This window comes from Rhizobium sp. AC27/96 (assembly GCF_001692325.1).
GTDB lineage: Bacteria > Pseudomonadota > Alphaproteobacteria > Rhizobiales > Rhizobiaceae > Rhizobium.
Genome location: NZ_LXKN01000010.1, coordinates 1 through 55464, shown reverse-complemented (window position 1 = coordinate 55464; position 55464 = coordinate 1). Strand labels below are relative to the sequence as shown.

Below are 55464 nucleotides of genomic sequence, written 5' to 3'. Positions count from 1 at the left end.
GGCATGTTGTGGTCGGTGATCGACAGGATCGATACCGCAACGCCATCGGGCTCTATACCGGCCACCTGCTCGATGCTAACGCGCGGAGAGCTGCCGCCCCAGGCTGCCACTTCCTTGGCTGCGTGCGCCGCAGCAAGTGCCAGCATTTCCGGGCTGTAATGCTCGATGTCGTCATTGCTTGCCCGGCCGAACAGGATTTCGGGGTCGATATGGGCTCCCCCCGCCGCGGCCGCGATCTTGCGGGCTGCGTCGATCTGTTTTTCCCGTTTCGGATTGGTCTTGGGCGCCATGAAATTCCTCCGGATTTTCGAATTTTGAGCACAGTAGCAGAAGGTTTAGCGAAAAAACTGGCAAAAAGAATGCGAATTTGGTTGCTTTCGGACCAATTTGAGCCCGTTTTTTCAAAAATCTTGCCGAAAGCTGCGATCTCGATGCGAAGTGCTTGGGGCCGGCGTGAAATTGGCGGACCGGGCGTTTCAACAGAGGGTTTCATGACTCTGTGAAGTGCAGTTGACAGAGTGCCGCGAAAGGGATCATCAACGGCGCCATTGCAGTTTGAGGCCCCTGAACTGAAAGCAAGTATCATGTCGCAAATGTCGGCTGGCGCCGTTATCGTCATCTCCAGTCATGTTGTCAGAGGTTCCGTCGGAAATCGCGCCGCGGTGTTTGCGTTGGAAACGCTCGGGCATCCGGTCTGGGCGCTGCCGACCGTCGTTCTGCCCTGGCATCCCGGCCATGGCCGTTCGACGCGATTGACCTTCAACGAAGCGGATTTCGAGCATGCCATCGATGATCTGATCGCCGCACCCTGGCTTTCGGAGGTGAAGGCGGTTCTCTCCGGATATTTCGGCAATGCAGCGCAGGCGCTTGCCGTTGCAAAACTGGTGGCGGCGCTGCGGGAGAAAAACCCCGATCTTCTTTATGCCTGCGATCCCGTCATCGGCGATGCGGGCGGGCTCTATGTGCCGGAAGCGACGGCGGAAGCCATTCGCGATCATCTGATCCCACTCGCATCGCTGGCGACCCCGAACCGCTACGAACTTGCCTGGCTTGCCGGTGCGCCGCTTAACGACAACAACGCCATCATGGAAGCGGCGCTTTCGCTCGGGCCATCACGTATGCTGGTGACCTCGGCGGTGCCGATGATGTCAGGCGGTATCGGCAATCTCTATCTCAGTGGGCGAAATGCCTTACTTGCCGAGCATCGCAGCATCGAGAATGCCCCGAACGGGCTTGGCGATCTGCTCTCCGCGCTGTTCCTGTCGCACCTGCTGTCCGGCATCGACGAAGAGAGGGCGCTGCAGCTGACGACGGCGAGCGTCTATGAGGTGCTGGCGCGCGCCGTCAAGCGCGGGAGTGACGAGCTGACGCTGGCGGCGGATGCGGCGAGCCTGTCGACACCGATGGCGATGGTGCAGCTCAGGCACCTCGTGCACCCGGCCCAGCAGCGCAAGAAATAGCAGCGTGATGCAGCAGAAGCTTTTTGCAGCGCAATAGTTGCCATCCGCCGAACTGCGCTGTAATTCAATATCCATGCAAAGCTTTCCCGACACCCTTTTGAACGGCTATCGCAATTTCATGAGTGGGCGTTACGTCGACGAGCGCGAACGCTATCGCACGCTCGCCGAGCGCGGCCAGAATCCGTCGACCCTCGTGATTGCCTGTTGTGACTCCCGCTCGGCACCGGAGATCATCTTCGATGCCGGTCCGGGAGAGCTCTTCGTCATCCGCAACGTCGCCAATATGGTGCCGCCCTATGAGCCGGATGGTAATTTCCACTCGACCTCGGCGGCACTCGAATTCGCTGTCCTGTCGCTCAAGGTGGCCAATATCGTCGTCATGGGCCATGGCCGCTGCGGCGGCATTCGCGCCGCCCTCGATCCGAACGCCGAGCCGCTGTCGCCGGGCGACTTCATCGGCCGCTGGATGGGCCTGCTGAAGCCGGCCGCCGAGCAGATCCAGAGCAACGACATCATGACCCCGACCGAGCGCCAGACGGCGCTGGAGCGCATCTCGATCCGCAATTCGCTCGACAATCTGCGCAGCTTTCCGGAGATCAAGGCGCGGGAAGAGGAAGGCAAGCTGAACCTGCATGGCGCATGGTTCGATATTTCGACAGGCGAATTGTGGGTGATGGACCCCGAGACCCGCGATTTCAAGCGGCCTGAAGTCTAGAGCAGTTCCGCTTTTCTTCGAATAGCGAAAATGCTCTATCTTCTTGTTTCTTTGCGCATTCCGGACAGAAAACCGCTGCGCACTTTTCCTGGAAGTGCTCTAAGCGCCTGAAGTCAGACCAAATGAAAAAGGCGCCGCAGACCATATGGTCGCGGCGCCTTTTTTGTTTTGATCCAGCTTATCTGCCGTCGATCTGCTGACCGATATAGGCGATTGCCTGCTGATAGACCTTGGCGTCGTTCCAGCCGGCAATGGCGGAGAAATTCGGCTCGCCGGGCTGATAGCCGGCGCCGGGCTGCCAGCCATGGCCGCGCAGGAAGTTCGCGGTCGAGGCCAGGGCGTCCGCGCGCGATCCCACAAGGTCGACCCTGCCGTCGCCATCTTCATCGATACCGAAGGCAACGACGTTTTTCGGCATGAACTGCGTCTGGCCAATTTCGCCATGAGCGGCGCCACGGGCCGACGGGCTGAGATAGCCTTCGCCGACGAGCTTCAGAGCGGAATAGAGCTGCTCGGTGAAGAAGGCCGAGCGGCGGCAGTCATAGGAAAGGGTTGCTACGGCCGAAAGCGTGTGCTGATCGCCCATATAGCTGCCGAAGCCGGTTTCCATGCCCCAGATCGCGATGATCGGGCCTGGTGGAACGCCAAAACGCTTCTCGATCTTGGAAAAGAGCGCGGCATTAGCCTGCTTCATGCTCTTGCCGCGATTGATGATCGTCTGGCCACCGCGCTTCTTCATGAATTCCTCGAAGGAAAGCTTGAAGCTCTTCTGGCCGCGATCGGCGCGTATGGTGGGCTGGTTGTAATGGACGTTGGCGAAAGCCCGGTCGAGGACGGACGGGCTGACACCCTGTCCCTGCGCTTCGCGCTTGAATTCCTGCACCCAATTCTCGAAACCAGCGGAAGTGTTGCCGCAGGACGCGGCGTTGGCCGTCATCGGCATCGCCAGCAGCAACCCGCCCGCCACGAGAGCTGCCATTCCAGACTTTGTGATGCGCATTCAATTTCCCCGAATTCTTACCGCGCTGCGAACGCGGTAACCGTTTTTTTAAAGCACACACAAACCCACCAATCTCTGGGTTTATGCGGTGTCTCGCCACCACTGGACCATGCCAGCATCCGGCCGTCCTGTCATTATCACATTTTAGCGATCAATGTTTTCGCGTCTCGTAAAGCATTGCCGCCAGATGCATTTCCAAAAGCCCCGCCTTTCATCCGAAATGGCGAGGCTTCCATTCAATCCTGCTTAGCTAGCGAAGATTTATAAACCGTAAATTGGTTTACGAATTCTTATGCAGCCTGCTTGCGCGGCTTGATCAGGCCGCGATTGACAAGCAGTTCGGCGATCTGAATGGCGTTCAGCGCCGCACCCTTGCGCAGATTGTCGGAGACGACCCAGATGTTGAGGCCGTTTTCGACGGTCGCATCCTCGCGGATGCGAGAAATGTAGGTCGCATCCTCACCGGCGGATTCGTAAGGCGTGATGTAGCCGCCGTTTTCATGCTTGTCGATGACAAGGCAGCCCGGTGCTTCGCGCAGGATGTCGCGGGCCTGATCGGCAGTGATCTCGTTTTCGAACTCGATATTGACCGATTCCGAATGACCGATGAAAACCGGCACGCGAACAGCGGTGCAGGTGACCTTGATCTTCGGGTCGAGCATCTTCTTGGTTTCAGCCAGCACCTTCCACTCTTCCTTGGTGTAGCCGTCTTCCATGAAGACGTCGATGTGCGGAATGACGTTGAAGGCGATGCGCTTGGTGAACTTCTTGTTCTCGATCGGGTCGGCGACGAAGACGGCGCGGGTCTGGTTGAACAGCTCGTCCATGCCATCCTTGCCGGCACCGGAAACGGACTGGTAGGTCGAGACGACGACGCGCTTGATCTTGGCGAAATCATGCAGCGGCTTCAGCGCGACGACGAGCTGAGCGGTCGAGCAATTCGGGTTGGCGATGATGTTGCGCTTGGTGAACTGCGTAATGGCATCCGGATTGACCTCCGGCACGATCAGCGGCACGTCGGCGTCGTAGCGCCAGGCAGAGGAGTTGTCGATGACGACGCAGCCCTGGGCGCCGATCTTCGGCGAGAACTTCTTCGAAACGTCTCCGCCGGCCGACATCAGGCAAATGTCGGTGTTGGAGAAATCGTAGTTCTCCAGGTTGGAAACCTTCAGCGTCCGGTCGCCATAGGAAACCTCGGTTCCCTGCGAGCGGGCGGATGCGAGCGCCACGACTTCATCGGCCGGAAAGCCGCGTTCGGACAGGATGTTGAGCATTTCACGGCCGACATTCCCGGTCGCGCCCGCTACTGCTACTTTGAAACCCATTTCTCAAGCTCTCTTTCTCTTCTCTCCTCTTTGGCGAGGGGGGAACCGCGGCCATGACGACCGGTTCCTGTCCCCGACCGAGCCGGGGAGAGAGCGGCAGGCCAGAGACGTCAGACGGTTTTCGTCGTCGTTTTGGCCTTGGTTTTGGAAGAAACCGGAAAATAGACGTCCGGCCCGGCGCATTCCGCCAGGTGACTGAAGCATTCGATCTGTTCGAAGCGAGCCATGGAAGTCTTCCTTTTCCGTCGCCGGTTCTAAGAGGTTTTCCACAGGAGTCAAGGATTTCCTCGTTTCCACCGAGGCGGGAGCGAGGAAATCGAGCTTATGGCATCCGCCACTGGCCAATTGCGCCCAGCAGCGGATGTCGCTGTGACTAGCGGTTTGACTTGCGGGTGGATTCGAACAGGAACCAGGTGCGGCGTTCCGTCTCGTCCAGCCAGTTTTCGAGAAGGCTGGCGGTGGCGATATCACCATATTCGTCGCAGACGTCGTGCACAGCGCGGATTTCGGCTGAAAGCTTGAGGTTGTTGTCCGCGAGCTCGGCCAGCATGTCCTGTGGGTCGACATATTCGGCGTCGTTGTCCGGAATGCGCTGAAGCTTGGCGATCTGGCCGATCGACCGCAGCGTGGTGCCGCCGATCTTGCGGGCGCGTTCGGCCATGGGGTCGGTCATCGCAAAAATCTGATCGCCCTGCTCGTCCAGCAGCAGGTGATAGTCGCGGAAATGCGGCCCGCTCATGTGCCAATGGAAATTCTTGGTTTTCAGATAGAGCGCAAAGACATCCGCCAGCAGCGCGGTCAGCGCCGCGGAAATATCGCGTGTCGCATCTTCGCTGAGATTGGTGCGGGTGCCCAGTTTCGATTTGGTATTGGCGGTATTCATAAAAACGTCCTCCGTTTGTTTTTCACGACAGCGATCGCCGGCGGATATTAGGGGAGTTCGATGACATCAGCTGTTGTGTTGGATCGCATTGAAGACGCGATCTGTTTTGAAATTTCGCGGACGAGATGTCGCGGCGCGGCACGGTCGACAGCGGTGCTATGCGGAAAACCCGAGCACACCTACTAAATAGGAAAATGGAGTGGTTTGGCAATCGCTTGCTAACATAATGGCCGGGCGTGCGGTTGTGTCACGCCCGGCAAACCGCCCTCTTTTCGGAGAGCGACATCGCAAAGGATAATTACTTCAGGCCGCCGCCGGCATAGATGGTTTCACCCGTCAGCCAGTGAGAATCCTGCGACGCCAGGAAGACGGCGATCGGTGCGATGTCCGTCGGTTGACCGAGGCGGCCAAGCGGCGTCTGCGAGACGAGATGCTTCTCAAAGTCACTGCCGATGACGCCTGCCGCAACGACGCCCTCGGTCTCGACGCCGCCCGGCGCCAGGTTGTTGACCCGGATATTCCGCGGTCCGAGTTCCTTGGCAAGGACCTGGGTGATGGAGTTCACGGCAGCCTTGGTTGCCGTATAGACCGAGGCGGTCGGCAGGTTCATGCTGACGGCGTTGGAGCCGATGTTGATGATATTGCCGCCCTCCGGGCCGAAATGCTTGACGGCTTCGCGCGTGGTCAGCAGCGTGCCCAGCACGTTGATGTTGAATTCACGATGGAATTCTTCCTCGGTGAACTCTTCTATCGATGCGAATTGGTAGACGCCGGCATTGTTGACGAGAATGTCGATGCTGCCGAAGGCCTGTTTCGTTTCTTCAAAGAGCCGCTTGACGTCTTCGGATTTTGAAACGTCGCCGTGGACTGCGATCGCCTTGCCGCCCTTGGCGGTAATTTCCGCAACCACCTTGTCAGCACCTTCGCGGCTCGAGGCATAGTTGACCACGACGGCCGCGCCCGCCTCGCCGATCGCCTTGGCGATGCCCGCGCCGATACCCTTGGATGCTCCGGTCACGATTGCGACCTTGCCTGTCAGTTTGCTCATGTCATCTTCCTCAGATAATTGTTAGACAATTTTATAATCATCAAACTGTTTGACGTGCGCGACCCGAAAACCGTTCGCCGCTGTCACTTTGATATTTAGATAATCATCTAATTGATACAAGAGCGAGGGATACGAATTGCAAAGACGAATTTTTTAAATTCTGGAAAGCTCCGCCATATAGGCGTTCAGGACGTCGCGGCACAGCACGAGATTTGCGAACTTGCCCTCGCGCTGGATCTCGATGAGACCGGCGTTTTCCAGTTCCTTGACATGGTGGGAGATGGTTGCGGCGCTGACGGTGTGGCACTCGTTGAGAATGCTGCAGGGCATAGGCTCGGTCCGCTTGCCGATTTCTTTCAGGATCTGCACACGGCGCGGCTCGGCGAGCGCCCGGGAAATCAATCCCAGTTGTCTTTCGCTCAAACGTATCGGGCCGGCATCCATGGTTTTCATCGCAGTGGAAACGAAATCGGGTTGACCGTTTTTGGCGGTCGGTACCCTGTCAGATATATGAATGCCCGATGAGCTTGGCAACCTTTGCGGTGCGGCTGCGGGTCGACGCTGAAGGAATTCCCCTGCCCGTTCATGCGCACAGCTTCATTTTACAGCGTGGCTGGGAGTTTTCGAGCGATATGGCCGCCGAGGGTCGAAGGCTTACTTGCCCCTCAACAGCGGCCATTTGGGCGTCGGCCAACCGGCGGCGTTTATGCGGAAGAGCAGGCCGTAGCGGGTATAGACGATCGCGGTCATGAAGGAGAACCATCCGCCGAGCGCAAGACCGGCCATGACGTCGCTCGGATAATGCGCGCCGATCATGACACGGGTAATCGCCAGCCAGAGGGCGCATGCGGCAAAGATGTAGCGATAGCGCGGGAAAAGGAATGCAAGCGCGACGAAAAGGGCGCCAATGGTGGTGGCATGGCCCGATGGGAAGCTTTCGAAACTGGCGCGACCGTTGAAGGGCGAGAAGCCGAAGGGACCCCAGTCAGCGAAATGCGTGGGCCGGGCGCGGCCGATGGCGCGCTTCAGCAGATTGGCTAAAAGGCCGGAAAGCACGATGGTCGTCAGCAGATAGCCGCCGATCTGGCAAATGCGCAGTGCCTGGCAACGGCAGCGTTGCGAGTGAAGGAGCCTGCTGCCGGCCCAGCCTTCAAAAAACAGGAAGGCGCTGATTATGATGATCCAGCCGGAATCGCCGAAATCGGTCAGCGCCCCGCCAAAGAAGCGAAGGGATGGCGACAGGTTCTTGATGGTAGCGCCGACAGGCCAGTCGAACAGCAAAGCGGAAAGAAGAACGATATTGGCCGTCAGGAAAAGACAGATCTTCCAATGGCACGGCGCAAGCCGCGCGTCGCTTCGTCGCCAACGCCTGTCGAGAGACGTCAAGATCGCCTGCATGTCCACCGTCCGTCTTCGAACTTCCAATCAAGTCCGCAACCACGCCTAGCAGGCTCCTGTAACAGTAATTTTAAGGCCGCCGGCGATCGTTTCACCAGGCTGTGGCTTATGGGTGTTTCGTGGCGACCAAAGAAAAAACCCGCACTGCGCGCGCAGTGCGGGGTTGATGTTTCACGTGAAATATAGCTGGCGATTTATGCCGAGAGAGCCTTGAATTCGGCAAGGATGGCATCGCCCATCTCGGCCGTGCCGACCTGGCGGCTGCCTGCCGACATGATGTCGCCGGTGCGAATGCCGCTGTCGAGCACGTTGGCGATGGCCTTTTCCAGCGCGTCTGCTTCAGCAATCAGGTTGAAGGAGTAACGCAGGCACATGGCGAAGGAGGCGATCATGGCGATCGGGTTGGCAATGCCCTTGCCGGCGATGTCGGGAGCCGAGCCGTGCACCGGCTCGTAGAGCGCCTTGCGCTTGCCGGTCTTGGCGTCGGGTGCGCCAAGCGAGGCCGATGGCAGCATGCCGAGCGAGCCGGTGAGCATGGCGGCGACGTCGGAGAGCATGTCGCCGAAGAGGTTGTCGGTGACGATGACGTCGAACTGCTTCGGCTGGCGCACGAGCTGCATGCCGCCGGCGTCGGCCAGCATGTGCTCGAGCTGAACGTCGGCATATTTTTCCTTGTGCGTCGTGGTGACGACCTGGTTCCAGAGCACGCCAGACTTCATGACGTTGCGCTTTTCCATCGAGCAGACGCGGTTGTTGCGGGTGCGCGCCAGTTCGAAGGCGACGCCGGCAATGCGCTCGATCTCGTAGGTGTCATAGATCTGGGTGTCGATGCCGCGCTTCTGGCCGTTGCCGAGATCGATGATTTCCTTCGGCTCGCCGAAATAGACGCCGCCGGTGAGCTCGCGGATGATGAGGATATCGAGGCCGTCGACCAGCTCCGGCTTCAGCGAGGAAGCGGATGCCAACGCCGGATAGCAGATGGCCGGGCGCAGGTTTGCAAACAGCTGGAGATCCTTGCGCAGACGCAGCAGGCCGGCTTCCGGACGCACTTCGTAAGGCACGTCATCCCACTTCGGACCGCCGACGGCGCCGAAGAGAACGGCGTCGGCGGCCATTGCCTTTTCCATGTCGGCATCGGAGATCGCCGCGCCATGCGCGTCATAGGCACTGCCCCCGACAAGGCCTTCGTCGGTGACGAAGCCGGCGTTCTTGGCCTCGTTCATGTAAGCGATGATCTTGCGAACTTCACCCATGGCCTCGGGGCCGATGCCGTCGCCGGGCAGAAGGAAGAGATTGCGCACTGTCATGGGGAAGCCTCCGCAAAAGAAAAAGTTGCGGGGTTTTTAGACCTGCAAATGCGGCTTTTCAAGCGAGGAAGCGGCCGCAACGGTACGGTTTTCGGGCTTTTGAGTATAACCCACCACCCCTCGCCCTTCGAGACGGCCCTTTAGGCCTCCTCTGGGCGAGGGGGGGTCTTTTGCTCGATCATGGGCCTCCCTGATCCTTCGATAAGCTCAGGATGAGGGCGGAGCGAGCTGCTAGCCGGGCGAGAGAACCAGCCCTCATGGTGAGGAGGCCTGCAAGGCCGTCTCGAACCACGAGGGCGGGTGATTGCCTCGACCGGCTCTCACCGATGATCGGTTACTCGGCCAAACCAAGCGAGGCCAGATAAGCAGCCGATGCGGGGATCTTCGACTTGTCCTTGATCTCGATGATCAAACGCGGATTGCTGTCGAGCTTGGCAAGCGCGGCGAAGACGGCGCGCCAGTGGATATTGCCTTCGCCGAGGCTCCAGTGACGGTCGGCATAGCCATCGGCATCCTGCAGATGGACATGCTGCAGGCGGTTGCCGGCGGCGTGGACGTAATAATCGACCGGCGGTGCGCCCGTGTAGCCATGGGCATAATGGGCATGGCCGGTGTCGATCGACACGGCGACGGCGGGCGAGTTGAAGCTGTCGGCAAGTCCGACGCGGATATGGGGATCCTTGTCCTCGATATTCTCGATGACCATGGTGAGCCCGATATCCTCGGCACGCTTCACCGCATCCTTGAGCGTCAGATGCGTATATTCGATGATCTTTTCCCGCTCGCCCTTGTTGTTGTCGAGGTTGTTGTAGGACCAGGACGTATAGGGGCTATGGACTACCATCTGCGTGGCGCCGATATTGGCGCAGACGTCGAGCGCCTGCAGCAGGCGCTTGGAAACGACAGCGCGGACATCCGGGTCCTGCGAGGCAATGACGAAGCCCCAGAACGGGCCGTGAATGCCGAGGCGGCCCTGATGGCCATCGAGCAGCTTGCGGGCGCGCTCGGCCAGCGGCTGCCAGTCGCCGTTCAAAACTTCGGCTTCGACGAAGCTCTGCAGTTCCAGATCGCGCGGCTTTTCGAGCAGCCAGTTGCGATGGGTTTCGACGTCGTCAAGCGTCATGGCGGCGCCGACAATAGGAAGGGATGTCATGGATGGGCTCCATTGCGTGGAGAGGAATTAAGACGGGAGGAGAGGCCGCAATGGCCTCGGCAGGCTTATATGGACCCCCTTCTTGTCGATCATATTACAATGGATAGGAAAGATGGTATTGAGCTGCTTTCGCGGAATAGTCCCCTCTCTCCGCAAGTGGGGAGAGGGTTAGGGTGAGGGGCTTTTCTCGAAGAGGGTGATTGCCCGGTCTTGTCGCTATTTGTCATGGGCGATCTGCAAAGATGGTGGAAGGTGTCGCCCCGCTCTTCCTGGGCGAAACAATCATAGACCTCCATCAAGTCGATGGCCCGCTGCCCCTCACCCCAGCCCTCTCCCCGTTTTGACGGGGAGAGGGAGGTTCTACGCATGAAAAAAGCCGGGCTGTAAGGCCCGGCTTCGAAGCGCAAAACAATGATGAAACCGATCAGGCGGCCCAGGGGCGCGACGCGGCGTTCGACTTTTCGTAAGTGTCGATCGCGGAGGATTTCTCCAGCGTCAGGCCGATATCGTCGAGGCCGTTCAGCAGGCAATGGCGCTTGAATTCGTCGAGTTCGAACTTGAGCGAACCGCCGTCCGGGCCGGTGATTTCGAGGTTTTCCAGATCGATCGTCAGGATGGCGTTGGAGCCGCGCGAGGCGTCGTCCATCAGCTTGTCGAGATCTTCCTGGCTGACCTTGATCGGCAGGATGCCGTTCTTGAAGCAGTTGTTGTAGAAGATGTCGGCGAAGCTTGTGGATATGACGCAGCGGATGCCGAAGTCGAGGAGCGCCCAAGGCGCGTGTTCACGCGAGGAACCGCAGCCGAAATTGTCGCCGGCGACGAGGATCTTGGCATTCTGATAGGCCGGCTTGTTCAGCACGAAATCCTGGTTCAGCGAACCATCTTCATGGTAGCGGGCTTCAGCAAAGAGGCCCTTGCCAAGACCGGTGCGCTTGATGGTCTTCAAATAATCCTTCGGGATGATCATGTCGGTATCGACATTGACGACCGGGAGGGGTGCTGCGACACCGGTCAACTTCACGAACTTGTCCATGGGGTCCTGCCTTCATTCTCGTCTAAAGCACGAATTATCCCGCCAATAGAGCAAATCCGGCCCGAAATGAAGGAGAATCTTGGAAATGCTCTAAAACGCGGCTCTTTAGTCGCAGCCTGCCCACCAGACATAGGTCCAGATCGAGGCAAATGCGTTCGGCAGCCTGCAAACAGGCTGCCGCTGCCCTGTGTTCGACGTCAGAGATCGATGATCGTGCCGCGACCGTCGTTCCAGATGCGCATTTCGCGCTGGCTGTTCGTCTTGGCGCGCACCGGTGCCGGCTTCATGCGAAGCGAAATCGCACGGGCTGCCATAAGCACGGTCAGGATACCGCCGACGGCAAGCGTCAGCGAAACGGTAAACAGCGCCATGGCTGCAAACACGGTGATACCGGCAAGCGCGATGAACAGGGAACGGATATTCTGCATGGTCGAGACCTCTCTACTTACAGCAATGTGGGCCTGTTCCTTTTCATCTGCAAGAGGAGCGTGGCTTTTTGTTGACTTGCCTGGAGATTAAAAGCGCGGCAAAACGGCGCTATGAGCCAATCCTCTTCTTCCCGCCCCGCCCGCCTGCGCCGTTCGGTCCTGAGTGTCCCCGCCATCAACCGCCGCGCTCTGGAAAAGCTTGCCAGCCTTGATTGCGATGCTGTCATCTTCGATCTCGAAGATTCGGTTTCGCCGGAAAAGAAGGCCGAGGCGCGGGAGAATTTGCGGGCGTTCTTCGCCTCGTCTCCGCTATCGGCCAAGGAGCGGATCATCCGCATCAATGCGCTTTCCTCCAATTTCGGCGCCGAGGATCTGGCGCTGGTCGTGGAGCTGGAGCCGGATGCGGTGCTGCTGCCCAAGGTGGACGAGCCGCAGGACGTGATGCTTGTCAGTGACAGGCTTGCGGAGGCCGACGCGCCGGAAAACTTGCGCATCTGGGCGATGATCGAGACCCCGCGCGGCATCCTGAATGCCGCTTCGATCGCCGAGGCCGGGCGTACGTCGGGCAGCAGGCTCGATTGCTTCGTCGTCGGCCTCAACGATCTCAGAAAGGAGACGGGAGTGCTGCCGCAGCCGGGCCGCGCCTATCTCGTGCCCTGGCTGATGCAGGTGGTGTTGGCCGTCAGTGCCTATGGGCTTGAGGCCATCGACAGCGTTTTCAACGATTTCAAGGATATGGACGCGCTCGACGCCGAATGCGCCCAGGGCATCACCATGGGCTTTTCCGGCAAGATGCTGATTCATCCGAGCCAGATCGAGGCCGCCAACCGGCATTTTGGTCCGGATGAAGCGGCTGTTGCCGAGGCTGAGGCGATCATATCAGCCTTTGCCGAACCGGGTGCCGCCGATCTCAATGTCGTGAACCTCGGCGGACGGATGATGGAACGGCTGCATCTTGTCCAGGCGAAAAGACTCGTCCATAAAGCTCGCCTGATCACGCAGCGCCATCGCCCTTCGACAAGCTCAGGGTGAGGGCTTATATTTACGAAAGACGCTTTGATGAAACTCTACCGCTTCCTCACCGGCCCCGATGACGCTTCTTTCTGCCACAAGGTATCGGCAGCGCTGAACAAGGGCTGGGAGCTCTCGGGCTCGCCGACCTATGCCTTCAATGCCGGGAGCGGCCGGATGGAATGCGGCCAGGCCGTCGTCAAGGAAGTCGCCGGCAAGGATTACGATCCGGAGATGAAGCTTTCCGAGCAATAATAGGAAGGTCGAGGAGAGTGATAATATCGGGTGATATTAGCCTGTTTCATTCTCTGAAACCAATGGAATACAGGACTATCGTCGACTTCAGGATCGCTAGGAATCTTCAGGACCCTACGTACGGTTCAAATATTTATTTTGAGATGCGCGCGAATGACCTTCGTTCCGATAGGGCGCTAAAATATTACTTTGATGGCTGCACAGAATTGAAAATGGGAGATTTAAATTCCCTATGGGGAATCTCTATCGAGATAGAGCCTTGCAGATCACCATTTTTCGAGCACACTCGATTTAAGGTGTTCGATTTAGATACTTATGGAGAGATGAAGTTCTTATGTGCGAGTTTTGCCATAGAGGCATCGTAGAATTGCTCTCGATGACAGTGACAAACCCTTCATTTCTTTTGGGGTCTATAGCAGCGATCATATCCAGATCTGAAGCGAGTAATTCGTTACAGGCGTGAATGCCTCACCGATCCGTTGCTTCCTCGGCGCTCGCCTCGATGCGTTCCATATCCTCGTCGCTCAGGCCGAAATGATGGCCGATCTCATGGATCAGGACATGGGTGATGATATCGCCGAGAGTTTCCTCGTTTTCCGCCCAGTAATCTATGATCGGCCGGCGGTAGAGGCGGATCTTGTTCGGCATTTCGCCTGTCTGGGCGGTGAAGCGCTCCGATATGCCGCGACCCTCGAAAAGGCCGAGCAGGTCGAAGGGCGTTTCCAGCGCCATATCCTCGAAGACATCGTCATCGGGAAAATCTTCGATGAGGATGATGAGGTTGCCGGTGAGCGAGCGGAATTCATCCGGCAAGTGGCTGTAAGCCTCCATAGCCAGAGATTCAAATGTGCTGATTGAGGGCGCGTGGCGGTCCCGCCAATCCTCGCTCTGGTCAATGCGAGCCATGAATGCTTCCTTCCTTAGCTGGTCATATAGAGACTTTGCGCAGCTTTTACGAGAGCGGATTGGGGCATGATGCCGAAAAGTCTTTGAACGGCTTTCGGACGGCACCATGGCCTACCTGTTTGATTTTAGGGCGGATTCAGATTTCAGCTTGAATAGACTCCAATCATTCGGCTCTGCGCACAGGAATATTTTCTTATAAATTGGTGTTGACTCTTTTTCCGACCTCTGGAATCCATAAGAACATAACAGGAACATTATCAATCTGGAGTGAACGTCATGGCCGAGGCCGCCGTGGCGGGGAAAATGCTTTTTGCCCTGCGTGAAACCATTGCCCGACTGGAAGGCAGGCCGATACCGGCGCTGGCCGCGGCGGCGCATGAGACGCTGGCGGAGAAGCCAAGGCCCGGTTCGGCGGGGGCTGCCCAATCCTTGCTTGCGGTCGGGGTCGAGGACCTCGATGACGCGATGCAGGGTGGCGTGCCGCTGGATGCATTGACGGAAATCCGCTCGCTGGGCCTGCGTGATGCGGGCGCGGCCAGCGGCTTTACCCTTGCTCTTGCCGCGCGGCTTCATGCGCAAGCCGCCGGCACGGATGCGGCCATATCCCCGGTTCTCTGGATCGGCGATACGGTCGCCGCGATGGAGGCGGGCCTGCCCTATGCCATCGGGATCATGGATTTCGGACTGGAGCCGGCCGGCTTCCTGCAGGCATCTCCGCGCAAGCTGGAGGAAGCGCTCTGGCTGGCGGAAGCAGCGCTTGCCAGCGCGGCCTTTGCGGTCGTCATCCTGGAAGTGCGCGGCAATCCCGCGCGTTTCGGGCTGACGGAAAGCCGGCGACTGGCGCTCAGGGCCAAGGCGGCAGGCCGGCCCCTGTTTTTATTGCGGCAGGGAGGCGAAGAGGAAGCGAGCAGCGCCCTCTTCCGCTTTTCCGTCGAACCCGCGCCGGCGCAGGCGCGGCCCCTGCCGGACGGATCGGTGCTTGGCGGCAGCATCGGTCATCCGGCCTTTCGTCTGACCTTGGAAAAGAGCCGCAACCCCGCGCCTCTTTCCATAACCCTGGAGTGGAATGCCCATGACCGCCGCTTTGCCCCTGTCTCCGATGCTCAGCACCCTGCCCTTCCCGGCGAACACGCAGCGCATTCTGGCGCTGACCTTTCCGCATCTGCCGACCGACCGCATCGCGCGCAAGCGCTGGGGCCTGTCCTGGCGTTCGACAGGCAGGCTTGAAACGCCGCCGCTCGTCTGTGCCGGCAGGCTGAACAATGCCATGCGGCTGACCGCGCTCAACGAGCGGGCGGAGATGATCGGCCTGAAGCGCGGCCAGGGCGTGGCGGAGGCCCGGGCGATCTGCCCTACCCTCGATGTCATCGAGGAAGATCTTGTGGCGGATCGCAAGCTGCTGGAGGCGATCGCCGACTGGTGCGATCGCTATACGCCACTGGTGGCAATCGACGGCAAGGATGGCCTCTTTCTCGATATTACCGGCTGCGCCCATCTCTTCGGCGGCGAAGAGGCGCTGCTCGAGGATATATTGATCCGGATTTCCCGGCTCGGGCTCGACGTGCGCGGCGCGATTTCCTCCGCGCCGGGCCTCTCCTGGGCGGTTGCCCGCTTCGAAGAGAGCCGCATCGTTCCCCCTGAAGCCATGGAGGAGGCGCTGGCGCCGCTGCCGGTGGCGTCGCTGCGGCTTGGCGAGGAGACCGTTGCCGCCTTGCAGAAGATGGGCCTGAAGCAGGTGGGCGATCTCCTGGCGGCGCCACGGGCGCCGCTTGCCCGTCGCTTCGGCGCACAGGTGCTGTTGCGGCTCGATCAGGCTGTCGGTCTCATCGAGGAGCCGATTTCGCCACGCCGGCCGGTGGCGCAACTATCCGCCGAGCGCCGGCTTGCCGAGCCGGTGCAGGCGGAAGCCGATATTCTGCAGCTCGCCCATATGCTTGCCGAAACGCTGAAGCCGGGGCTGGAGGCGCGTGGCGTCGGCGGCCGCTCCTTCGAGCTTTTGCTGTTCAGGGTGGATGGAGCGGTCTTCCGTATCGCCGCCGGAGCATCGCAGCCGCTGCGGGAGCCGGGCCGGATCGCCAGCCTGTTTAACGAGCGCTTCACCGCCATTCATGACGATATCGATGCGGGATATGGTTTCGAGATTGTCCGTCTCAATGTGCTGCAGCACGCTCCCTTCGATGCGCTGCAGGGCGATTTCGTCGGAGAGGACCGGCAAGGTACGTCACTTGCCGCCTTCGTCGACCGGGTTGCGGCGCGGCTGGGCCCGGATTGCCTGCAGGGTTTCGAGCTCAGGGAAAGCCATATTCCCGAACGGGCCGCCCGGCCGGTGCCGGCCATGCAAATCCTCGCGGCTCGCCGGCGGACAGGCAGAGAATATGCCGGCCGCGGCTTTTTCAGGGGCGAACGGCCGTTGCGGCTGTTCCGTATGCCGGAACTGGTCGAAACCGTTGCCGCCGAAGTGCCTGACGGTCCTCCCCGGCAGTTCCGCTGGCGGCGCGTCATGCATCGGGTCAGCCGGGCCGAAGGGCCGGAGCGGCTTTCGGCGGAATGGTGGGTCGAGGAAAAGGAAGAACCTGCCCGCGATTATTTCCAGATCGAGGACGAAGAGGGACATCGTTTCTGGCTGTTCCGCAAGGGCCTCTACGGCCAGACCGCAACGCCGCCGGACTGGTACATGCATGGGGTCTTCGCATGAGCGCGCATCCGAGCTTTCACGAACCGGCGCCCTTCTTCGAGATTGGGGTAAGAACGAATTTTTCCTTTCTCGAAGGTGCCTCGCATCCGGAGGAGATGGTGATACAGGCTGCTCTTCTTAAGCTTTCCGGATTTGGAATTGCCGATCGTAATTCGGTTGCCGGCGTGGTCAAGGCGCATGCGCATACCAAGGTTCTCTGGGAGGAATATAAGAGGACCCCCGAGGAAAACATTGAACGTCGAGCCAAAGGAAAGCCCGAAAAGCCGCTCCTGAAGCCGGTCCCTTTCCAGCCCGGCGCCCGCCTGGTCTTTTCGGACGGCACGCCCGACATTCTTGCCTATCCGCAGAACCGCAAGGGCTGGGCCCATCTTTGTCGTCTGTTGAGCGCGGGCAATCTGCGCGGTGAAAAGGGCGTTTGCATCCTCAACGAAAGCGACCTCATGGAATGGGGCGACGAGATGATGCTGGCGCTCGTTCCCGATGCTGACAGCGTGGAGACGACGGAAGGCCAGGCAAGGCTGGAACAATGCCTCAAGCGGCTATGGATGCGCTTTGGCAGGAAGTTTCATATGGTCCTGTCGCCGGCCTATGACGGTCGGGACCGGCTGGTTTTTGCCACGCTCTCCATCATCGCGATTCGAAACGGCGTGCGGCTGATCGCCAGCAACCAGCCGCTCTACCACGCAACCGAACGCAAGCCGCTTGCCGATATTGTCGTTTCGATCCGCGAGCATGTCCCGATCGCCGAGGCCGGCTTCAAGCTGGCGGCGAATGCCGAACGTTATTTGAAGGATGCTGCCGAGATGGGTCGCCTCTTCAAGGATTATCCGAAGGCCCTCGCCAATACGCAGAAGTTCTTTAGCCGGCTTTCTTTTTCGCTGGACGAGCTGAAGCATAATTATCCCGATGAAAGCACTGAGGGAGAGACCGTTTCGGAAACGCTGGAGCGGTTGACGCGGGAGGGTGCGAACTGGCGCTATCCCAATGGAATCCCCGAAAAGGTCGCCAAACAGATCGATCATGAGCTCGTTCTTATTCGAGAGCGGCAATATGAGCCCTATTTCCTGACGGTGCATCGCATCATGGAATATGCCCGCAGTCAGAATATCCTGTGCCAGGGGCGCGGTTCTGCCGCCAATTCGACGGTCTGTTATTGTCTCCGGATTACCGAAGTCAATCCGGAAATCACGACCCTCTTGTTCGAGCGCTTCATCTCCACGGAACGCGAGGAGCCACCGGATATCGATGTCGATTTCGAGCATGAGAAGCGCGAAGAGGTTATCCAGTTCATCTACAGGCATTACTATAAGGAGCATGCGGGGCTGACGGCGGCGGTCACCAGTTACCGAGCACGCTCGGCCGGCCGCGAAGTGGCGAAAGCCTTCGGCATGTCGGAGGATGTGCAGTCTGCCCTTGCGAGCGGCGTCTGGGGCTGGTCGACCGAGGAGCTGTCCGATCGGGAAGCAAAGCTCGCCGGCCTCGATCTCACCGACAAGACGACCAAGAACGTGCTGTCCTATGCCTCTACACTGATGGGGTTTCCTCGGCATCTGACGCAGCATGTCGGCGGCTTCGTCATTACGCGGGATCGGCTGGATGAAGTGGTGCCGATCATGCATACGGCGATGGACGATCGCTACATGATCGAATGGAACAAGGACGATCTCGACAATCTCAATATATTGAAGATCGACGTGCTGGCGCTCGGCATGCTGACCTGTCTCGCCAAGGCCTTCGACCTGCTGCTGCTGCATTACGACGTGAAGAAGGAACTTGCCGATCTCGGGAGTGGCGAATATCCCGACCGCGTACCGGTCTATGACATGATTTGCCGCGCCGATACGATCGGCGTCTTCCAGATCGAAAGCCGGGCGCAGATGAGCATGTTGCCGCGTCTTAAACCCCGCAGATTCTATGATCTGGTTATCGAGGTGGCGATCGTCCGGCCCGGTCCCATCCAGGGTAATATGGTGCATCCCTATCTCAAACGACGGGATGACGTTCTTCAGAATCGACCGATCGAATACCACCGTCCGGAATTGAAAGCGGTCCTAGAAAGAACGTTGGGAGTGCCTCTATTTCAGGAACAGGCGATGCAGATCGCCATTACTGCGGCTGGATTTTCGCCCGCCAAGGCCGATCGGCTACGCCGATCCATGGCGACGTTCAAACGTACGGGAAAGGTGGACGAATTCAAGCAGGACATGGTTTCAGGCATGGTTGCGAACGGTTACCCTCAAGACTTTGCCGAGCGCTGTTTCAGCCAGATTGAAGGTTTCGGCGAATACGGCTTCCCTGAAAGCCACGCGGCGTCCTTTGCTCTTCTCGTCTATGCCTCCTCCTGGCTGAAGACCTACTATCCCGATGTCTTCTGTGCGGCGATCCTCAACGCCCAGCCGATGGGCTTTTATGCGCCGGCGCAGCTGGTGCGCGATGCGCGCGAGCATGGCGTCGAGGTGCGGCCGGTGGATGTCAATCATTCCCAGTGGGATTGCCTGCTGGAGGAAGCGCGCTTCGACAAGAACGCGATCGAGCCGCGCCATGCGACGATGCGAGACGATATCAGGACGAGCCGTGCCGTCCGTCTCGGTTTCCGGCAGGTCAAAGGCCTGTCTGGAGATGAAATGGAGCAGTTGGTCGCGCGCCGGGGCGACGGTTATCAATCCGTGCGCGATCTCTGGCTGCGTTCCGGGCTTGGCAAGTCGCAGATCGAGCGACTGGCGGATGCCGATGCCTTCGGCTCCATGGGTTTGAGCCGGCGTGAGGCGCTCTGGGCGGTGCGGGCGCTCGATGCCGGCAGTGCTGCCGAAAAGCTTCCCCTGTTCGATCTCGGCAATCACGCAGACTTGCAGGTCGAGCCGGCCGTTACCCTGCCCGAGATGCTGCCTGGTGAGCAGGTCATCGAGGATTATCGTTATCTGTCGCTATCCCTGAAGGCCCATCCGGTTTCGTTCCTGCGCGCCGATTTCGCCAATATCGGTATCGTGCCGAACCGGGATTTGCCCAATGTGGCGAATGGACGGATGGTAACGATCGCGGGTCTGGTGCTGGTGCGCCAACGGCCGGGTTCGGCCAACGGAGTGATCTTCATGACGCTGGAGGACGAGACCGGCGTCTCCAATGCGATCGTCTGGCCGAAAATATTCGACAAATATCGCGCCATCGTCATGGGCGCGCGGCTGGTCAAGATTCGCGGCCGTCTGCAGAGCGAAAGCGGCGTCATTCATGTGGTGGTCGACTACATCGAAGACATGACCTCGGCGCTGGGTATCCTGCAACGTGAGGCGCGGCGTTTCGGCGTCAGCGACCGGGCGGACGAGGTGCTGCGGCCGACCATGGATCACAGGCAAAGGAAGAGGCACGTCTCAGCGGATCTGCTGACGCGCAATACCGGTCCAGCGACGGAAGGACGCAGCGATATCGCCGAAACGGCAAATGTCATGCCCAGAGGCCGCAATTTCCATTGAGATCCAGGGCTTTGCGGCGGCATGGCTGTGCCGCCCGCTTCGCCCGCCGATAAAAATGAGTCGTTTCTTTCTTGACAAAGAGCGTCTTCTTTAGCAGATAACAAGACAGCAGATGTCATGTTTGACGGACTGAGCGAAGAATGCTGGTTTGTAGCTGTAATTATATCACCGACAAGGAAATCCGGGACGTCATCAACGAGTTCCTGGATCAGGACTGTTGGCAGCTCATCGTCCCCGCCAAGGTCTATCACGCCATGGAAAAGCGCGGCCGTTGCTGCGGCTGTTTCCCGAATGTCGTTGATATCATTATACAGACAACCGAAGATTATCATGCCCGTCGCCACTCGACGGAAGCCGAAATATTTGATTTCATGTCCCGCCTGAAAAAATTTCATGAAGACAACAGGAGAGCGGACATTGAAAGGCGACAAAAAAGTCATCGAGCGGCTTAACGAGGCGCTGTTTCTCGAGCTTGGCGCAGTCAATCAATATTGGGTTCACTACCGGCTTCTCGAGGATTGGGGCTATACTAAGCTCGCCAAGAAGGAACGCGCTGAGTCCATCGAAGAGATGCAGCACGCCGACCGTCTCGTAGCCCGCATCATTTTCCTAGAAGGACATCCGAACCTGCAGACGCTTGCGCCTCTGCGTATCGGCCAGAATGTCAAGGAAGTGCTGGAGGCAGATCTTGCCGGCGAATATGACGCCCGCACGGCCTACAAGAAGTCCCGCGACATCTGTCATGATGCCGGCGACTATGTGTCGATGAAGCTGTTCGAACAGCTGCTGATCGACGAGGAAGGTCATATCGACTTCCTGGAAACTCAGCTGGAGCTGCTCGGAAAGATCGGCGAAGCCAAATACGGCCAGCTCAACGCCGATTCTGCCGATTCCGCAGAATAATCGTTATATGGATCCGGCCACCTGTCGGTGGCCGGATTTCCTCGTTTAATCCTCGGCCTTCAGGCCGGCGAGATGCTCGAACTCGGCAACGACCTTTTCGTAGACCGGCCGCTTGAAGGCGACGATCAGCTCGGGCAGCACTGCCATAGGCTTCCATTCCCAGGCATCGAATTCCGGCTCATGGCCGCCCGGCGGCGGGTTGATGGCGATTTCGCTCTCGTCGCCGTCAAAGCGGAAGGCAAACCAGCGCTGCGTCTGGCCGCGGTATTTCCCCTTGAGGCCGATGCCGATCAGCTGCGGCGGCAGGTCGTAGTTGATCCAGTCCTTTGCTTCCGCCAGTAGGGTCACGGTTTTCATGCCCGTCTCCTCATAGAGCTCGCGATAGGCGGCTTTCAGCGGGTCCTCGCCCTCATCAATGCCACCCTGCGGCATTTGCCAGAGCTGCGGCGAGCCGTCATATTCGGAATTGCCGATCGGAATGCGTTTGCCGGCCCAAACGAGGCCATCGCGGTTCAGCACCATGATGCCGACGCAGGGACGGTAGGGCAGGTCTTCGGCTCGCACGGGCGCGTGGGGCTTGCTCATCTTCTTCTCCAGGGGATCATGGATGCTTGGGGTCTTCGGCCAGCGCCGAGACCGCGACGATTTCGATGCCGCGCATGGCGGCTTCCTCGCTCCATTTGCTGATGGCGTCGACGCTTTCGTCGAAGGCGGAGGCAACTCCGATTGCCGAGCCATTGCGGCGGGCAATGCGCTCTAGCTCGTCGAGCTTCTTCAGGATGGCATCCTGCTGCAATTCTCCATCAAGCTGCACATCAGCAAAGGCATGCGGCACTTCCAGCGTCTTGGCGAGGGTTCCGGACTTGGATTGGGCTGACGAACCGTCATCGAGGAAAAGCAGGCCGCGCTTGCCGACATCACGCAACACCGGCTCCATGGCGCCGGCATTCGACAGGAACCGGCCGCCGAGATAGTTCATGACGCCGGTATAATTGGTGATCTTGCCCATCGCCTTGTGCAGGTTGTCGATATTCCTGGCGGCGGATAGCGAGGTCAGAAGCGTGTCGGGACCGGGATTGTTGCCCGGATAGTCGAAGGGTTCAAACGGAACCTGAATCAAGATTTCGTGGCCGCCGCGACGCGCATCCTGCATCCAGCGCTGCAGGCTGTTGCCGCTGGCTGCGAAGGCAAGCGTTATCTCTTCCGGAAGCTTCTCGATGGCGCGCTGCGTGCCGGTCTGACTGAGGCCGAGACCGCTGACGACGATGGCGATGCGGGTGCCGCGGGCGCCGGACCAGGGTCTGGCATATTGATCCATCGGCCTCAGGCCGTTCGGCCCGGTGATCGGCAATTTGCCGAAGGGCGAATCCTCGAGCAGGCTGTCGTTCGGCGTTGCCGCCATGCGGGGATCCTGGCCGACCTGATTGGCATTGATCAGGACAGGCCCATTGCCGTCGCGATTGCTCGGGCTGAACATGGTGACGACGGAACCGTCATCGGTGACCACACGTGAGGTGTTGGCGCCTGATTGCGGATCGACCTGTGTCAGGCCCCCCTGGCTGCTTGCCGTCGGCTTCGTCTCGTCCGGCGGGGCAGGGTCTTCCTTCTTCGCCGTTTCGGTCGGTTGGGTTTTCCTGAGGTCGTCGCGCAACAGCGCCGAATAGAGGGAAAAGCCGGCGATCGCGATCAGGCAGAGGCCACCAAGAATGCGCCCGAAAGGCGGAAGTCTCCGCTGGCGGCCGGGCCTGCGGTTCTGTCCCAGCGGTGCATGCAAATCCGTTCCCAAAGTTCTCATCCACCCAAGCGGGAAACTGTGCTGGCTCCAGGCATCCCGCTCTCATCGAAGCGAAAAAGATAGCGCAGACTTAAACTGTCAAAACTGACGAAACAGGTTTCGAACAAGGCCGCATTCATTCGGCCGAGGAAAGCGGGACGATAATTCCTGTCCCGCTCCCCCTATTGAAAGCGCCGGGTCTGTTTCCAGCCCGGCGCCATTTCCTTACTTGGAGGAAACCGCTTTTTCCGGGTTTGGCGGGAAGGACGGATCCGTCTTGGCGCCGCGCAGCAAGTCGAGCGCGTAGTTGAGCTGGATGTCGTCCTTCGGATCCGGCGGCACGTAGGCCGAGGAGCCGGAGCCCTTGTCGGTTTCGCTCTGGCCCTTGATGTGGCCCGGAAGGCTGGATTCGCCCTCAGTCGTCAGCTTGCCCTTCAGGTCATCCGGCAGCGGCTGGTCGACCTTGACGTCAGGCGTAATGCCGATGCCCTGGATCGAGCGGCCCGACGGCGTGTAATAGAGCGCCGTCGTCAGGCGGAGCGCGCCATTGCCGTCACCCAGCGGTATGATCGTCTGGACCGAGCCCTTGCCGAAGGACTGGGTGCCGAGCACGGTGGCGCGACGCAGATCCTGCAGGGCGCCCGCGACGATTTCCGAAGCCGAAGCCGAACCGCCATTGATGAGCACGATGATCGGCTTGCCATCCGTCAGGTCGCCCGGAGTGGCGTTGAAGCGGCGGGTCTCATCCGGGTTGCGGCCACGGGTCGACACGATTTCGCCGCGCTCAAGCACATCGTCGGCAACGTTGATCGCCTGGTCGAGCAGGCCGCCCGGGTTGAGGCGCAGGTCGAAGACATAGCCCTTCAGCTTGTCGGCCGGGATATCCTTCTTGATCTTGGCGATCGCGGCTTCAAGATCAGGCGTGGTCTTTTCGGTGAAGGAGATGATGCGGATATAGCCGACATCGCCGCCTTCCTCGCGGGACTTGATGGCGGCAACCGCGATCACGTCACGAACGATGGTGAGCTCGATCGGCTTGTCGGCGCCCTTGCGCAGCAGCGTCAGCTTGATCGGCGTCTTGACCGGGCCGCGCATCTTCTCGACGGCGTCTTCCAGCTTCAGGCCACGTACGGACTGGCCGTCGATGGCAGTGATATAGTCGCCGGCAAGAACGCCGGCCTTGGCAGCAGGCGTGTCGTCGATCGGCGTGATGACCTTGACGAGATCGTTGTCCATCGTGACTTCGATGCCGAGACCGCCGAATTCACCCTTGGTCTGGGTGCGCATGTCTTCCGCATCCTTGGCATTCATATAGCTCGAATGCGGGTCAAGCGAGGTCAGCATGCCGTTGATGGCGGCTTCGATCAGCTTGTCTTCCTGTGGCGGCGTCACATACTGGGCGCGCACGCGTTCAAAGACATCGCCGAAAATCGACAACTCCTTGTAAGTGGAAGTACCCGCGGCTTCCGCCGGCGCCACCGCCGAGTAGATAACGCCCATCGCGGTCGCACCCATCAATGCGCCAACGAGAACAAGAGAAGCCCTACGTATCATTGCGTGCCTTTCCAGTGTCTTTAGAGGTCCACCAGGGTCGAGAATCGACCGGCTTTCCATCTTTTCGGAATTCAATGTAAAGCGTTGGCCGATCCGTTTCCAGCGCCAATGCGGTCGCGCTCGCGACTCTTTTTTGGCCCATCGTGGCCAGCGGCTCGCCGGCGAAGACAAATCTGCCCGGACGCGTCTTTATCGCGTCCATTCCCGACAGCACCATGTGGTAGCCGTCGCCCGTGTCCAGGATGATCATCTGGCCGTAGCTGCGAAACGCGCCGGCGTAGACAACCGTGCCATCGGCGGGAGCCGTGACGAGCGCATCCGGACCCGTTGCAACGGTCAATCCCATTGCCGTGTGGCCGGTGCCGTCGTCGTCGCCGAACTGGCGGAGAATATCGCCCGCCACAGGCAGCTCCAACTTCTGTTTAAGGTCGGAGAAGGCATATGCGGGCGTAATGCGGTTTTTATCGGGCACGCCGTTCTCGGCAAGGGCCTTTGCCTGCTCGCGCTGCTGGTCGGTCAGCTGCCCCCTGCGGGCCTCTGCCGCACGCGCGGCAGCGGCGGCATCGCGGACCGAACCGATCTGGCTTTCCAGCGAAGCGACGAGGCCTTCCAGGCTGGTTGCCTGGCCCGCCAGTTCCTCGGCGCGCTTGCGCTCAGCCTCGAGCTGGGTGGCATTTTCCTTGCTGTGCTTGTCGTTCTCGGCGACCAGCAGGTCCATGCGCCGCTCTTCCTCCATGCTGTTGGTCATGGTGGTGGTGAGGCTCGCCTTTTCGGCGGCGGCATCGGCATGCAGCTTGCTCAGATCCGTCAGGTCGGCAATGAGCTTGTCCGTCTCCTTGCGCATCCCGGGCACGACGGCCCCGAGCAGGATGGCGCTGCGCACCGAGGCGAGCGCGTCATCCGGCGTCACCAGCAGCGCCGGCGGCGGATTGCGGCCCATGCGTTCCAATGCCCCGAGAACCTCGGCGAGCAAAGCGCGGCGATCATGCAGGGAGGCGCGGATCTTGTCTTCCTTGACGGCGAGATCCGTCAGCGTCTTTTCGCTCTGCTGGATCTTGCGGTCCAGATCCTTGCGGCGGGCGGCGCTGTCGATCAGCGCCTGGCGCAGGCTGGCGCTGCTCTTGTCGAGCGCGGCGATGCTGTCTTCCAGCTCTTTGGTCTTGTCGGAGGAAAGGTTGATCGTCTTCGACAGCGTTTCGAGTTCGGCGCGGGTTTCGTCGCGCTTGCGGGCGAGCTCGGCGGCCGGGTCGGGTGGCTGTTGAGCCGATGTCGCTGGCGCCCTATCGTCAGGGGCTGTCGGGGCGACGCTGTCGGCCTCCTGCGCCTGCGCCACGTCCGTCGCCGAAAAAGGGACTGCCACATAGACGCCCACGCCAAGGCACGCCGCCAAGGCTGGCAGCAGAAGGCGGGAAAGCATGGGCGAGGGTTTTCTCATCCAGTCGGTTCGGGCCTGGTCCCTTCAGATCGCGTGAAAACAAGCCGATTTGCCGCGATCACCTGGGAAGCATCATCATTTTTAAGGCGGGAATCAAAACACGCCTGTGTGAGCGTTTCGTTAACGCAAAAAGCCAGGAAGCCAAACTGTTTTTGGGCTTGGCTTCGAGTTCACGCTGGCTATCGATTGAGTGAATAAGAATATTATAATATTAAAGTTCATGTGCGCATCAAAATAATGTAGGGAAATCATGACCGTACTGGAAAAGGTAAGTGATCTCATAAAGATGAAATCGTCGCAGCCGATTTGTGATGACTGCATTACGCGAGAGCTGAACTTGTCAATTCGACAACACGCCAATCATAAGACTCGCGAGCTCAGTCATTATCAGGCTTTCAATCGTCGAGTTGGCGTTTGTTCTGTCTGCAAAAATACAAAGAAAGTAATCAGCCACAATCATCCGAGGTAGTCGCCAAAAGTGCACGAATATTCGTTTGGTTGGAGGGAGAATATTCGTCTCCGCGAGCCTCTCGGCTGGTCGTATAAATTCACACCCGGTGGTAGGGGTGCCCGGACAGGATGGTGACGGCGCGATAGAGCTGTTCGGCGATGAGAATGCGCACGAGCTGGTGCGGCCAGGTCAATTTGCCGAGGCATATGGTCATGTCGGCTTTGTCGTAAAGGGACGGGTCGAGGCCGTCAGCACCGCCGATGGCGATCGTCAGGTCGCGCTTGCCCTGATCGCGGAATGTGCCAAGCATGGCGGCAAAGGCTTCGCTGTCCAGAGCCTTGCCACGTTCGTCGAGAAGGATGAGGACGCCGCCTTCCGGATGCGTCTTTTGCAGCAGTCCGGCTTCTTCACGCTTGCGGGTCTCGCCGTTGGATGCGCGGCTTTCGGCAACTTCGGTCATGCGGGCCAGTTCCAGGCCGATAGCCGGCCCGGCTTTGGCAAAGCGGTCGAGATAGCGGGCCGCAAGGTCCTTTTCAGGGCCGGTTTTCAACCGCCCCACCGCAAAAAGACCTATTCGCATTCCCGCTCCAAGCATATCCGCCATGATGGCGGCACAAAACAAAACCCTTGCCGGACGGTCATGTCCGGCCATTGAGAGCTGCCAGCCGGGGCCGGGAACGGCGCCTTTTGAGCATTTTCGCATTCCGGACGGAAAACCGCTGTGCACTTTTCCCGGAAATGCGTGTTGCTCGGCTAGTGCAGCGTGCCTTCGTCGAGATCGGGTGCTGCCCACATCTTTTCGATGTTGTAGAACTCGCGGATCTCGGGACGGAAGACATGAATGATGATGTCGCCGGTGTCGATCAACACCCAGTCACCGCCATCCAGACCCTCGACGCGGGCATTGCCGAAGCCCTCGTCCTTGAGATCGGTCATGAGATGGTCGGCAATCGCCAAGACATGGCGGCTCGATCGACCGGAGACGACGACCATATGGTCTCCGAGCGCAGACTTGCCAGCAATGTCGATGGTGACGATATTTTCGGCCTTGGAGTCCTCGAGGCTGACGAGGACGGCTTGCAGGGCGCGGGCAGCGGCATCGACGCCACGTTCCGAGCTCTTCGGGATAACGACAGGCGCTCTCCCCTTGGCGTGTACTGTTGTCAGTGCTCTTCCTTCCTTGAGTAACAGAACAGGCACATATGCGATCTGAGTCGATCACACCATAAAGATAGGCATCAAAGCATAAAGGTTTCAAGACGCAGGCGACGTTCTACAGGCCGCAAAGACAAGGATTTGTGTCTGAATGGGGCGCTTTCGCACCAGATATGGAGAATATTCGCACCGAAAGCCAAAAATCAGCCTTCCGGGCTCACTCCGTCGACAAGAATGAGGTTGCGGCTGAGGGCCTGATCGCGAACCTTAAGGGCAAGGGCATATTCCGGCGAGCGATACCAGATCCGCGCCTGCTCGATGTCGGGAAACTCGACGATGATGATTGCCCGCCGCAACCATTCGCCTTCCAATTGCTCCACCTTGCCGCCGCGAACGAGATAGCGGCCGCCATAATGGGCTATGGAGGCGGCGGCGCGGCTTCTATAGATCTGGAATGCTTCGTCGTCCCTGACCGTGACGTCGGAGATGATATAGGCCGGCATGGCTTTTCCCATCTATACTATCAGCACGATCTCGCATCGCCATTGTTTCGGGCGCCGATGTGCGTGATTCTTCATGTCAGATAGGTCATCTGCGTCCCATGTACAGGCGCGCGAAGGCCGCGTATAGAAAAGTAGATCCAACATCCCAGATGCCATGACCGACACTCCGCAGCCATCGCTAAAGCCCATCCTTCGCATCCATTTTTCGGGGCAGGACCGGCTTGGGCGCGGCAAGATGGAGCTTCTCGAGCATATTCGGGAGACGGGCTCGATCTCCGCTGCCGGCCGCGCCATGGACATGTCCTATCGCCGGGCGTGGCTGCTCATCAGCGAATTGAACCATATGTTCCGGGAGCCGGCTGTCGAATCGCAGCGTGGCGGCCAGAAGGGCGGCGGCGCGGCGCTGACGCCTTTCGGCGAGGAATTGCTGCGGCGCTTTCGCGGCATGGAGACGACCTTGCGCGCCGCCATAGCCGACGATCTGGACTGGCTCGAAGCCAATCGCAGCACGGACGATGCTTCGGCCGAGAAGCCCTGATCCAGCCTTTATTGTTCGAGCGCCACGGTTTTTATGATCGCGTGGACCGGCAGGCCAACTCGCAGGTCCAGCCGCTCGGCGGAGAATTGCGTGATGCGCGCAAATACCACGTCGCCGCCGCAATCGACTTTCACTTCGGCCGTTCCATCCGCCATCATGGCGATATCGCGCACTGCGCCTTCAAGGATATTCAGCGCGCTCAGGCCCTCGGGCCTTGCGGTTGCCAGCATGACGTCGCGGGCGGGGATATGGACACGCACCGTCTTGCCAACGGCGGCCGCCTGGCCGGGCACGAAGAGCCTTGCTGCCTTCAAGGCCACGACGGTCAAATTATGCCTGGTGTCGATGTCCTCGACACGGCCTTCCAGCAGTACGCCCGCCTCGCGCCGGTCGGCCGCCAGCGGGCCGGAAAGCTGGCTGAAGATGTCGGTGGCGGCGCCGATCGTCTCCACCTTGCCATCGCGCATGACGACGACGCGGTTCGCCAGCCGCGCCACTTCGGCGATCGAGTGGCTGACATAGATGATCGGTATCTTCGTCTCGTCGCGCAGCCGTTCGAGATAGGGCAGGATCTCGGCCTTCCGGGCCTCATCGAGTGCCGCCAGCGGTTCGTCCATCAATAGCAGTCGCGGCGACGACAGGAGTGCCCGGCCGATCGCGACGCGCTGCTTCTCGCCGCCGGAGAGTTTGGTCGGCCTGCGGTCGAGCAGTGGGCCGATGCCGAGAAGATCGACCACGCCGTCAAAGCTCTCGCTGCGCTCGCCTCTGGGCGCGAACCAGCGGCCATAATTGAGGTTCTGCCGCACCGAGAGATGCGGGAAAAGGCGGGCCTCCTGGAAGACATAGCCGAAGCGCCGGCGGTGGCGTGGAACGAAAACCTTTCCGTTGGTGTCGGCCAGCACGGTGCCATCAAGGCTGATGTGGCCATGGTCAGGCCGGATCAGCCCGGCGATGATGCGAATGATTGAGGTCTTGCCCGAGCCCGAGCGGCCGAAAAGGGCCGTCACCCCGCCCTCGGAGGTAAACGCGGCCTCAAGCGAGAAGGCGCCGAGGCGATGGCGGATATCGACGGAGAGGGTCATTCGAAATCCACCCTCCGGCCGGCGAGATAGGCGAGAAATTCCGAGGCGAGCAGGGCGGCCATGGAAATGATGACGGCGACGATTGTCAGCCGCATCGCACCGGCATCGCCACCCGGAACCTGGGTGAAGGTATAGATGGCCGAAGACAGGGTCTGGGTCTCGCCGGGAATGTTGGAGACGAAGGTGACGGTGGCGCCGAATTCGCCCATGGCCTTGGCAAAGGACAGGATCATCCCGGCGATGACGCCGGGCAGGATCAGCGGCAGGGTCACCGTCAGGAAGGTCCATGCCGGGTTGGCGCCGAGTGTACCGGCGGCTTCCTCCAGCTTGCGGTCGACGGCTTCGATCGACAGACGGATGCTGCGGACCATCAGAGGAAAGCCCATGACGCCGCAGGCAAGGGCCGCACCCGTCCAACGGAAGGAAAAGACGAGGCCGAGATATTGGTCGAGCAACGAACCGATCGGCCCCTTGCGGCCGAAGAGAATGAGAAGGATGAAGCCGGTGACGACAGGCGGCAGGATCAGCGGCAGATGGATGACGCCATTGAGGATGGATTTGCCCCAGAAGCGGCCGCGCGCCAGCAGATAGGCGGCTGTGATGCCGAAGGGAAGGCTGACCAGCATGGCGACAATGGAAACGCGCAGGCTCAGCTCGATCGCCGTCCATTCGTCGCTGCTCAAACCCAATGCGTCCAAATCCCGCCCCTTGAAACATCTCAGGCCCGCCATGGGTCGGCGAGCCTGATGGTTGAACTGTCATGCCTGAATTGCGGTGGTGACACTCACTGCTTCAGGATCGTGAAGCCCTCATGCTCGAAGAAGGGAACAGCCTTAGCCGATTTCAGATAGTCGAAATAGGCCTGGACGTCGGGGTTCTTGCTGCTGGCGGTGATGGCGATCGGGTAGACGATCGGCGGGTGGCTGTCTGCCGGGAAGGTGCCGACCACAGCAACGCCCGGATCGGCCGAGACGTCGGTCTGGTAGACGATGCCGTAGGGGGCTTCGCCACGCGATACGAGCGCGAGTGCTGCGCGCACGCTTTCAGCGCCGGCGACCTTCTTTTCAACGGAAGCCCAGACGCCCAGCTTTTCCAGCGCCGTCTTGCCGTATTTGCCTGCCGGCACCGATTCCGGCTGGCCGATCGCCAGGCGGCCATCGCCGAGAAGGGCTGCCAGATCGAAGCCATGCTTGATGTCGACGGGCTTCGCCTTGTCCTTGGCGGCGACCAGAACGAGCTTGTTGCCGAGGAGGTTCACCCGGCTGTCGTCCTTGATCAGCTTCTTGCCGGCGACATAGTCCATCCAGTTGGTGTCGGCGGAAATGAAGAGGTCGGCGGGTGCACCGTTTTCAAGCTGTTTTGCAAGCGGTCCGCTCGCGGCATAGGAGACGGTGACCTCCTTGCCGGTTTCCTTGGTGAAGGCGGCATCGGCATTGTCGAGCGCGTTCTTCATGCTGGCGGCGGCAAAAACCACGATCTTGTCGGCGGCGAGCGCCGGCGTCGGGATGACCGACAGGCCGAGCCAAGCGACTGATACGGCAGCGGTTGCAAGTTTGATCCATCGGCGTCTATTCGTAGCCATCTTATTTCTCCCCAAAGATGTCGTCATGTTTCGAGAGATATAACGACAGGCGAAACTTGGCTAGGGATGTGTTCGGAAAAATATATCGTGTCATGAATGTGTAACCCCACGAATTTTATGGGTTTTCTATTCTGCGGCGCATATGCAGGCGCTTAGATGCCGCAAAAACGCATGACTAGATTCGCCCAGCGGGTTGGCGAACGCTCACGAAACAACACGTAACGTTACGAACCGTGGGTTATCGCGATATCTGGCGGATGGCTCGATCATGAGAATGCGCTTCGCTCGGCCCGCGATTTGTAAAAGAAGCGTTTTTTGGGCAGAAAATTTTTAAAGCCATGTACCAAATGCATTGCTGCATTGCGCAATCGACGATTTATTATGCGGCGGAATCTGCTAAAACATAAGCATCGAAGCGGCGATCTCCTCCTCCCAATGCCGCTAGATATGGATCAGCAACTATCCTCCTCCCAGTTGCTGATCAGGATTAAAGCCCGACGGATCCTCCTCCCCCGTCGGGCTTTTCATTTTTAAACCTTCCCAAAAATTCCGTTGCTTATTGTGCTGCGCGCAAGGCTGTCGAGCTAAGTGTCGACCTTGGTCCGTGGATGAATGTCCAGGCTGGCGCCTGTCTCTTCCAGAGCACGCGGGCGTCATCCTCGTCGACGCGGGCATAATGAAACGTCTTTGCCATCTTGGCGGAGAGGTAGGACAACGTCGATCCCGGCCGGTCGATGACGGCGATGGGGAAGGTACGAGCGATCTCCTGCCATTTTTGCCAGCGATGGAACGTATTGAGGCTGTCGGCACCCATGATCCAGATGAAATGCACCCGGGTGTTGCGCGCCTTTATATGCGCCAGCGTGTTTGCCGTGTAGCTCAGCCCAAGCGTCTGTTCGAACGCCGTCACCTTGATACGCGGATCACGGGCGACCATTTCGCTGAGCGCAACACGTTCGGCCAGCGGCGCAAGGTGATTATGGTTCTTTAGCGGATTACCCGGCGTCACCATCCACCAGAGTTGATCGAGGCCGAGCCGGCGAATGGCGATCTCGGCCACTAGCGCGTGGCCGCGATGTGGCGGATTGAACGAGCCGCCGAAAAGACCGACCACCATGCCGCGCTCGGCATGGGGCATGCGCAGATAGCGTTGATCGATTTCTTCTTTCAGCACGTCAGGGCCGTATCTGTCCGGCGCCGCGCACGCGATATTTGAAGGATGTCAGCTGCTCGACGCCGACAGGGCCGCGGGCGTGCATCTTGCCGGTGGCGATACCGATTTCCGCGCCCATTCCGAATTCGCCGCCATCGGCAAATTGCGTCGAGGCATTGTGCAGCAGGATCGCCGAATCGATTTCGGTGAAAAAGCGTTCGACGACCTGGGGATCCTCGGCGATGACGGCCTCGGTATGGTTGGACGAATATTTGCCGATATGATCGATCGCGCCGGAAATGCCGTCGACGAGGGCAACAGAAATGATTGCCGCCAGATACTCCGTCGTCCAGTCCTCTTCCGTTGCAGCCTTGAGGTCCGGCTCAAGGCTGAGTACGTCAGCCGAACCCCGGATTTCGCAGCCCGCCGCGGCAAGCCCGTCGAGCAACGGCTTCAGGTGCGTGGAGGCGACCTTCTTGTCAACCAGCAAAGTTTCCGCAGCACCGCAGACGCCTGTGCGGCGCATCTTGGCGTTGACGACGATGGATTTTGCCATGTCCAGATCGGCCGAAGCATCGATGTAGATGTGGCAAATACCTTCGAGATGGGCAAAGACCGGCACGCGCGCCTCGGTCTGCACGCGGCCAACCAGGCTCTTGCCGCCGCGCGGCACGATGACGTCGATATTGCCTTCGAGCCCGCGCAACATGGCGCCAACGGCGGCGCGGTCACTGACGGGCACGAGTTGAATGGCGTATTCCGGCAGGCCAGCTGCCTTCAGCCCTTCGACCAGGCATTCATGGATCGCCTGCGATGAGCGGCGCGAATCGCTGCCGCAACGCAGGATAACGGCATTGCCGGCCTTCAGGCACAGCGCGCCGGCATCGGCCGTCACGTTCGGCCGACTTTCGAAGATAACGCCGATGACGCCGAGCGGCGTACGGACGCGCTCGATCTTCAACCCGTTCGGGCGATCCCAGGCGGCAATCGCTTCACCGACCGGATCGGCCAGCGCGGCGATGGCGCGGATACCTTCGGCCATCTCAGCGACGCGCTTGTCGTTCAGCGTCAGGCGATCGACGAAGGAGGCGAGCATATCGGTGCCTTCCACGTCTTTCAGGTCCTTGGCATTTTCGGCGAGGATATGGTCCTTGCGAGCGAGAATGGCGTCCGCCATGGCGGCAAGCGCCTTGTTCTTGCTCTCTGTCGAAGCGAAGGCCAACGGTCGCGACGCAGCCCGGGCCTTGCGGCCGATATCGTTCATCAGCGCATCGATGTCGGGGCTTTGTGCGACAGTATCAAGCATGGGCTTCATCCCTATTCAATTTCTCGGCCTTCGTCTTGACGGAAGCGGTCATGACGAGGTCGTCGCGATGCACCATGGCGGCGCGGCCGGCATAGCCGAGGATGGCCTCGATCTCCGCCGATTTGCGGCCGGTGATCTGGCGCGCCTCTTCGGCGTCGTAGCCAGCTAGTCCCCGGGCGATTTCACGGCCGGTAGGGCCGATGACGGCGACCGTGTCGCCGCGGCCGAAATGGCCGACGACGTTGCGCACACCGGCGGGCAGCAGGCTCTTGCCGGCGCCGAGCGCGGTCACCGCGCCCTCGTCGACATGCAGTTCGCCGGCCGGTTGCAGCTGCCCGGCAATCCAGGTCTTGCGGGCGGTCACGGGCGTGCCTGAAGGGGCGAACCAGGAGGAGCGCGCACCGTTTTCAATTGAGTTCAGCGGACGATCGGTCTTGCCTGACGCGATGATCATGGCGCAGCCGGCGCCGGTGGCGATCTTGCCGGCATCGATCTTGGTGCGCATGCCGCCGCGCGACAATTCGGAAGCGGCGCCGCCAGCCATGGCCTCGATTTCCGGCGTGACTTCCGCGATGGTATCGAGAAATTTTGCCTGCGGATCGAGATGCGGCGGGGCGGTGTAAAGCCCATCGATGTCAGACAGCAGCACCAGAAGGTCGGCGCCGGTCATGGTGGCGACGCGGGCGGCGAGGCGGTCATTGTCGCCATAGCGGATTTCGCTTGTGGCGACCGTGTCGTTCTCGTTGATAATAGGCACGGCGCCGATTTTCAGGAGCTGGTTGATCGTGGCGCGGGCGTTCAGGTAGCGGCGGCGCTCTTCGGTGTCGCCAAGCGTCAGCAGGATCTGGCCGGCGACGATATCGTCATGCGACAGGCTTTCCGACCAGGCGCGGGCGAGCGAAATCTGCCCGACGGCTGCTGCCGCCTGGCTTTCCTCGAGCTTCAGCGCACCGGAGGGCAGGTCGAGCACGGATCGCCCGAGCGCGATTGCGCCCGAGGAGACGACCAGAACATCAATGCCCTTGGCCTTCAATGCGGCGATATCGGCGCACATGCCGTCGAGCCAGGATTTCTTCAAGCCGGTCTTGCGATCGACGAGAAGGGCAGAGCCGATCTTGATGACGATGCGGCGGTAGCGATCGAGCGGCTTGCGGGCGGTCATCCCTGCTGATCCCCGTCCTCGTGATCCTCATCCGCATCGTCGGACGTCTGCAGGTCGCGATGGCGCACCTTTGGTGCCTTCGCCGGCCTGCCGGCCTCGCCCGCATTGGCTTCGACGATGACGTCGCGCAGCGCGCGCAGCACTTCGGTCATGCCGCGGCCGGTGATGGCCGAAATCTGGAAGGGTGTCTTGCCGCAGGCCCGCGCCAGCTCGCGCGTCTTCTTCTTCAGCGTTTCCTCGTCCACCACGTCGATCTGCGATAGCGCGACGATTTCAGGCTTGTCGGGAATGCTGTTGCCATAGGCTTCAAGTTCGTGCTTGACGGTCTTGTAGGCCTTACCGACCTTTTCTTCCTGGGCGGAGACCAGATGCAGCAGCACGCGCGTGCGCTCGACATGGCCGAGAAAGCGGTCGCCGATGCCGACGCCTTCATGCGCGCCTTCGATCAGGCCGGGAATATCGGCCAGGATGAACTCCTGGCCATCGATGGTGGCGACGCCGAGATTGGGATGCAGCGTCGTGAACGGATAGTTGGCGATCTTCGGCCGGGCACGGCTGACGGAGGCCAGAAACGTCGATTTGCCGGCATTCGGCAGGCCGACGAGACCGGCATCGGCGATCAGCTTCAGCCGCAGCCAGATGGTCTTTTCTTCGCCTGGCAGGCCGGGATTGGCCCAGTCGGGCGCCTGATTGACCGAGGATTTGAAATAGGCGTTGCCGAAGCCGCCATTGCCGCCCGGCGCCAGGCGGAAGCGCTGGCCTTCCTGGGTGATGTCGCAGATCAGGGTTTCGCCGTCTTCCTCGAAGATCTGCGTTCCCACGGGCACCTTCAGCGTCACGTCTTCGCCCTTGGCGCCGGCGCGATTGCGGCCCATGCCATGCGTGCCGATGGTTGCCTTGAAATGCTGCTGATAGCGGAAGTCGATCAGCGTGTTGAGACCGTTGACGGCCTCGACCCAGACATCGCCGCCGCGGCCGCCATCGCCGCCATCCGGTCCACCGAACTCGATGAATTTCTCGCGCCGGAAGGAGACGCTGCCTGCGCCGCCGTCGCCTGAGCGAATATAGACTTTTGCTTCATCGAGAAATTTCATCTTACGTCCGTCACCCGGTGTCGGCGCATATCCCTTCGGATCGAATGGGATTTAGAAAAGCCTATGCGCTCTTTAATCGATTTCAGCCGCCCTTTGCGCATCCATAAGCGCGCATTGGCCGGCCATTTACCCGTCATGTCGCCTTCGATATAGGCGCTTCGGGCTGAGGTCAAAGAATATCGTGCAACCGACACGCCATAACATCAAGAACAGCGCGATCGGTGTGACGCTATCGCCGGTTGGGCCGGCGATAGCGGGTATTTGAGGCTTCAGGCCGCCTGCGAGAGCCGCAGCGCGCCCGGCCTCAACACGGTTTCGATGTGCGGAACCATGGTGTTGCGGGCGAAGCTGTAGATCTCCGAGCAACCGGTGATCTCGAAGCCGAGCTTCTGCTGCAGCTTGAGCGACGCCGGATTGTCGGCGAAGGCGCCGGAATAGACGGCGACTTCGGGCATGCGGCGGGCAAAACGTTCGAGTGCCGCCTTGACCGCTTCGGTCATGATGCCTTGCCGCCAGTAGAAGCGGTTCAGCCAGTAACCGAGGTGCCAGCGGCCGTGGCGGAGCTCAATACCGACGCAGCCGATATGGGCATCATCCCGCTCGGTGATGGCCAGTTCCCAGTCTATGCCCAGGCCGGAGGTGTGCTCGACCAGCCAGTCGAGCGCATCCTGCCGGTCATAGGGCGCGGGGACACGGGCCAGCATGCGGGTGACGGCGAAATCCGAAAGCGATTCCGCGATCATATCGGCGTCGCTGAGCCGGTGCGGGCGCAGCGTCAGTCGGCCGGTCTGGATGACCGGCGTCGGCCCGGGCGTCAGGATACGGTCGTTGCGGCGGGTAAGGGCGAGCGCGTTCATCTCATGCCTCCCCAGCTGCGTAACGATATCCAGGTCTTGCGATCGAGCCTGTACCATTCGACCGGTACGGTGCTGCCAAGCGCCAGGGATGCGGCGAGGCCAGACCCCTGAAACTGGAAGCCACACTTCTGCACGACCCGTCTCGACGCGACGTTCATGACTCGGCAACGGGCATCGATCTGCGCGACGTTTTCACGCGTGCGGAAGACCATGTCGACCAGAGCGTGGGCCGCTTCGGTCGTATAGCCCTGGTTCCAGTAGGGTTCACCCAGCCAGTACCCGATCTCGACCGTGCGTGGATCGCCCGTGGGCTCGACCCCGCAGCAGCCGAGAAAGGCGCCGTTGTCGGCTTTGGTAATCGCATAGACGCACTTGCCAATCTCGCCAAGTTTCGTGCGTCGCACGAAATCGGCGGCATCATTGGTCGTATACGGGTGCGGCATACGCGATACCATAGTAGCGACATTGGCGTTGTTGGCGAGATGGGCAAGGGCGTCGATGTCTTCTTCGTGGGGCGCGCGCAGAACGAGCCTTTCCGACAATAAGACGGGGCAATCGGTCCTTAACCTATCCGGCCTCAGCCGTTCTTCGGGAGACCTTGATTGGTCTTCCCTTAACAATTCGCCTTGCATGGTTCAGTCCTCCTTGGTTGAGGGTAAAGAAAAAGGGGAGATGGCGCCCCATCTCCCCTTTTTTCTTGACTGAACCTTTGTAGCGTCAGCCGGGTCGATGAGACGCCGGCTGTTTTAGAGCGCTACCGGCTTATTCCGCTGCTTCCGCTTTCGGCATTACAGACACGTACACGCGGCCATTGGCCTTCGTACGGTAGTTCACGTTGCCCGCCGTAAGCGCAAAAATCGTGTGATCCTTGCCGAGGCCAACGTTGGAACCCGGATGCCACTGCGTGCCGCGCTGACGCACGATAATGTTGCCTGCGATGACGGTTTCGCCGCCGAACTTCTTCACGCCAAGGCGCTTGGATTCAGAATCACGACCGTTGCGCGATGAACCGCCAGCTTTTTTGTGTGCCATTGGAGTTCTCCTTTAAACCCTGATCCCGTTACTTACTTGGCAGCCACGATGTCCGTGATACGGACAACAGTGTGGTGCTGGCGATGGCCGCGCGAACGCTTCGAGTTCTGACGACGGCGCTTCTTGAAGGCGATGACCTTCTTGCCGCGGTTGTGCTCGACCACTTCGGCCTTGACGGAAGCGCCCTTGACGAAGGGAGCACCAATCGCAGCGTCGGCGCCTTCGCCGATAACGAGGACTTCGGTGAATTCTACGGTGCCGCCGGCGGTGACTTCGAGCTTCTCGATGGTCAGCACGTCGTTTGCTGCCACACGGTACTGCTTACCGCCGGTCTTGATGACTGCGAACATTTTTTATCCTTTCATGTTCGTTCCGGCTCTCTCGCCTTGAGGACGAGCGGCCGTCTTTTTATCAGTCGAAACTTAGCAGGGATTTCAAAGGCTTGCTGCCCTCAAAAAGATCTGCCGGTGAAACCTTGCACAAAGCAAGGCTGGCAAGGCACGGACTTATCCACACCTATTGCGCCGCACGGGATATATAAGCATCCCTGATCTGTCAAGGCAAAAGGATGAAAAGCTTTCATATTCGCCCTTGCCATCCCCCCCGACTGTCGCTATGAGACAGCCCGCGCCTGACAGCGCCGACCAGCATAACCGGAGAGGTGGCAGAGTGGTCGAATGCACCGCACTCGAAATGCGGCATGCCTGCAAGGGCATCGTGGGTTCAAATCCCACCCTCTCCGCCATTTTGGCCTTTGTTTCAGGCCGCTGTCGATCAAGCTGATTCACTGATAGCCAGCCGAAATGCCTCACCCCTCCGGAAACCGATAGACCACATCCGCAAACGATCCCGTCGGAAACACATAGAAAAATTTCAGATTGGCGGATGATTCGTTGCGGATGCCGTGTTCGGCATTGCCGGGGATGAAGACTGTCGTGCCGGCCCTGACCGTGGTTTCCTGGCCATCGATCTGGACGATGCCGGTTCCCTCGAAGATGAAATAGATCTCCGATGGGTCGTGCCGGTGTGGCTTGAGTTCGCCGCCGGGTGCGAGGTCGGCGATGCCGGCGCTCATGCTGTCGGTGGGGGTGATGTCGCTGCTCAGCAGCGTGTGCCAGGATATGCGGCCATGGACCGGATCGTCCCATCCGTCGCGCGGGCGTTCTTCGGCCGTGGTGATAACTGCTTGCGATCGCTTGGTCATTTTGCCTCAAAACGCTCTGTCAGCAACTATCCGGAACGGTGTCACATCGGCTGCGAATGTCAATTGGCGGGGCATGGATATCCGCGTCTTCCGGCTGCGGCTCGCGAGGCTTTATGGCGGCAAGAGGCGAGGCTGATTGATGAGAGGTCATCGGGAGCGGAAGGGTTTTCCCGCTCCTTCGCGCCGCTCTTCTTCCAGGCGCTCACGTCCGGCGGATGAAATCGGATATCAGGCCGGAGACGGTTTCGGGGGCATCTTCGAAGCAATAGTGCCCGACGCCGGCGAGGCGTTCGATGCGGGCCGAGGGGAAGATGGTGGAGAAGAGCGGCAGGAAATGTTCGGCATGCAGCGTCCTGTCCGCCTCGCCCCATATGGCGAGCGCCGGCCTGCTGCGGATGATGCGATCGGCTTCTGGATCAGGCGTTTCGAATTGATGGTTGCCGGTTGGAAAGCCGTTGGCCCAACCCAGAGCGCCGAGACAGTCGGCTTCCGTCGCGAAGGGTGCGCCATAGGCCTCGATCCAGGCATCGGTGATGACGGCGTTGTTCTCGAAGCCGTTGAGCTTGAGAGTGCTGAGGATATTGAAGCCGAGATTGCCGAGCACCGGTTCGAGCGTGCCGTCTGTCGCAGCCTTGGCAATCCATTGGAACCAGGGCGAAACGGCCGCATTGGCCGTGAGACGATCTATCAGGTCCGCCTGGCCGAAGGGTGTCGGTCCGTTGGCCGAGATGACGCGGCGGATGCGGTAGGGTTGGCGGGCGGCAAAGCCCATGCCGACGGGGCCGCCGAAATCATGCATGACCAGGGTGATATCGGTAAGGCCCAGCGCCGCGATGAAGGCCTCCAGATTGTCGACATGATCCTGTAGCCAATAGCTGCGCTCAGTGGGCGTTTCGCTTTTGCCGAAGCCCATGTGATCGGGAACGACGACGCGATATCTGCCGCTCAAGGCCGGCACGAGATGGCGGAAGAGATAGCCCCAGGTGGGCTCGCCATGCAGGCAGAGGACGACCTCGCCGTCGCGCGGTCCTTCATCGACGTAATGCATCCGGAAACCCGGCGCTTCCGTGAAATGCGGTGTGAACGGAAAGGTGCCGGCAAATGTGGCATCAGAGGGGATCATGGTGGACTCCTATGTGGTTTTAGTTTGCAACCATGATTTCTGTATCTCTTGTGGTTTCAATTTGCAACCGATATGATGGCGCGATATTGAAATGACGCGATACCCGGTGCGGTATCGGCGGAATACGGGAATGGAGCGAGGCAAGGTGCGATGGCCAAACGAATAAGCCACAAGGATTCGATGTGCGGGGTCGCCCGGCCGCTGGATGCGATTGGCGACTGGTGGTCGCTGTTGATCATCCGTGATGCCTTCGACGGGCTGCGGCGTTTCGGGGAGTTTCAAAAGAGCCTGGGGCTGGCCAAGAACATCCTCTCGGCCCGGCTGCGCAATCTTGTCACGCATGGCATTCTGGATACCGTGCCGGCATCGGACGGCAGCCCCTATCAGGAATATGTGCTGACGCAGAAGGGGCAGGGCCTGTTTCCGCTGCTGGTCGCGCTTCGCCAATGGGGCGAAGATTTCTTTTTCGCGCCGGGTGAGCCGCATGTCACTTTGGTCGACACGAAGAGCAATCAGCCGGTGCGGCGGCTGGAGCTACGCGCACAGGATGGGCGGATGCTTATGGCGGAGGATACGATCGTCGTTGCGCCACCGCTCGTAGATGGGCGCGAATAAATTAGCCGGCGAAAATCTCGCCGGTTGCTTCAGCAGAGTTTACTCGGCGACGAGGCCGCTTCGGCGCAACAACGACAGGAAGAGAAGCGGAATGAGCGTCGTGATGATGATCGTCACGAAGGCCATCGCCATGCCGAGGCCGATAGAGCCCTGCTCGAACTGCCGCCAGATGAAGGTAGCGATGGTCTGCATGCCGACGGGCGCGAGAACGATCGAGGCCACGAGTTCGCGCGAAGCCAGCGCGAAGACGAGCAGCATGGCCGATGCCAGGCTCGGCAGCACCAGCGGCAGCAGGATGCGGCGGAAGACGGTCAAGGTGTTTGCGCCTGAGACACGGGCTGCGGCCTCAAGATTGTCGCCGATCTGCTGGAAGGCGGCGGAGGAATAGCGCGCCGTCTGTGGCAGGAGAATGCAGCAATAGGCCAGCAGCAGGATGAGAGCGGTATTATAGGGCGTAAACGGCAGGCCGGGCATGTTCCAGACGAGGATGAGGCCAACGGCAACGACGATGCCGGGCAGGGCATTCGGAAGCACGGTCATGATGTCAATCAGCAGGCGTCCGCGCATTTTCGTTTTGACGACGGTATAGGCGGCGGTGACGCCGATCAGGCCGGTGATGATGGCAGCGCCGACCCCAAGCGCCAGGCTGTTGCCGAGGGCGGCGAGCGCGCCGGCACTGTTGCCGAAGACGGCCGCGAAATTGTCGAGGCCGAGATTGCCTAAGGAGAGACCGCGGGAAATCGTCTTCGAGAGCGCCGTAGCCAGAATGGAAAGCATGGGCACGCCGGTCGCGAGAAACGAGACGATGCCAAATGCCAGCAAAGCCGGGATGGTCAGCGTGCCGAGCGGACGCTTGTCCTTGTTCTGCGGCTTGCCGCTCACCGTCTGGTAGGAGCGCCGCGAGAGGATCCGGCGCTGGATGAGAAAGGCGATCAGCGAGATGACGACGAGGGTGAGTGACAGCACGGCGGCACCCGGCAAATCGATAGGCCAGTCGCCGATGCGGGTATCGATGCCGGTCACCAGAACCTGGAAACCGGCGCGACGGCCGAGGGCTGCCGGCGTGCCGTATTCCTCGATCGCGGCGGCGAAGACCAGCAGCAGGCTGGCGGCAAGGCCGGGTGCTGAGAGCGGCAGCGTGATGCGCCAGAAGGCGCGGGCCGGTGAGGCGCCGAAGACGCGGCCGACATCGGCGTAGCGGGCACCCACGGCCTCGACAGTGCGCGATACGGCGAAATAGACGACCGGGAAGGTGTTGAAGGTCATGACCACGGTCATGCCAGTAAGCGAGAAGAGGGTAGGGGCGAGATTGAAGCCGGCGATCTGCTGGAGATAGCCGTGCGGCTGCAGCGCCATGATCCAGCCAAGCGTGGCGATATAGGGCGGGATCATGAAGGGTGTCAGCAGCAGCACGTCCCATAAAGGTGCGAAGGGAACACGGTAGAGCGCACGGACGACGCCGAGGGGGACGGCGATGAGGGTGGAGGCAACGACGACGGCGCATCCGAGGTTGATGGTATTTGCCGTCATGCCAAGGAGGGCCTCATCGGCCAAGGTCTTGCCGATGGCCGAGAAGGGTGCCGCAAACGAGCCTTGTCCCAGCGAGGGAAAGACCGCCTGCAGCACGACGGCCACGAAGGGAAAGGCGACGATGATGATCAGCCCCAGGGCCGCTAGCCAGGCTGCCGGCACCGGAGCGCCTGTTCCCTTCGCACTCATTGCATCAAGCCTTACTTGCCGCCGAACAGATCGCCGACCTGCTTCAGCGTTTCCTTGCGCTTGCCGTAGACGGCGTTGACGTCGTAGTCGAGCAACTTGAGATCGCTCACCAGCGGACGCGAGGCCGGAATGTCGGAACGCGCCGGCATCAGGAAGGTGTCGGCAACCAGCTTCTGGCCTTCATCGGATAGCATGTAGTCGACGAACTTCTTGGCTTCGTCCTGATGCTTGGACCAGTTGAGGATCATGACCGGGCGCGGCGCGATGACCGTGCCAGATTGCGGGAAGACAACGTCGATGGTCTCACCCTTGGCCTTGGCGTCGAAGGTGATGTAGTCGACCGCGCCGAAGACTGCGGCCTTGGCACCCTGCAGCACCGGGTTCAGCGCTTCGGCATTGGCGCCGGCGATAATGGCGCCGTTATCCTTCAGCTCCTTGAAGAGATTGTAATTGTCCTTGCCGGCGAGGGCCGCCGTCAGTTCGAAAGAGGAGCCGGACTGGGCGGGATCGGGAATATTGACGAGATCCTTGAACTCGGGCTTGGCGAGATCTGCCCATTCCTTCGGCTCGGTCGTGCCGCTCTTGGTGTTCCAAGCGATGCCGAGGGCGGAAACGCCCTGAGCCACGGCAGTGTCGGTCTTCAGAAAGGCCGGAACCTTCGCGGCATTCGGGCTGGTGTAGGAGACGAGCCAGCCGCGCTTGGCGAAATCGGTCGCCGTATCCCAGGAAGCCGAGATCAGCACGTCGACGGCCGGATTGGCGGCCTCGGCTTCGATGCGGGCCATGACCTTGCCGGTCGTTGCCTGGAAGACGTTGACCTTAATGCCGCTCTGGGCGGTGAAGCCAGCGGCAAGCTTGTCGATGAGGTTCTGTGGGCCGGCGGTGTAAACAGTGATGTCGGCATGGGCGACGCCGCTCAGCAGTGCGGTCGAAATGGCAAAAATTGCAATATTCTTCAGTGATTTAAACATGTTTTTCCTCTCTAGGCTCAAGTGATGTTCCTGCTAGAACCACAGGATGCTAGTCGCGTCGACCGAAAGGCCGATCTGCTCTCCTGGCCGGATTTTAACCGGGCTCAGGACCTGAAGCTCGATCCCGGTCGTGCCGTGCGGCACGGCGGTGACGAGATGACCGTCTCCACGGAAGTGCGAGCGTAAAGCCGTTGCCGGCAGATTCGGCCAGGCGGTTTCGCCAAGCGAAATGGCGCGCGTCGGAATGAGGATTCTGGCCCTCTCCAGGCCCGGCCGCGCCGTCTCCGACAGCACATGCGGACTTCCCGCCAGCCGCCAGCCATTGTCGCGCCATTCCAGATCGGCCGTGCTGCCGAGCCGCAGGAATTCGGCAACTTCCGGAGATCTGGGGCTTTCGATCAATACGTCGGGTGAGGCAAGCTGGGCGATTTCGCCCGAGCGCATGATGGCGACTTCGTCGGCAAGCGTCAGGGCTTCGCTGTGGTCGTGCGTGACGTATATTGCCGTCAACCCAAGCGTGGAGATGAGCTCGGCCAGTTCGCCGACCATGTTTTCGCGTAGTTCGCGGTCCAGATTGGACAGCGGCTCGTCGAACAGGATGAGTTGCGGCTCGGCGACAATGGCGCGGGCAATGGCTACGCGCTGTTGCTGGCCACCGGAAAGATCGCTCGGGCGGCGATGGGCAAGCGCTGCCAGGCCAACGCGTTCCAGCGCCCGCATGGTGCGTTTTTCGCGTTCGGCCTTCGCCACTCCGCGCATTTCAAGGGGGAAGGAGACGTTGCCGCCGACCGTCAGGTGCGGCCACAGGGCATAATCCTGAAACACCATGCCGAGGTTACGCTTCTCTGGCGGCACGAATGTCTTCGATGCCGCATCCGCGACGGTCTGGCCGGAAATGGTGATGCTGCCTTTGGTCGGCGCAAGAAGGCCGGCGACGAGGCGCAGAAGGGTGGTCTTGCCGCATCCCGATGGGCCGAGCAGGGCCAGCGTCCGTCCCTTGGCGAGCGAAAGATCGATGCCGTTGAGGACGACCGCCTTGTCGTAATGAAGTTCCAATCCTGTCGCCGCAACGGCAGCCTGGATCCGGTTTGCGTCATTTATCATCAAAAAATCGGTATCTCTAAAAGCTACAAGCCTGAGTAGAGGCGCTGCATGACAGCGGTGTGACGAATAAGTCGTAAGAGGTCGCCTCCGGCTTGCACCCTCGACAGTTCGGCCATGGACGAACTATACCGCACGTCTGTACGGTTACACTGCAGCTCTCAGAGGAGAGTGCAATGTTGATGAACACAGCCCAATCCAAACCCGCAGAGAATGGTCACGACCATATCGTCATCAAACCCAGCGTGCTCTATGTCGGCACGCCCGTCGTGCTGATCAGCAGCCTCAACCCGGATGGAACCACGAATATCTCGCCGATGTCGTCCGCATGGGCACTGTTCGACCGCATCGTCCTGGGCCTGACATGCACGAGCAAGGGCGGGGAAAATGCGCTGCGCGAACGGCAGTTGGTGTTGAATTTTCCCTCACCCGACCTGTGGCGGAAGATCGAGGCGATCGCGCCGACGACCGGTCGCAATCCTGTTCCCCCACATAAGGAGAGGATCGGATATCGGTTCGAATCCGACAAATTCGACGTCGGCGACTTTACCCCTCAAGCGGCCGATCTCGTCCGGCCACTGCGCATCGCGGAATGCCCCATTCAAATCGAAGCCGAAGTCATGGCATCGCACGAGCCCGGTGGCGAATGGCCATCGGAGCGGCCGGAGGCTTTCCGCATCATCGAGGTGAAGGCAGTTCGGGTTCATGCCCATAGGGGTATCGTCGTGCCTGGCACCAATCATATCGATACCAGCACATGGAGCCCGCTTCTCTACGTGTTCAGGCACTATTTCGGCATCGGACCCGATCTCGGCCGCACATTCAAGGCTGAGGTGTAATGCAGTTCCCGCTTGCTGCGTCCATGCCGATCATCGCCTGGCTTCAGCGCCTCGGATCAGCAGATCGAGGCCGGCTTCGAAGAGGCCTTGGTGACCGCTCGAGCGGTAATGGGCGATGGCTCTGGCGAGATTCGGGCGGGTTTTTGCTGCGATATCGAACGCGGTCTGGTCCGGCGGAGAGGCAGCATCCGCCTGTTCCTCCAGCACGCATCCCACCACGTATCGGCCGATGGCAATCTGAAGCTCCAGCGCTCCGCCCGGCGTGAAGCCGGCCGCAACGAGGCATTCGAACTGGGCTTCGATGGGATCGAGATCGGTGGAATCGGCTTCCGTTCCGGCGTGCACGCGCGCGCCATCGCGCCACGCCAGCAAAGCGGAGCGGAAGCTTCTGGCGTTGGCCCGTAGGAAATCTTGCCAGGTCTCGCTGGCAAGCGGCGTGCGGCGCGTATGGTTCCGCTTCAGCATCTCGATATTCATAGCGGCCAGCAGGGCTTGCTTGCCCTTGAAGTGCCAATAGAGAGCCGGCTGCTGGACGCCAAGACGCTGGGCGATCAGCCGCGTCGACAGGCCGTCGACGCCGACCTCGTTCAGAACGGTCAATGCCGTGTCGACGATTTGGTCCCGGTCGATTTTCATTGCGTCTCCAATTGACAGCCTAGAAGGTGTAGTTTATCGGCGATAAAGTTATTTATCAACGATAAGTTGCCGACCATGAACAAGATGCTTCTGACCATTCTGGCTGTTGTCATCCTCGATGCGGCGGGTACAGGGCTGGTGCTGCCGATCCTGCCGGAACTTTTGCAGAGCGTTGCGCATACGCCGGATCTCGGCTGGCGCTACGGCGCGTTCCTGTCGCTCTATGCCGCGCTGCAGTTTCTCGCCGCTCCCATTCTCGGAACGTTGAGCGATCGCTATGGCCGCAGGCCGGTGCTGCTCGTTTCACTGGCGGGCGGCATGGTCGACTATGCCTTCATGGCATGGGCGCCCGGCTTCTGGTGGCTGTTCCTGGGCCGCGCCGTTGCGGGGCTGACGGCCGCCAATGCCTCGGTCGCGGCTGCTTGCCTGACCGACATCACGCCTGACGAAAAGCGCACGCGGGCCTTCGGGCTCCTCAGCGCCTGCTTTGGGATCGGCTTCATTCTCGGGCCAGCCATTGGCGGTCTGCTCGGCACGTTTTCCCTTCGCGCGCCCTTCGTGGCGGCTGGCGTGCTCGTGATGATGAATTTCATTCTTGCGCTGATCGCATTGCCCGAAACTCGGGTCGAGAAGCCCGCGCATATCGATGCGGCTGCCTTTCATCCGCTGGCGCCGCTGCGCTGGCTCGGAGCCTTTCCGGCGCTGCTGCCGCTGTTGTTCCTGTCCGTCATCCTCAACATTGTCGGCCAGATCGGCGGCACCGTCTGGGTGCTCTACAGCCAGGACAAGTTCGGATGGGATACGGCGGCGGTCGGGCTTTCCCTTGCCTGCATGGGGCTTCTTCATGCCCTCGCCCAGGCCTTTGTCGCCGGCCCCTTGAGCGAGCGCTGGGGCGAGCGTCGTGCGCTTATCGTTGCCATCGTCTGCGACAGCGCCGCCTATATCGCGATTGCCCTGGTTACGCGCAGCTTCATTACAGTGTTGCTGCTTCCGCTCTTCTGCCTGAGCGCAATGGGCGGCATCGGCCAGCCGACGTTGCTGTCGCTGATGACGCAACGTGTGGGCGCCGATGATCAGGGGCGCCTGCAAGGCGTGCTGGGCAGCCTGACAAGCCTTGCATCCATCATCGCGCCTCTGGCGGTCAGCGAGATCTACTTTGCCTCCAGATATGATTTCCCCGGCCTGATCTGGATTCTCGGCGCGCTGCTGTATGTCACCTGCGTGCCGGTACTGTTCACGCTCCGAAAGAAAACGGCCGGCGCATGAGGGCCGGCCGGGTCATCACAATACAGCTCTTCCTGTCGGCCTAATTCAGCGAATCGTCCGGCTCGGGATCCTTGACCTTGCCGAAGAGGCTCTTCAGGGCGCTGGTCTTGGCCTTCGTGACCTTGTTGGCTTTTATCGCCCGCGTCGCGGCCTTGGCCTGCTCCAGCATCATCTCGATCTGGATCTGCTGGATTTCGGTCAGCCGCTCCCATTGGCGATTGAGGAGGTGATCGACCTTTTCATGCAGGTGGCGGATTTCCAGTTCGGCCTTCAGGTTCACCTTGTAGTCGTTGAGGGCGCGCAGGCGATCCTTCTGTTCCTGGCGGCGCTGGCTCATCATGATGATCGGAGCCTGCAGGGCGGCGATCGTCGAGAGAATGAGGTTCAGCAGAATGAAGGGATAGGCATCGAAAGCCGTCTTTTCGCCCATGAGCACATTGATGCCCATCCATACGGTCAGGAACAGACAGAAGGAGATGATGAAGGTCCAGCTGCCGCCGAATATGGCGACGCCGTCGGCCATCCGGTCGCCAATGGAGCGGTGGTCTTCATAATCCTCTTCGATGTTTTCTGCGAGTGTATCATGCGTCTTCAGGCTTTCGACCACCTCGTCCTCGAGGGTGGAAAGCTCACCCCGTTCGTCGGTCAGAAGCTCGGCAATATATTGGGCGCGATAATCGTCCATCACCTTGCGGCTGATATAGTCGTCGGCGCGCAGTTCGGGATGTTTCAGCCGCATGAAATCCGCAAGCGAGGGGCGGAGGTCATCGACGTGTACGGCGTCCTTCTTTTTCAGCGTCTGGCCTGTGATGGCATCGATGAGCTTGACGGACTTGGCCTTCGCCTGGGCGAGGCTTTTGGTATAGTCGTCCATCTCCACCACGGTCGCGGCTTCGCCTTCGCCGGCATCGAAGTCGACGATCCCGTCCGCCGGATCAAAGGTCTTCGTATCTGTCATATGTGGAGGCCTCTTTCACAAGTTTCCGCTCGTTTAGCCAATAATGCAAACAGGATTGTGACTGTTAGAAGACTGTCAAAATCCCAACTGCCGTCAAACCGTATTGCCGCAACGTTTCGAGGTCGTCGTTCTGCATGCGCTTGCTCAGTGTCTAATAGCGTGATTGTCCTAAGCAACGGCAAATGAAATGTTTCTGCATGTATAAAGTCGGGCAGTTTTCGGGCCAGAAAACTCGAAAAACAACTGGTCCGTGCGCTCTCAAAAACGGTTTCGAAAGCCCAGCGTGCCAAAGCGGAAAATTCTACCGTTTAAATCAAGATTGTGAATTTCCGCCCCCTTGACCGAGGTCGTCCGGCTTCTATCTGCCGCAGTGCAGCAGAGACCCCACTGCCGCGAATAAATGTTTAGGTTCAAAGAATTAACTCAACAGGATGTTGGGCCTGTTGCCATGGGTTTGCACGTGTGCGGAAAGGATAGCTATGCACAATTCCCCGGCAAAGGACTTGGAGTCCATCGCCAGGCAGGGCGGTCGCTTCAAGCGAATGGCTGTTAGGATACCGACTTACCTGACCGATCTTCGGGAAAATCCCGCCTGGTTGCCGATGTTCCTGCTGGCGCGGACATTGCCGTTTCGACGGATGCATTGGTTTGCCACCAGACAGCCCGTCACGCTTCCGGTTTCCGGTGCCTCCATGTTCGGCGGGCTCGAACGCAGCACCGTCGTCAATGCATTGCGGACGGATGGCATCTATCCGGGCCTGATGCTGCCCGATCATATTCATCGTGAGATCACCGAATTCGCCCAGACCACGGGCTGCTTCGGCAATTTCAATCGAAAGCTCGAATTCGTCGCGGGTGAACACAAGGAGGCGGAAGCCCGTTTCGTGCGCCCGATCCTTTCCGGGCATTTCTTCGAGCGTTCGCTCGATTGCGCGGCCGTCATGGCGGTACAGCGCGATCCGTTGCTGATCGATGTCGCCCGCCAATATCTGGGTGGCCAGGCCAAGGTGATCACCACGCGCATCTGGTGGAGCTTTCCGACGCAGGCTTCGGAAGCGGACAGAAGCATGGCGTCGCTCGATAAATATCACTTCGATCTCGACGACTGGCGAATGCTGAAGTTCTTCTTCAACCTGGTCGATGTGGACGAGGGCACCGGGCCGCACGTTTTCGTCAAGGGCAGCCACAGGCGGCGGCGCGTCAAGCATCAGCTCACTCTGCTTGTCGGGCATTCGGCAGATGAAGTGCTCGATTACTATGGAAAAGCGAGCGCGGTGACGCTGACCGGCAAAGCCGGTTCCGGCTTTGTGGAAGATCCCTTTGGCTTTCACATGGGCACGGTTCCCACGCAGAAGCCGCGCTTGATGATGGAAGTCGGCTTCGGCGTCTCGAAGCCGTCGCAGCGCCGCTTCCATGGAGAGCCCGTCCTGCGATAGGCTGCGGATTGCTTTATGGAAGCCATGCTGTGGAGCGCCGTTGACCGGCGCTCCTGCCGCCTCAGCCCTATGCGGAGCGGCGGAACCGCCTGGCGATGAAATGGTCGAGCGCGATACGGCCCGGGCCGCCGGCGATGATCACCAGGAAACAGGTTGCCCATGTGCCATGTGTCGGCCAGGCATCGGGATAGACGAATATCTCTATGACGAGCGTCATGCCCAGCAGGGCCAGCGCCGACAGCCGGCTTGCGAAGCCGATGACCAGCAGAAACGGAAAGAAATGTTCGCTGAAGGCCGAGATATGGGCGGCGATCCACGGATCGATGAAGGGCAGCTTGTATTCCGTCTGGAACAGATAAACGGCATTGTCGGTCACATGCCAGCCATCCACCTTGGTCTGGCCGGACTGCCAGAAGACGGCGGCAATCGACAGGCGCGCGACAAGCGCGATCAGATCGTGCGGAATGCGGTTGAGAAGCCTGAGGGCGCCATACAGCCTCTGCGGCACGGTTTCGCGTTCGGCCACGCCGGCCGTCATCATATGCTCTTGCATGTCGGTTCTCCCTGACGTTCAGCGAATGGTTATGAATGCGCCGGCCGCGAGCGCGCCGGCGAGGTTGGCGGAAAGATCGAAATCCGGTGCTTCGGCAAGAGCTGCCTCGAATGCGCTGCCGAGATTGGAGCCGGCAACAAGCATCTCGAGAAAAACGGCACCACCGGCGGGGGGGCGATGCACTTCAACCGTCATTTGCGGCCGGACGACAAGCGCATCCTCACCCGTCCAGTCCTCGATATCAGCCAGTTCGATTTCGCCGGTGTTCATTGCCCAGATGGTAATCATGGGAAAGGCGGAGCGAATGATCGAGGCTGAGGGATGCGGCACGAAGCGCAAACGTGCCAGGCCTTCCGGCTCGACCATGGCCAGCAAGGCGGCGTCGAGCGGCATTGCATCGGCGGCGTGATAGGCCTTGCCGCGGGCGACTTCCAGCCTGATGACATCGGGCAGGTATGGGATTTCGCCCGCAGGCTCGAAACTCCCGACGAAATCACCGAAGTCGTCGCCGTAAGCCAGCAGCAGGGGCGAGTGTGGCGGATGCAGGCGGATGAATTCATGCGCCATGGCGGCGAAGAATTCCTCGCCGACGATGCTCTCGGCGGCCGGAAAGCGCGAGGTCAGGGCACCGATGAGCCCGACGGCGACGTTGTTGCGGTAGACGCCGAAGCGACGCTCCGGACGCGGGCCGTTCCAGGCTTCAAGTCCTTCCGGAACCGCCCGATCGAGATCGACGAGCGCTGCTGCGAATTCGGTTTGCGTCGAGAGAGACATGGTTGCTCCTATGCCGCCCGGAGTTCGGCCGCGCGCCGAAGGATAGCGTCGGCGGCCTCCGCCTCGGCCCTCAAAACCGGCCATTCCGGCACGTCATTATCCCATTCGACCAGGCTGGCAATCGGACCCGTGCGGGCGATCAACTCCTGATAGAGCGCCCATACCGGGTCTTTCACCGGCGTATCGTGGCTGTCGATCAGAAGCGGCGCGCCGGCATCGTCAATGGTTTCAGAATGGCCGCTCAGATGGATCTCGCGCACGCATTGCACCGGAAAGCGCTTGAGGTAAGCGCGGGGATCCATGTTGTGATTGGTGGCGGCAACGAAGACATTGTTGACGTCGAGCAGCAGGCCGCAGCCGGTGCGGCGGACGACCTCGGCAAGAAACTCCGTCTCTTCGATCGTGCTTTCCTCGAAGAGCAGATAGGTAGCCGGATTCTCCAGTAGCATCTGGCGGCCGAGCAATGTCTGCACCTCATCGATATGGGCGCAGACCTGGGCGAGGGTCGCCTCTGTATAGGGGAGCGGCAGGAGGTCGTTCAGAAAGGTCGTATCGTGGGTCGACCATGCCAGATGCTCGGAAAAGCTTTCCGGCTCGTAGCGATCGCAGACGATCTTCAGGCGGGCAAGATGATCGGCGTCGAGTGGCTGCATCGAGCCGATGGAAAGGCCGACGCCGTGGACAGAGAGAGCATAGTCCTGGCGCAGCCTGCCAAGCTGGGCATGCGGCGGTCCGCCGGCGCCCATGTAGTTTTCGGCGTGCACCTCGAAGAAGCCGATCGGCTGGCTGGCGGCGTTTATCGTCGCAAAATGTTCCGGCTTGAAGCCGACGCCGGAACGGCGGGGAAGTTCTGACGGTTTCATTGCAAGCCTCCGCTTGGACATGCTTGATCGGGAAGGAGGGCGGCGCGCGGACCATGCGCCGCCCCGCGTCACTGCAGTCTGGTCAGACAGGCGCCGGACCCTGCATCAGCGTGCCGTGGCCGTTCGGCGTCTTGATCGTTTCGCAGGTTCCGGCGGGAACCAGCTTCCACGAATTGCGCTGATAATCGACTTTCGACGTGCCGGCGCAGGTGGTGCCGGGACCGGCTGCGCAATCATTCTGGCCTTTCAGGGCAACGCCGTAGCATTTGTCCTTGGCGTCGGCGGCTGAAGCGGTGGTGACGCCGGCGGCCAATGTCATTGCCGTCGCGACCGAGGCGGCGAGGGCGACTGCTGAAATCCTGCTCATGACAAACTCCTTGCAACAGATAATGGATCGATGATCTGAGCTCAGATCAGGCCGGGGTCAGCGAGCCATGGCCCTTCGGGGTCTTCATGGACGTGCAGGTGCCTGTGGGAACGAGCTTGAAGGACATCTTATCATAGCTCATGGTCGACTTGCCGGCACAATCATGCTTGCCGGCGGCGCAATCGTTCTGGCCCTTGAGCGCGACGCCATAGCACTTTTCCTTGGAGTCTGCGGCAGCAGCGGGAACGGCGATGGATGCAAGCGCCGAAGCGAGCGAGCCGGCAATGGCCAGGGTGAGGATGCTGTTCTTCATGGGACTGTCTCCTAGATGGATGCGAGCCGTCATTGGCTTGCATCAGGGTCTACGGAGCGTCCGTGGGCGATGTTACAGCCGGCGCGAATTTTTTTTGAACGATACGAAATTATTCTGTGCCGGCTATATGTTTCGGTCCGATTGCCTGCCGGACGGGGACTTTTGGCCAAAAGCCGAAAAGACTTGAAAAAGATGGACGGTTGCCGGTAACGAAAGTCTGCGGTCCTGCGTAGAGGAGATGTCGGGTGAGTCATTCGGCGCGCGAAGAGGAATGGGCAGTCTGGATGCGCGCCGCCATTGGCGGCGATGCGCAGGCCTACCATCGTTTCCTGTCCGCGGTGACGCCGTATCTGCGCGCCATGGCGCGCCGGCGCTGCGATCAGTTCGGGGCGCCGGCCAGCGAAGCCGAGGACGTGGTTCAGGAAGTGCTGCTTGCCATCCACCTGAAACGCGGAACCTGGGACGCATCGCGCCCGATCGGGCCGTGGATATCGACGATCGTGCGGAACAAGCTGATCGACGGTCTCAGGCGGCGTGGACGGCATGTGAGCGTACCGATCGACGATGTGATCGATATCCTTGAGGCGGAAGAACAGACCGATGCCCTGGAGCGATTGGACGTCGATCGTATGCTGGAACAATTGAAGGATCCGCAGAAGACGATCGTGCGCTCGATTTCCGTCGAGGGAACCAGCGTACGGGAAACGGCGGATCGGCTGAAGATGACGGAAGGCGCGGTGCGCGTGGCGCTGCATCGCGCGCTGAAAGTGCTTGCGGCCCTGTATCGGAGTGAGACCAGTGAAAACCGATGACCTCATCAATCTTCTGGCGCAGGACGCGCCGGTCCGCACGCGGATCGGCAAGGCCCTCGCCTTGGCGGTCGTCGCGGGTATCCTGATCAGCGGCGGGCTTTTCTTTGCGATGATCGGTTTTCGCGGCGATATCGACAGCGCCATGCAGACCGTTCGTTTCCTGTTCAAGTTTGTTGTGACTATCGCGCTTGCTGCGACAGCTTGCGCCGTCGTCTTCCGCATCGGCCGGCCGGGTGTGTCATTGCGCATCTGGGGCTGGGCGTTGCTGGCGGCACCGATCCTGCTGCTTGCAGCCGCAGCCGTCGAAATGGCGGTCATGCCGGCGGACAGCTGGAGCGCGCGGATGATCGGGCACAATGCCCGCTTTTGCCTGACGCTTATTCCGCTGCTGTCGATCGGGCCGCTTGCCTGCTTCCTGTTTGCATTGCGCCACGGCGCGCCGGAAAGGCCTGGTGTTGCCGGTGCTGTTGCGGGGCTTGCAGCCAGCGGTATCGCCGCAACCTTCTACGCCTCCAACTGCACGGATGACAGCCCGCTCTTCGTGTTGCTCTGGTACCCGATCGCGATCGCCATGGTCACGGGCGTGGGCTATGTGCTCGGCCGGCGCATTCTGCGCTGGTGATGCGGTCGAAAAGCCAGCTTTAACGGATTCGGAATATCCCGCATTGATCCTATCGGGCGGCGCGAACATCGATCGCCGCGAAAGGAGTTGGATGCGCCTGCTTTCACCTGTTATCCCGGACCTGCTCCCTGTTTTCAAAAAATTGCATTTGTCCGCTTTAAAGTATTTGCATCCGCGGCGAATTCTATTATAGAGGCGCAACCTTCGCCGCGAACGATTTCATCGTGTGGCGGTCGTTGGGGAATAGTTCAATGGTAGAACGACGGACTCTGACTCCGTTAATCTTGGTTCGAGTCCAGGTTCCCCAGCCAATTCTCCGTAGAAAACGCTACTTTCCTGATTTTCCAATCGCTACAGATGTCGTTTTGGCATCCGATAACGCGGACGACCCTGCCCAGGATGAAGAACTCCTGTCAGATATCATGAAGCAGTTTTTCCTTCTGCTTTCCCGAATTGGCACTGTAGTTACAATCATTGTCTGGCCGATGGATTGTTCCATAAGCAAGATAGCTCTTAGCCCGACAGCCGCCACCACAATTCCCAAGTGAATTCTTACATGTGCCGCAGCCGCTTATTTCGCTCAAGTGAACTGAGCGCATCATTCTAAATGGCTGCGAGTTTTGCCATTGCTCCTTAAAGCTCGAAGTCCAGATCGAAGCGGATCGGAAATCAGTTTCAGAAAAGAGTGCGCAAGGTGCGAGCGTGCCGTCGGCGTTCAAGGTGGCGAGTACGGTAGCCGCAGCGCAGGTCATCAGCTTATTAGGATTCTTTGTAGGGGAATATGGCTCCTGATAGCTGGTCAAGTATGTGACCCCTATCTTGAAATCATCGAAATGTGGCGCGTACTTTTCCCTCAGATCGGAAAGATACTTTGCACGATCCATTAGAGTTGACCGACTTAAAAACACATCATGATTGTGAGTTGCACGACCGCTGTTGAACGGTAGTCGAACGCTCCACGAGCGAACACCTAGAGAAAGGAGGAATTCGGCCATCTCTTCAATCCTGTCGATGTTCATAGATGACAATGTTGTCTGAGCTAAGACATCGACATCATATCGACGTAGGAGCGAAATTCCCTCGATACATTTCTTGTATGTGCCTAATTTACCGCGGAAATCCTCGTATAGATTTTCCTCATTAACATCTATGCTGATACTGGCCTGCTTATATATCTCCGATAGCCAGCCAATATTATCTTCAGTTATCAACGTCCCGTTGCTGCTTAAAATTCTGTTGTGCGCAATTTTTAAAAGCCTTTCCGAGAAACGACGAAAATCACGTCTCATCATAGGCTCGCCGCCCGTTACAGTCACAGTCCTGAGTTGAACTGCACTTAGTTCATCCAAAACAGTCTCAAGCTGCTCCCAACTGGGATGCGATCCCGACGCAGTTGAATTGTTGTAACAATGTTTGCAAAGTTGGTTGCAGCGTCGTGTTATTTCCCACGACATATCTAGAGGGTAGCTTAGAGCCGGAAAGTCCAAGTGACCTTCATCACGTCCATCATATTCGATGTCGTTCCACGTGTAGTGGCCCCCTAAATCTCCGGACACGATCTCCCACTTGTTAAGTGTTAGGAGTAATGTGCCCATTATGACCAGTCACATACCTAAGATAGAAGTGC

59 protein-coding genes and 2 tRNA genes (1 of these 61 only partly in view) are annotated in these 55464 nt (G+C 59.8%); 18 read left to right on the top strand and 43 right to left on the bottom strand.

Features of this window, described 5'->3' with window-relative positions; genetic code table 11:
* Window positions 1-290: the 5' end (the start) of an NAD-glutamate dehydrogenase gene (locus A6U86_RS10635; RefSeq protein ID WP_068390326.1), read on the bottom strand. The gene continues 4501 nt to the left of window position 1, outside the view; only the first 290 of its 4791 coding nucleotides appear in the window; it begins with the start codon at window positions 288-290; its stop codon lies off the left edge, out of view.
* A gap of 294 nt (window positions 291-584) precedes the next feature.
* Between A6U86_RS10635 and pdxY the strand changes: the two genes are divergently transcribed.
* Both pdxY and A6U86_RS10625 read left to right on the top strand, forming a co-directional pair.
* Complete coding sequence (gene pdxY, locus A6U86_RS10630) at window positions 585-1460, top strand: pyridoxal kinase PdxY (protein WP_068390323.1); 876 nt, start codon at window positions 585-587, stop codon at window positions 1458-1460.
* A gap of 73 nt (window positions 1461-1533) precedes the next feature.
* On the top strand, window positions 1534-2175 hold the full coding sequence (locus tag A6U86_RS10625) for a carbonic anhydrase (RefSeq protein ID WP_068390320.1): 642 nt from the start codon (window positions 1534-1536) through the stop codon (window positions 2173-2175).
* A 178-nt stretch (window positions 2176-2353) separates the two neighbouring features.
* Here the strand turns inward: A6U86_RS10625 and A6U86_RS10620 are convergent, their stop codons facing one another.
* The 10 genes from A6U86_RS10620 to A6U86_RS10575 form a co-directional block, all read right to left on the bottom strand.
* Window positions 2354-3175, bottom strand: coding sequence for a lytic transglycosylase domain-containing protein (locus A6U86_RS10620; RefSeq protein ID WP_068390317.1), 822 nt, complete (start codon window positions 3173-3175; stop codon window positions 2354-2356).
* A 290-nt stretch (window positions 3176-3465) separates the two neighbouring features.
* The gene (locus tag A6U86_RS10615) at window positions 3466-4500 is read right to left on the bottom strand and encodes an aspartate-semialdehyde dehydrogenase (protein WP_068390314.1); all 1035 of its coding nucleotides are present in this window, start codon (window positions 4498-4500) and stop codon (window positions 3466-3468) included.
* Window positions 4501-4873: 373 nt separating this feature from the next.
* A complete protein-coding gene (locus A6U86_RS10610) occupies window positions 4874-5383 on the bottom strand; it encodes a Dps family protein (RefSeq protein ID WP_068390311.1) in 510 nt (169 codons plus the stop codon).
* A 298-nt stretch (window positions 5384-5681) separates the two neighbouring features.
* Window positions 5682-6431, bottom strand: a complete 750-nt coding sequence (locus A6U86_RS10605; protein ID WP_068390308.1) for a glucose 1-dehydrogenase — start codon at window positions 6429-6431, stop codon at window positions 5682-5684.
* A 153-nt stretch (window positions 6432-6584) separates the two neighbouring features.
* Window positions 6585-6854 carry a helix-turn-helix transcriptional regulator gene (locus A6U86_RS10600; protein WP_234906270.1) on the bottom strand — a complete coding sequence of 90 codons (270 nt, stop codon included), beginning with the start codon at window positions 6852-6854 and terminating at the stop codon, window positions 6585-6587.
* Between the two features lie 231 nt (window positions 6855-7085).
* Complete coding sequence (lpxE, locus tag A6U86_RS10595) at window positions 7086-7829, bottom strand: lipid A 1-phosphatase LpxE (protein WP_068390303.1); 744 nt, start codon at window positions 7827-7829, stop codon at window positions 7086-7088.
* Between the two features lie 194 nt (window positions 7830-8023).
* Window positions 8024-9136 carry a 3-isopropylmalate dehydrogenase gene (gene leuB, locus A6U86_RS10590; RefSeq protein ID WP_068390300.1) on the bottom strand — a complete coding sequence of 371 codons (1113 nt, stop codon included), beginning with the start codon at window positions 9134-9136 and terminating at the stop codon, window positions 8024-8026.
* A gap of 334 nt (window positions 9137-9470) precedes the next feature.
* A complete protein-coding gene (locus A6U86_RS10585) occupies window positions 9471-10289 on the bottom strand; it encodes a sugar phosphate isomerase/epimerase (RefSeq protein ID WP_068390296.1) in 819 nt (272 codons plus the stop codon).
* 424 nt (window positions 10290-10713) lie between these two features.
* The gene (leuD, locus tag A6U86_RS10580; protein ID WP_068390293.1) at window positions 10714-11322 is read right to left on the bottom strand and encodes a 3-isopropylmalate dehydratase small subunit; all 609 of its coding nucleotides are present in this window, start codon (window positions 11320-11322) and stop codon (window positions 10714-10716) included.
* 197 nt (window positions 11323-11519) lie between these two features.
* Window positions 11520-11750, bottom strand: a complete 231-nt coding sequence (locus tag A6U86_RS10575) for a hypothetical protein (protein WP_037195680.1) — start codon at window positions 11748-11750, stop codon at window positions 11520-11522.
* A 111-nt stretch (window positions 11751-11861) separates the two neighbouring features.
* Between A6U86_RS10575 and A6U86_RS10570 the strand changes: the two genes are divergently transcribed.
* On the top strand, window positions 11862-12782 hold the full coding sequence (locus A6U86_RS10570; RefSeq protein WP_068390289.1) for a CoA ester lyase: 921 nt from the start codon (window positions 11862-11864) through the stop codon (window positions 12780-12782).
* 27 nt (window positions 12783-12809) lie between these two features.
* On the top strand, window positions 12810-13016 hold the full coding sequence (locus tag A6U86_RS10565; RefSeq protein WP_068390286.1) for a DUF1737 domain-containing protein: 207 nt from the start codon (window positions 12810-12812) through the stop codon (window positions 13014-13016).
* Window positions 13017-13484: 468 nt separating this feature from the next.
* On the opposite strand, the gene A6U86_RS10555 is transcribed toward A6U86_RS10565, so the two are convergent.
* Window positions 13485-13922: a metallopeptidase family protein gene (locus tag A6U86_RS10555; protein WP_034481264.1), complete on the bottom strand. Its 438-nt coding sequence runs from the start codon at window positions 13920-13922 to the stop codon at window positions 13485-13487.
* Window positions 13923-14198: 276 nt separating this feature from the next.
* Between A6U86_RS10555 and A6U86_RS35820 the strand changes: the two genes are divergently transcribed.
* The 5 genes from A6U86_RS35820 (at window position 14199) to bfr (ending at window position 20987) form a co-directional block, all read left to right on the top strand.
* The gene (locus tag A6U86_RS35820) at window positions 14199-15149 is read left to right on the top strand and encodes a hypothetical protein (RefSeq protein WP_068390279.1); all 951 of its coding nucleotides are present in this window, start codon (window positions 14199-14201) and stop codon (window positions 15147-15149) included.
* A 40-nt stretch (window positions 15150-15189) separates the two neighbouring features.
* Complete coding sequence (locus tag A6U86_RS10545; RefSeq protein WP_068390547.1) at window positions 15190-16617, top strand: DNA polymerase Y family protein; 1428 nt, start codon at window positions 15190-15192, stop codon at window positions 16615-16617.
* On the top strand, window positions 16614-20084 hold the full coding sequence (locus A6U86_RS10540) for an error-prone DNA polymerase (RefSeq protein WP_068390277.1): 3471 nt from the start codon (window positions 16614-16616) through the stop codon (window positions 20082-20084). The genes A6U86_RS10545 and A6U86_RS10540 overlap by 4 nt, the downstream gene beginning before the upstream one ends.
* Window positions 20085-20224: 140 nt before the next feature.
* Window positions 20225-20536 (top strand): (2Fe-2S)-binding protein, encoded by a 312-nt coding sequence (locus A6U86_RS10535; protein ID WP_068390274.1) that lies wholly within the window; start codon window positions 20225-20227, stop codon window positions 20534-20536.
* Window positions 20502-20987 carry a bacterioferritin gene (gene bfr / locus A6U86_RS10530; protein ID WP_068390272.1) on the top strand — a complete coding sequence of 162 codons (486 nt, stop codon included), beginning with the start codon at window positions 20502-20504 and terminating at the stop codon, window positions 20985-20987. The genes A6U86_RS10535 and bfr overlap by 35 nt, the downstream gene beginning before the upstream one ends.
* A 45-nt stretch (window positions 20988-21032) precedes the next feature.
* Here the strand turns inward: bfr and A6U86_RS10525 are convergent, their stop codons facing one another.
* From A6U86_RS10525 to A6U86_RS10495, 7 genes are all read right to left on the bottom strand, one after another.
* Window positions 21033-21572, bottom strand: a complete 540-nt coding sequence (locus tag A6U86_RS10525; protein WP_068390269.1) for an RNA pyrophosphohydrolase — start codon at window positions 21570-21572, stop codon at window positions 21033-21035.
* A 16-nt stretch (window positions 21573-21588) separates the two neighbouring features.
* Entirely contained in the window at window positions 21589-22773 is a 1185-nt protein-coding gene (locus A6U86_RS10520) for a divergent polysaccharide deacetylase family protein (protein ID WP_068390266.1), read from the bottom strand.
* A 213-nt stretch (window positions 22774-22986) separates the two neighbouring features.
* Window positions 22987-24315, bottom strand: coding sequence for a S41 family peptidase (locus A6U86_RS10515; protein ID WP_068390263.1), 1329 nt, complete (start codon window positions 24313-24315; stop codon window positions 22987-22989).
* Entirely contained in the window at window positions 24305-25732 is a 1428-nt protein-coding gene (locus A6U86_RS10510) for a murein hydrolase activator EnvC (RefSeq protein ID WP_083196783.1), read from the bottom strand. Before A6U86_RS10510 ends, A6U86_RS10515 begins: the two co-directional genes overlap by 11 nt.
* 566 nt (window positions 25733-26298) lie before the next feature.
* Window positions 26299-26781 (bottom strand): 23S rRNA (pseudouridine(1915)-N(3))-methyltransferase RlmH, encoded by a 483-nt coding sequence (gene rlmH / locus A6U86_RS10505; RefSeq protein WP_068390544.1) that lies wholly within the window; start codon window positions 26779-26781, stop codon window positions 26299-26301.
* Window positions 26782-26954: 173 nt separating this feature from the next.
* Window positions 26955-27401 (bottom strand): ribosome silencing factor, encoded by a 447-nt coding sequence (gene rsfS / locus A6U86_RS10500; protein ID WP_068390257.1) that lies wholly within the window; start codon window positions 27399-27401, stop codon window positions 26955-26957.
* 158 nt (window positions 27402-27559) lie between these two features.
* Window positions 27560-27859: a DUF1330 domain-containing protein gene (locus tag A6U86_RS10495; RefSeq protein WP_068390541.1), complete on the bottom strand. Its 300-nt coding sequence runs from the start codon at window positions 27857-27859 to the stop codon at window positions 27560-27562.
* Between the two features lie 154 nt (window positions 27860-28013).
* On the opposite strand from A6U86_RS10495, the gene A6U86_RS10490 reads away from it, so the two are divergent.
* Complete coding sequence (locus A6U86_RS10490) at window positions 28014-28397, top strand: winged helix-turn-helix domain-containing protein (RefSeq protein WP_068390255.1); 384 nt, start codon at window positions 28014-28016, stop codon at window positions 28395-28397.
* Between the two features lie 8 nt (window positions 28398-28405).
* Here A6U86_RS10490 and modC read toward each other — a convergent pair whose 3' ends face one another.
* The 11 genes from modC to rplU all read right to left on the bottom strand — a co-directional run bounded on the left by modC (window position 28406) and on the right by rplU (window position 38015).
* Window positions 28406-29479 (bottom strand): molybdenum ABC transporter ATP-binding protein, encoded by a 1074-nt coding sequence (gene modC / locus A6U86_RS10485; protein WP_068390252.1) that lies wholly within the window; start codon window positions 29477-29479, stop codon window positions 28406-28408.
* Window positions 29476-30177 (bottom strand): molybdate ABC transporter permease subunit, encoded by a 702-nt coding sequence (gene modB / locus A6U86_RS10480; RefSeq protein WP_068390538.1) that lies wholly within the window; start codon window positions 30175-30177, stop codon window positions 29476-29478. Before modB ends, modC begins: the two co-directional genes overlap by 4 nt.
* 86 nt (window positions 30178-30263) lie before the next feature.
* A complete protein-coding gene (modA, locus tag A6U86_RS10475) occupies window positions 30264-31061 on the bottom strand; it encodes a molybdate ABC transporter substrate-binding protein (RefSeq protein WP_068390249.1) in 798 nt (265 codons plus the stop codon).
* Between the two features lie 556 nt (window positions 31062-31617).
* Window positions 31618-32199, bottom strand: coding sequence for a nicotinate-nucleotide adenylyltransferase (locus A6U86_RS10470; protein WP_244509871.1), 582 nt, complete (start codon window positions 32197-32199; stop codon window positions 31618-31620).
* Window positions 32200-32236: 37 nt separating this feature from the next.
* Window positions 32237-33520, bottom strand: coding sequence for a glutamate-5-semialdehyde dehydrogenase (locus A6U86_RS10465; RefSeq protein WP_068390536.1), 1284 nt, complete (start codon window positions 33518-33520; stop codon window positions 32237-32239).
* Window positions 33513-34682: a glutamate 5-kinase gene (proB, locus tag A6U86_RS10460; RefSeq protein WP_068390240.1), complete on the bottom strand. Its 1170-nt coding sequence runs from the start codon at window positions 34680-34682 to the stop codon at window positions 33513-33515. The genes A6U86_RS10465 and proB overlap by 8 nt, the downstream gene beginning before the upstream one ends.
* Window positions 34679-35776, bottom strand: coding sequence for a GTPase ObgE (gene obgE / locus A6U86_RS10455; RefSeq protein ID WP_068390237.1), 1098 nt, complete (start codon window positions 35774-35776; stop codon window positions 34679-34681). Before obgE ends, proB begins: the two co-directional genes overlap by 4 nt.
* Window positions 35777-36045: 269 nt before the next feature.
* Window positions 36046-36633 (bottom strand): GNAT family N-acetyltransferase, encoded by a 588-nt coding sequence (locus tag A6U86_RS10450; protein WP_068390235.1) that lies wholly within the window; start codon window positions 36631-36633, stop codon window positions 36046-36048.
* Window positions 36630-37265 carry a GNAT family N-acetyltransferase gene (locus A6U86_RS10445; protein WP_068390233.1) on the bottom strand — a complete coding sequence of 212 codons (636 nt, stop codon included), beginning with the start codon at window positions 37263-37265 and terminating at the stop codon, window positions 36630-36632. Before A6U86_RS10445 ends, A6U86_RS10450 begins: the two co-directional genes overlap by 4 nt.
* A gap of 130 nt (window positions 37266-37395) precedes the next feature.
* Entirely contained in the window at window positions 37396-37665 is a 270-nt protein-coding gene (rpmA, locus tag A6U86_RS10440; RefSeq protein ID WP_007790980.1) for a 50S ribosomal protein L27, read from the bottom strand.
* Window positions 37666-37697: 32 nt separating this feature from the next.
* Entirely contained in the window at window positions 37698-38015 is a 318-nt protein-coding gene (rplU, locus tag A6U86_RS10435; protein WP_004127263.1) for a 50S ribosomal protein L21, read from the bottom strand.
* Between the two features lie 305 nt (window positions 38016-38320).
* On the opposite strand from rplU, the gene A6U86_RS10430 reads away from it, so the two are divergent.
* Window positions 38321-38410, top strand: a tRNA-Ser gene (locus tag A6U86_RS10430).
* A gap of 63 nt (window positions 38411-38473) precedes the next feature.
* On the opposite strand, the gene A6U86_RS10425 is transcribed toward A6U86_RS10430, so the two are convergent.
* Window positions 38474-38869 carry a cupin domain-containing protein gene (locus A6U86_RS10425; protein ID WP_068390230.1) on the bottom strand — a complete coding sequence of 132 codons (396 nt, stop codon included), beginning with the start codon at window positions 38867-38869 and terminating at the stop codon, window positions 38474-38476.
* A 202-nt stretch (window positions 38870-39071) separates the two neighbouring features.
* Window positions 39072-39992 carry an alpha/beta fold hydrolase gene (locus tag A6U86_RS10420; protein ID WP_068390228.1) on the bottom strand — a complete coding sequence of 307 codons (921 nt, stop codon included), beginning with the start codon at window positions 39990-39992 and terminating at the stop codon, window positions 39072-39074.
* Between the two features lie 150 nt (window positions 39993-40142).
* On the opposite strand from A6U86_RS10420, the gene A6U86_RS10415 reads away from it, so the two are divergent.
* Complete coding sequence (locus A6U86_RS10415) at window positions 40143-40607, top strand: helix-turn-helix domain-containing protein (protein ID WP_068390226.1); 465 nt, start codon at window positions 40143-40145, stop codon at window positions 40605-40607.
* 39 nt (window positions 40608-40646) lie between these two features.
* On the opposite strand, the gene A6U86_RS10410 is transcribed toward A6U86_RS10415, so the two are convergent.
* From A6U86_RS10410 to A6U86_RS10400, 3 genes are read right to left on the bottom strand one after another with little or no spacing between them, the layout of a single operon-like run.
* Window positions 40647-42326: an iron ABC transporter permease gene (locus A6U86_RS10410; RefSeq protein WP_068390223.1), complete on the bottom strand. Its 1680-nt coding sequence runs from the start codon at window positions 42324-42326 to the stop codon at window positions 40647-40649.
* An 11-nt stretch (window positions 42327-42337) separates the two neighbouring features.
* Window positions 42338-43297 (bottom strand): ABC transporter substrate-binding protein, encoded by a 960-nt coding sequence (locus A6U86_RS10405; RefSeq protein ID WP_068390220.1) that lies wholly within the window; start codon window positions 43295-43297, stop codon window positions 42338-42340.
* A gap of 33 nt (window positions 43298-43330) precedes the next feature.
* A complete protein-coding gene (locus A6U86_RS10400) occupies window positions 43331-44401 on the bottom strand; it encodes an ABC transporter ATP-binding protein (protein WP_068390217.1) in 1071 nt (356 codons plus the stop codon).
* Window positions 44402-44574: 173 nt separating this feature from the next.
* Here A6U86_RS10400 and A6U86_RS10395 point away from each other — a divergent pair, with 173 nt between their 5' ends.
* Window positions 44575-45237, top strand: a complete 663-nt coding sequence (locus tag A6U86_RS10395) for a flavin reductase family protein (RefSeq protein ID WP_068390215.1) — start codon at window positions 44575-44577, stop codon at window positions 45235-45237.
* Window positions 45238-45267: 30 nt separating this feature from the next.
* Here A6U86_RS10395 and A6U86_RS10390 read toward each other — a convergent pair whose 3' ends face one another.
* Window positions 45268-45873 (bottom strand): TetR/AcrR family transcriptional regulator C-terminal domain-containing protein, encoded by a 606-nt coding sequence (locus A6U86_RS10390; RefSeq protein ID WP_068390213.1) that lies wholly within the window; start codon window positions 45871-45873, stop codon window positions 45268-45270.
* 75 nt (window positions 45874-45948) lie between these two features.
* Between A6U86_RS10390 and A6U86_RS10385 the strand changes: the two genes are divergently transcribed.
* Complete coding sequence (locus A6U86_RS10385) at window positions 45949-47139, top strand: TCR/Tet family MFS transporter (protein WP_068390210.1); 1191 nt, start codon at window positions 45949-45951, stop codon at window positions 47137-47139.
* Between the two features lie 40 nt (window positions 47140-47179).
* Here the strand turns inward: A6U86_RS10385 and A6U86_RS10380 are convergent, their stop codons facing one another.
* The gene (locus A6U86_RS10380) at window positions 47180-48097 is read right to left on the bottom strand and encodes a DUF1003 domain-containing protein (protein WP_068390207.1); all 918 of its coding nucleotides are present in this window, start codon (window positions 48095-48097) and stop codon (window positions 47180-47182) included.
* A gap of 479 nt (window positions 48098-48576) precedes the next feature.
* Between A6U86_RS10380 and A6U86_RS10375 the strand changes: the two genes are divergently transcribed.
* Complete coding sequence (locus A6U86_RS10375) at window positions 48577-49533, top strand: phytanoyl-CoA dioxygenase family protein (protein WP_068390204.1); 957 nt, start codon at window positions 48577-48579, stop codon at window positions 49531-49533.
* A 67-nt stretch (window positions 49534-49600) separates the two neighbouring features.
* Here the strand turns inward: A6U86_RS10375 and A6U86_RS10370 are convergent, their stop codons facing one another.
* The 5 genes from A6U86_RS10370 to A6U86_RS10350 form a co-directional block, all read right to left on the bottom strand.
* Complete coding sequence (locus A6U86_RS10370) at window positions 49601-50086, bottom strand: DoxX family protein (protein WP_068390201.1); 486 nt, start codon at window positions 50084-50086, stop codon at window positions 49601-49603.
* Between the two features lie 18 nt (window positions 50087-50104).
* On the bottom strand, window positions 50105-50860 hold the full coding sequence (locus A6U86_RS10365) for a DNA-binding domain-containing protein (RefSeq protein WP_068390198.1): 756 nt from the start codon (window positions 50858-50860) through the stop codon (window positions 50105-50107).
* An 8-nt stretch (window positions 50861-50868) separates the two neighbouring features.
* The gene (locus tag A6U86_RS10360; protein WP_068390196.1) at window positions 50869-51723 is read right to left on the bottom strand and encodes a DUF692 family multinuclear iron-containing protein; all 855 of its coding nucleotides are present in this window, start codon (window positions 51721-51723) and stop codon (window positions 50869-50871) included.
* Between the two features lie 82 nt (window positions 51724-51805).
* Window positions 51806-52090, bottom strand: coding sequence for a DUF2282 domain-containing protein (locus A6U86_RS10355; RefSeq protein WP_068390192.1), 285 nt, complete (start codon window positions 52088-52090; stop codon window positions 51806-51808).
* A gap of 46 nt (window positions 52091-52136) precedes the next feature.
* Window positions 52137-52403, bottom strand: coding sequence for a DUF2282 domain-containing protein (locus A6U86_RS10350; RefSeq protein WP_068390187.1), 267 nt, complete (start codon window positions 52401-52403; stop codon window positions 52137-52139).
* Window positions 52404-52648: 245 nt separating this feature from the next.
* On the opposite strand from A6U86_RS10350, the gene A6U86_RS10345 reads away from it, so the two are divergent.
* The 3 genes from A6U86_RS10345 (at window position 52649) to A6U86_RS10335 (ending at window position 54148) form a co-directional block, all read left to right on the top strand.
* Window positions 52649-53215, top strand: a complete 567-nt coding sequence (locus A6U86_RS10345; RefSeq protein ID WP_068390184.1) for a sigma-70 family RNA polymerase sigma factor — start codon at window positions 52649-52651, stop codon at window positions 53213-53215.
* Window positions 53202-53837 (top strand): NrsF family protein, encoded by a 636-nt coding sequence (locus A6U86_RS10340; RefSeq protein ID WP_068390177.1) that lies wholly within the window; start codon window positions 53202-53204, stop codon window positions 53835-53837. The genes A6U86_RS10345 and A6U86_RS10340 overlap by 14 nt, the downstream gene beginning before the upstream one ends.
* Window positions 53838-54074: 237 nt before the next feature.
* Window positions 54075-54148, top strand: a tRNA-Gln gene (locus A6U86_RS10335).
* Between the two features lie 102 nt (window positions 54149-54250).
* Here A6U86_RS10335 and A6U86_RS10330 read toward each other — a convergent pair.
* Entirely contained in the window at window positions 54251-55393 is a 1143-nt protein-coding gene (locus A6U86_RS10330; protein ID WP_158008744.1) for a radical SAM protein, read from the bottom strand.
* Window positions 55394-55464 lie beyond the last annotated feature (71 nt).

Excerpts from the sequence above, each read along its gene's own strand:
- pdxY (WP_068390323.1), top strand. The coding sequence starts at position 585 with ATGTCGCAAATGTCGGCTGGCGCCGTTATCGTCATCTCCAGTCATGTT.
- A6U86_RS10625 (WP_068390320.1), top strand. The coding sequence starts at position 1,534 with ATGCAAAGCTTTCCCGACACCCTTTTGAACGGCTATCGCAATTTCATG.
- A6U86_RS10620 (WP_068390317.1), bottom strand. The coding sequence starts at position 3,175 with ATGCGCATCACAAAGTCTGGAATGGCAGCTCTCGTGGCGGGCGGGTTG.
- A6U86_RS10615 (WP_068390314.1), bottom strand. The coding sequence starts at position 4,500 with ATGGGTTTCAAAGTAGCAGTAGCGGGCGCGACCGGGAATGTCGGCCGT.
- A6U86_RS10610 (WP_068390311.1), bottom strand. The coding sequence starts at position 5,383 with ATGAATACCGCCAATACCAAATCGAAACTGGGCACCCGCACCAATCTC.
- A6U86_RS10605 (WP_068390308.1), bottom strand. The coding sequence starts at position 6,431 with ATGAGCAAACTGACAGGCAAGGTCGCAATCGTGACCGGAGCATCCAAG.
- lpxE (WP_068390303.1), bottom strand. The coding sequence starts at position 7,829 with ATGCAGGCGATCTTGACGTCTCTCGACAGGCGTTGGCGACGAAGCGAC.
- leuB (WP_068390300.1), bottom strand. The coding sequence starts at position 9,136 with ATGACAGTGCGCAATCTCTTCCTTCTGCCCGGCGACGGCATCGGCCCC.
- A6U86_RS10585 (WP_068390296.1), bottom strand. The coding sequence starts at position 10,289 with ATGACATCCCTTCCTATTGTCGGCGCCGCCATGACGCTTGACGACGTC.
- leuD (WP_068390293.1), bottom strand. The coding sequence starts at position 11,322 with ATGGACAAGTTCGTGAAGTTGACCGGTGTCGCAGCACCCCTCCCGGTC.
- A6U86_RS10575 (WP_037195680.1), bottom strand. The coding sequence starts at position 11,750 with ATGCAGAATATCCGTTCCCTGTTCATCGCGCTTGCCGGTATCACCGTG.
- A6U86_RS10570 (WP_068390289.1), top strand. The coding sequence starts at position 11,862 with ATGAGCCAATCCTCTTCTTCCCGCCCCGCCCGCCTGCGCCGTTCGGTC.
- A6U86_RS10565 (WP_068390286.1), top strand. The coding sequence starts at position 12,810 with ATGAAACTCTACCGCTTCCTCACCGGCCCCGATGACGCTTCTTTCTGC.
- A6U86_RS10555 (WP_034481264.1), bottom strand. The coding sequence starts at position 13,922 with ATGGCTCGCATTGACCAGAGCGAGGATTGGCGGGACCGCCACGCGCCC.
- A6U86_RS35820 (WP_068390279.1), top strand. The coding sequence starts at position 14,199 with ATGGCCGAGGCCGCCGTGGCGGGGAAAATGCTTTTTGCCCTGCGTGAA.
- A6U86_RS10545 (WP_068390547.1), top strand. The coding sequence starts at position 15,190 with ATGCGGCTGACCGCGCTCAACGAGCGGGCGGAGATGATCGGCCTGAAG.
- A6U86_RS10540 (WP_068390277.1), top strand. The coding sequence starts at position 16,614 with ATGAGCGCGCATCCGAGCTTTCACGAACCGGCGCCCTTCTTCGAGATT.
- A6U86_RS10535 (WP_068390274.1), top strand. The coding sequence starts at position 20,225 with ATGCTGGTTTGTAGCTGTAATTATATCACCGACAAGGAAATCCGGGAC.
- A6U86_RS10525 (WP_068390269.1), bottom strand. The coding sequence starts at position 21,572 with ATGAGCAAGCCCCACGCGCCCGTGCGAGCCGAAGACCTGCCCTACCGT.
- A6U86_RS10515 (WP_068390263.1), bottom strand. The coding sequence starts at position 24,315 with ATGATACGTAGGGCTTCTCTTGTTCTCGTTGGCGCATTGATGGGTGCG.
- A6U86_RS10510 (WP_083196783.1), bottom strand. The coding sequence starts at position 25,732 with ATGCTTTCCCGCCTTCTGCTGCCAGCCTTGGCGGCGTGCCTTGGCGTG.
- rlmH (WP_068390544.1), bottom strand. The coding sequence starts at position 26,781 with ATGCGAATAGGTCTTTTTGCGGTGGGGCGGTTGAAAACCGGCCCTGAA.
- A6U86_RS10495 (WP_068390541.1), bottom strand. The coding sequence starts at position 27,859 with ATGCCGGCCTATATCATCTCCGACGTCACGGTCAGGGACGACGAAGCA.
- A6U86_RS10490 (WP_068390255.1), top strand. The coding sequence starts at position 28,014 with ATGACCGACACTCCGCAGCCATCGCTAAAGCCCATCCTTCGCATCCAT.
- modC (WP_068390252.1), bottom strand. The coding sequence starts at position 29,479 with ATGACCCTCTCCGTCGATATCCGCCATCGCCTCGGCGCCTTCTCGCTT.
- modA (WP_068390249.1), bottom strand. The coding sequence starts at position 31,061 with ATGGCTACGAATAGACGCCGATGGATCAAACTTGCAACCGCTGCCGTA.
- A6U86_RS10470 (WP_244509871.1), bottom strand. The coding sequence starts at position 32,199 with ATGCCCCATGCCGAGCGCGGCATGGTGGTCGGTCTTTTCGGCGGCTCG.
- A6U86_RS10465 (WP_068390536.1), bottom strand. The coding sequence starts at position 33,520 with ATGCTTGATACTGTCGCACAAAGCCCCGACATCGATGCGCTGATGAAC.
- proB (WP_068390240.1), bottom strand. The coding sequence starts at position 34,682 with ATGACCGCCCGCAAGCCGCTCGATCGCTACCGCCGCATCGTCATCAAG.
- obgE (WP_068390237.1), bottom strand. The coding sequence starts at position 35,776 with ATGAAATTTCTCGATGAAGCAAAAGTCTATATTCGCTCAGGCGACGGC.
- A6U86_RS10450 (WP_068390235.1), bottom strand. The coding sequence starts at position 36,633 with ATGAACGCGCTCGCCCTTACCCGCCGCAACGACCGTATCCTGACGCCC.
- A6U86_RS10445 (WP_068390233.1), bottom strand. The coding sequence starts at position 37,265 with ATGCAAGGCGAATTGTTAAGGGAAGACCAATCAAGGTCTCCCGAAGAA.
- rpmA (WP_007790980.1), bottom strand. The coding sequence starts at position 37,665 with ATGGCACACAAAAAAGCTGGCGGTTCATCGCGCAACGGTCGTGATTCT.
- rplU (WP_004127263.1), bottom strand. The coding sequence starts at position 38,015 with ATGTTCGCAGTCATCAAGACCGGCGGTAAGCAGTACCGTGTGGCAGCA.
- A6U86_RS10425 (WP_068390230.1), bottom strand. The coding sequence starts at position 38,869 with ATGACCAAGCGATCGCAAGCAGTTATCACCACGGCCGAAGAACGCCCG.
- A6U86_RS10420 (WP_068390228.1), bottom strand. The coding sequence starts at position 39,992 with ATGATCCCCTCTGATGCCACATTTGCCGGCACCTTTCCGTTCACACCG.
- A6U86_RS10415 (WP_068390226.1), top strand. The coding sequence starts at position 40,143 with ATGGCCAAACGAATAAGCCACAAGGATTCGATGTGCGGGGTCGCCCGG.
- A6U86_RS10410 (WP_068390223.1), bottom strand. The coding sequence starts at position 42,326 with ATGAGTGCGAAGGGAACAGGCGCTCCGGTGCCGGCAGCCTGGCTAGCG.
- A6U86_RS10405 (WP_068390220.1), bottom strand. The coding sequence starts at position 43,297 with ATGTTTAAATCACTGAAGAATATTGCAATTTTTGCCATTTCGACCGCA.
- A6U86_RS10400 (WP_068390217.1), bottom strand. The coding sequence starts at position 44,401 with ATGATAAATGACGCAAACCGGATCCAGGCTGCCGTTGCGGCGACAGGA.
- A6U86_RS10395 (WP_068390215.1), top strand. The coding sequence starts at position 44,575 with ATGTTGATGAACACAGCCCAATCCAAACCCGCAGAGAATGGTCACGAC.
- A6U86_RS10390 (WP_068390213.1), bottom strand. The coding sequence starts at position 45,873 with ATGAAAATCGACCGGGACCAAATCGTCGACACGGCATTGACCGTTCTG.
- A6U86_RS10385 (WP_068390210.1), top strand. The coding sequence starts at position 45,949 with ATGAACAAGATGCTTCTGACCATTCTGGCTGTTGTCATCCTCGATGCG.
- A6U86_RS10380 (WP_068390207.1), bottom strand. The coding sequence starts at position 48,097 with ATGACAGATACGAAGACCTTTGATCCGGCGGACGGGATCGTCGACTTC.
- A6U86_RS10375 (WP_068390204.1), top strand. The coding sequence starts at position 48,577 with ATGCACAATTCCCCGGCAAAGGACTTGGAGTCCATCGCCAGGCAGGGC.
- A6U86_RS10370 (WP_068390201.1), bottom strand. The coding sequence starts at position 50,086 with ATGCAAGAGCATATGATGACGGCCGGCGTGGCCGAACGCGAAACCGTG.
- A6U86_RS10365 (WP_068390198.1), bottom strand. The coding sequence starts at position 50,860 with ATGTCTCTCTCGACGCAAACCGAATTCGCAGCAGCGCTCGTCGATCTC.
- A6U86_RS10360 (WP_068390196.1), bottom strand. The coding sequence starts at position 51,723 with ATGAAACCGTCAGAACTTCCCCGCCGTTCCGGCGTCGGCTTCAAGCCG.
- A6U86_RS10355 (WP_068390192.1), bottom strand. The coding sequence starts at position 52,090 with ATGAGCAGGATTTCAGCAGTCGCCCTCGCCGCCTCGGTCGCGACGGCA.
- A6U86_RS10350 (WP_068390187.1), bottom strand. The coding sequence starts at position 52,403 with ATGAAGAACAGCATCCTCACCCTGGCCATTGCCGGCTCGCTCGCTTCG.